Source organism: Paraburkholderia sp. WS6, from assembly GCF_030464835.1.
Classification (GTDB): domain Bacteria; phylum Pseudomonadota; class Gammaproteobacteria; order Burkholderiales; family Burkholderiaceae; genus Paraburkholderia; species Paraburkholderia madseniana.
Window position 1 is genome coordinate 56,728 of sequence record NZ_JALQCK010000005.1, and the last position, 57,671, is coordinate 114,398.

The 57,671-nt window shown below is 62.1% G+C and carries 46 protein-coding genes and 1 tRNA gene (2 of these 47 only partly in view); 31 read left to right on the forward strand and 16 right to left on the reverse strand.

Annotated elements, in window-relative coordinates:
• On the reverse strand, positions 1-819 hold the 5' portion of the coding sequence (gene argA / locus M0D64_RS08115; protein WP_054043361.1) for an amino-acid N-acetyltransferase. It extends 570 nt beyond the left edge of the window; the window shows 819 of its 1,389 coding nt (coding positions 1-819); it begins with the start codon at positions 817-819; the stop codon falls past the left edge of the window.
• 23 nt (positions 820-842) lie between these two features.
• Between argA and hrpA the strand changes: the two genes are divergently transcribed.
• Positions 843-5,354 carry an ATP-dependent RNA helicase HrpA gene (gene hrpA, locus M0D64_RS08120; RefSeq protein WP_266257279.1) on the forward strand — a complete coding sequence of 1,504 codons (4,512 nt, stop codon included), beginning with the start codon at positions 843-845 and terminating at the stop codon, positions 5,352-5,354.
• A 268-nt stretch (positions 5,355-5,622) separates the two neighbouring features.
• Here hrpA and M0D64_RS08125 read toward each other — a convergent pair whose 3' ends face one another.
• Complete coding sequence (locus M0D64_RS08125; protein ID WP_266257280.1) at positions 5,623-7,983, reverse strand: YadA family autotransporter adhesin; 2,361 nt, start codon at positions 7,981-7,983, stop codon at positions 5,623-5,625.
• A 617-nt stretch (positions 7,984-8,600) separates the two neighbouring features.
• On the opposite strand from M0D64_RS08125, the gene M0D64_RS08130 reads away from it, so the two are divergent.
• The 4 genes from M0D64_RS08130 to M0D64_RS08145 all read left to right on the forward strand — a co-directional run bounded on the left by M0D64_RS08130 (position 8,601) and on the right by M0D64_RS08145 (position 12,546).
• Positions 8,601-9,620, forward strand: a complete 1,020-nt coding sequence (locus M0D64_RS08130) for a beta-propeller fold lactonase family protein (protein ID WP_154566134.1) — start codon at positions 8,601-8,603, stop codon at positions 9,618-9,620.
• A 46-nt stretch (positions 9,621-9,666) separates the two neighbouring features.
• A complete protein-coding gene (locus M0D64_RS08135; protein WP_266257281.1) occupies positions 9,667-10,668 on the forward strand; it encodes a sterol desaturase family protein in 1,002 nt (333 codons plus the stop codon).
• A 186-nt stretch (positions 10,669-10,854) separates the two neighbouring features.
• Positions 10,855-11,685, forward strand: coding sequence for an EI24 domain-containing protein (locus M0D64_RS08140; protein ID WP_266257282.1), 831 nt, complete (start codon positions 10,855-10,857; stop codon positions 11,683-11,685).
• A 30-nt stretch (positions 11,686-11,715) separates the two neighbouring features.
• Positions 11,716-12,546: a molybdopterin-binding protein gene (locus M0D64_RS08145; RefSeq protein ID WP_266257283.1), complete on the forward strand. Its 831-nt coding sequence runs from the start codon at positions 11,716-11,718 to the stop codon at positions 12,544-12,546.
• Between the two features lie 177 nt (positions 12,547-12,723).
• Here M0D64_RS08145 and M0D64_RS08150 read toward each other — a convergent pair whose 3' ends face one another.
• The gene (locus M0D64_RS08150; RefSeq protein WP_154566138.1) at positions 12,724-13,188 is read right to left on the reverse strand and encodes a rhodanese-like domain-containing protein; all 465 of its coding nucleotides are present in this window, start codon (positions 13,186-13,188) and stop codon (positions 12,724-12,726) included.
• A 439-nt stretch (positions 13,189-13,627) separates the two neighbouring features.
• On the opposite strand from M0D64_RS08150, the gene glnA reads away from it, so the two are divergent.
• The 4 genes from glnA (at position 13,628) to M0D64_RS08170 (ending at position 20,432) form a co-directional block, all read left to right on the forward strand.
• A complete protein-coding gene (gene glnA, locus M0D64_RS08155) occupies positions 13,628-15,043 on the forward strand; it encodes a type I glutamate--ammonia ligase (protein WP_154566139.1) in 1,416 nt (471 codons plus the stop codon).
• A 212-nt stretch (positions 15,044-15,255) separates the two neighbouring features.
• A complete protein-coding gene (glnL, locus tag M0D64_RS08160) occupies positions 15,256-16,398 on the forward strand; it encodes a nitrogen regulation protein NR(II) (protein ID WP_154566140.1) in 1,143 nt (380 codons plus the stop codon).
• Between the two features lie 33 nt (positions 16,399-16,431).
• A complete protein-coding gene (gene ntrC / locus M0D64_RS08165; protein ID WP_154566141.1) occupies positions 16,432-17,949 on the forward strand; it encodes a nitrogen regulation protein NR(I) in 1,518 nt (505 codons plus the stop codon).
• A gap of 209 nt (positions 17,950-18,158) precedes the next feature.
• The gene (locus tag M0D64_RS08170; protein ID WP_266257284.1) at positions 18,159-20,432 is read left to right on the forward strand and encodes a prolyl oligopeptidase family protein; all 2,274 of its coding nucleotides are present in this window, start codon (positions 18,159-18,161) and stop codon (positions 20,430-20,432) included.
• Positions 20,433-20,500: 68 nt separating this feature from the next.
• Here the strand turns inward: M0D64_RS08170 and xth are convergent, their stop codons facing one another.
• Entirely contained in the window at positions 20,501-21,277 is a 777-nt protein-coding gene (xth, locus tag M0D64_RS08175; protein WP_154566143.1) for an exodeoxyribonuclease III, read from the reverse strand.
• Positions 21,278-21,534: 257 nt separating this feature from the next.
• Between xth and M0D64_RS08180 the strand changes: the two genes are divergently transcribed.
• Both M0D64_RS08180 and M0D64_RS08185 read left to right on the forward strand, forming a co-directional pair.
• A complete protein-coding gene (locus M0D64_RS08180) occupies positions 21,535-21,822 on the forward strand; it encodes a hypothetical protein (RefSeq protein WP_154566144.1) in 288 nt (95 codons plus the stop codon).
• Positions 21,823-21,949: 127 nt separating this feature from the next.
• Positions 21,950-22,026: transfer RNA gene (locus M0D64_RS08185), tRNA-Met, on the forward strand.
• Positions 22,027-22,118: 92 nt separating this feature from the next.
• Here M0D64_RS08185 and M0D64_RS08190 read toward each other — a convergent pair.
• Positions 22,119-22,817, reverse strand: a complete 699-nt coding sequence (locus M0D64_RS08190) for an aspartate/glutamate racemase family protein (RefSeq protein ID WP_154566145.1) — start codon at positions 22,815-22,817, stop codon at positions 22,119-22,121.
• Between the two features lie 214 nt (positions 22,818-23,031).
• Here M0D64_RS08190 and M0D64_RS08195 point away from each other — a divergent pair, with 214 nt between their 5' ends.
• Entirely contained in the window at positions 23,032-24,333 is a 1,302-nt protein-coding gene (locus tag M0D64_RS08195; protein WP_266257285.1) for an amidohydrolase family protein, read from the forward strand.
• A gap of 187 nt (positions 24,334-24,520) precedes the next feature.
• On the opposite strand, the gene M0D64_RS08200 is transcribed toward M0D64_RS08195, so the two are convergent.
• Complete coding sequence (locus M0D64_RS08200; RefSeq protein ID WP_266257287.1) at positions 24,521-26,629, reverse strand: M3 family metallopeptidase; 2,109 nt, start codon at positions 26,627-26,629, stop codon at positions 24,521-24,523.
• Between the two features lie 332 nt (positions 26,630-26,961).
• Here M0D64_RS08200 and M0D64_RS08205 point away from each other — a divergent pair, with 332 nt between their 5' ends.
• A complete protein-coding gene (locus M0D64_RS08205; RefSeq protein ID WP_266257288.1) occupies positions 26,962-28,062 on the forward strand; it encodes an acyltransferase in 1,101 nt (366 codons plus the stop codon).
• Between the two features lie 112 nt (positions 28,063-28,174).
• Here M0D64_RS08205 and folD read toward each other — a convergent pair whose 3' ends face one another.
• From folD to M0D64_RS08220, 3 genes are all read right to left on the reverse strand, one after another.
• Complete coding sequence (gene folD, locus M0D64_RS08210; protein WP_154566149.1) at positions 28,175-29,035, reverse strand: bifunctional methylenetetrahydrofolate dehydrogenase/methenyltetrahydrofolate cyclohydrolase FolD; 861 nt, start codon at positions 29,033-29,035, stop codon at positions 28,175-28,177.
• Positions 29,036-29,278: 243 nt separating this feature from the next.
• A complete protein-coding gene (locus M0D64_RS08215; RefSeq protein WP_266257289.1) occupies positions 29,279-30,220 on the reverse strand; it encodes a DUF2950 domain-containing protein in 942 nt (313 codons plus the stop codon).
• Between the two features lie 20 nt (positions 30,221-30,240).
• On the reverse strand, positions 30,241-31,551 hold the full coding sequence (locus tag M0D64_RS08220; protein ID WP_266257290.1) for a DUF3300 domain-containing protein: 1,311 nt from the start codon (positions 31,549-31,551) through the stop codon (positions 30,241-30,243).
• A gap of 49 nt (positions 31,552-31,600) precedes the next feature.
• Between M0D64_RS08220 and M0D64_RS08225 the strand changes: the two genes are divergently transcribed.
• Complete coding sequence (locus M0D64_RS08225; protein ID WP_266257291.1) at positions 31,601-31,801, forward strand: hypothetical protein; 201 nt, start codon at positions 31,601-31,603, stop codon at positions 31,799-31,801.
• A gap of 249 nt (positions 31,802-32,050) precedes the next feature.
• On the opposite strand, the gene fixJ is transcribed toward M0D64_RS08225, so the two are convergent.
• Positions 32,051-32,695, reverse strand: a complete 645-nt coding sequence (gene fixJ, locus M0D64_RS08230) for an oxygen response regulator transcription factor FixJ (RefSeq protein WP_011488992.1) — start codon at positions 32,693-32,695, stop codon at positions 32,051-32,053.
• Positions 32,692-35,208 (reverse strand): oxygen sensor histidine kinase FixL, encoded by a 2,517-nt coding sequence (gene fixL, locus M0D64_RS08235; protein WP_154566152.1) that lies wholly within the window; start codon positions 35,206-35,208, stop codon positions 32,692-32,694. The genes fixJ and fixL overlap by 4 nt, the downstream gene beginning before the upstream one ends.
• A 275-nt stretch (positions 35,209-35,483) precedes the next feature.
• On the opposite strand from fixL, the gene aceE reads away from it, so the two are divergent.
• The 3 genes from aceE (at position 35,484) to lpdA (ending at position 41,946) form a co-directional block, all read left to right on the forward strand.
• The gene (gene aceE / locus M0D64_RS08240) at positions 35,484-38,180 is read left to right on the forward strand and encodes a pyruvate dehydrogenase (acetyl-transferring), homodimeric type (protein WP_266257292.1); all 2,697 of its coding nucleotides are present in this window, start codon (positions 35,484-35,486) and stop codon (positions 38,178-38,180) included.
• An 86-nt stretch (positions 38,181-38,266) separates the two neighbouring features.
• Positions 38,267-39,913, forward strand: coding sequence for a dihydrolipoyllysine-residue acetyltransferase (aceF, locus tag M0D64_RS08245; protein WP_266257293.1), 1,647 nt, complete (start codon positions 38,267-38,269; stop codon positions 39,911-39,913).
• A gap of 269 nt (positions 39,914-40,182) precedes the next feature.
• A complete protein-coding gene (gene lpdA / locus M0D64_RS08250) occupies positions 40,183-41,946 on the forward strand; it encodes a dihydrolipoyl dehydrogenase (RefSeq protein WP_266257294.1) in 1,764 nt (587 codons plus the stop codon).
• Positions 41,947-42,281: 335 nt separating this feature from the next.
• Here lpdA and M0D64_RS08255 read toward each other — a convergent pair whose 3' ends face one another.
• The gene (locus M0D64_RS08255) at positions 42,282-42,854 is read right to left on the reverse strand and encodes a phasin family protein (RefSeq protein WP_054038013.1); all 573 of its coding nucleotides are present in this window, start codon (positions 42,852-42,854) and stop codon (positions 42,282-42,284) included.
• Between the two features lie 404 nt (positions 42,855-43,258).
• On the opposite strand from M0D64_RS08255, the gene M0D64_RS08260 reads away from it, so the two are divergent.
• Positions 43,259-43,546, forward strand: a complete 288-nt coding sequence (locus M0D64_RS08260; RefSeq protein ID WP_171925469.1) for a hypothetical protein — start codon at positions 43,259-43,261, stop codon at positions 43,544-43,546.
• Between the two features lie 87 nt (positions 43,547-43,633).
• On the forward strand, positions 43,634-44,818 hold the full coding sequence (gene pbpG, locus M0D64_RS08265) for a D-alanyl-D-alanine endopeptidase (RefSeq protein ID WP_154566157.1): 1,185 nt from the start codon (positions 43,634-43,636) through the stop codon (positions 44,816-44,818).
• A gap of 102 nt (positions 44,819-44,920) precedes the next feature.
• On the opposite strand, the gene M0D64_RS08270 is transcribed toward pbpG, so the two are convergent.
• Positions 44,921-45,727, reverse strand: coding sequence for an IclR family transcriptional regulator (locus M0D64_RS08270; protein ID WP_097389715.1), 807 nt, complete (start codon positions 45,725-45,727; stop codon positions 44,921-44,923).
• Between the two features lie 180 nt (positions 45,728-45,907).
• Between M0D64_RS08270 and M0D64_RS08275 the strand changes: the two genes are divergently transcribed.
• On the forward strand, positions 45,908-46,630 hold the full coding sequence (locus M0D64_RS08275; protein WP_266257295.1) for a (Fe-S)-binding protein: 723 nt from the start codon (positions 45,908-45,910) through the stop codon (positions 46,628-46,630).
• Between the two features lie 157 nt (positions 46,631-46,787).
• A complete protein-coding gene (locus tag M0D64_RS08280; RefSeq protein WP_154565450.1) occupies positions 46,788-48,203 on the forward strand; it encodes a lactate utilization protein B in 1,416 nt (471 codons plus the stop codon).
• An 88-nt stretch (positions 48,204-48,291) separates the two neighbouring features.
• Here the strand turns inward: M0D64_RS08280 and M0D64_RS08285 are convergent, their stop codons facing one another.
• The gene (locus tag M0D64_RS08285; protein WP_154565451.1) at positions 48,292-48,855 is read right to left on the reverse strand and encodes a hypothetical protein; all 564 of its coding nucleotides are present in this window, start codon (positions 48,853-48,855) and stop codon (positions 48,292-48,294) included.
• A 275-nt stretch (positions 48,856-49,130) separates the two neighbouring features.
• On the opposite strand from M0D64_RS08285, the gene M0D64_RS08290 reads away from it, so the two are divergent.
• The 10 genes from M0D64_RS08290 to iscX all read left to right on the forward strand — a co-directional run bounded on the left by M0D64_RS08290 (position 49,131) and on the right by iscX (position 56,341).
• The gene (locus M0D64_RS08290) at positions 49,131-49,370 is read left to right on the forward strand and encodes a hypothetical protein (RefSeq protein WP_154565452.1); all 240 of its coding nucleotides are present in this window, start codon (positions 49,131-49,133) and stop codon (positions 49,368-49,370) included.
• Between the two features lie 108 nt (positions 49,371-49,478).
• On the forward strand, positions 49,479-49,976 hold the full coding sequence (locus tag M0D64_RS08295; protein ID WP_154565453.1) for a low molecular weight protein-tyrosine-phosphatase: 498 nt from the start codon (positions 49,479-49,481) through the stop codon (positions 49,974-49,976).
• A gap of 142 nt (positions 49,977-50,118) precedes the next feature.
• Positions 50,119-50,652 carry a Fe-S cluster assembly transcriptional regulator IscR gene (gene iscR, locus M0D64_RS08300; protein WP_154565454.1) on the forward strand — a complete coding sequence of 178 codons (534 nt, stop codon included), beginning with the start codon at positions 50,119-50,121 and terminating at the stop codon, positions 50,650-50,652.
• A 74-nt stretch (positions 50,653-50,726) separates the two neighbouring features.
• Positions 50,727-51,950 carry an IscS subfamily cysteine desulfurase gene (locus M0D64_RS08305; RefSeq protein WP_154565455.1) on the forward strand — a complete coding sequence of 408 codons (1,224 nt, stop codon included), beginning with the start codon at positions 50,727-50,729 and terminating at the stop codon, positions 51,948-51,950.
• A gap of 76 nt (positions 51,951-52,026) precedes the next feature.
• A complete protein-coding gene (iscU, locus tag M0D64_RS08310) occupies positions 52,027-52,440 on the forward strand; it encodes a Fe-S cluster assembly scaffold IscU (RefSeq protein ID WP_097389708.1) in 414 nt (137 codons plus the stop codon).
• Between the two features lie 161 nt (positions 52,441-52,601).
• Positions 52,602-52,925 (forward strand): iron-sulfur cluster assembly protein IscA, encoded by a 324-nt coding sequence (gene iscA, locus M0D64_RS08315; protein WP_028199494.1) that lies wholly within the window; start codon positions 52,602-52,604, stop codon positions 52,923-52,925.
• Between the two features lie 201 nt (positions 52,926-53,126).
• Positions 53,127-53,654 (forward strand): Fe-S protein assembly co-chaperone HscB, encoded by a 528-nt coding sequence (hscB, locus tag M0D64_RS08320; protein WP_154565456.1) that lies wholly within the window; start codon positions 53,127-53,129, stop codon positions 53,652-53,654.
• Positions 53,655-53,774: 120 nt separating this feature from the next.
• Positions 53,775-55,646, forward strand: coding sequence for a Fe-S protein assembly chaperone HscA (hscA, locus tag M0D64_RS08325; protein ID WP_154565457.1), 1,872 nt, complete (start codon positions 53,775-53,777; stop codon positions 55,644-55,646).
• 140 nt (positions 55,647-55,786) lie between these two features.
• Positions 55,787-56,128: an ISC system 2Fe-2S type ferredoxin gene (gene fdx, locus M0D64_RS08330; protein WP_097389705.1), complete on the forward strand. Its 342-nt coding sequence runs from the start codon at positions 55,787-55,789 to the stop codon at positions 56,126-56,128.
• Positions 56,129-56,143: 15 nt separating this feature from the next.
• A complete protein-coding gene (iscX, locus tag M0D64_RS08335) occupies positions 56,144-56,341 on the forward strand; it encodes a Fe-S cluster assembly protein IscX (RefSeq protein ID WP_007181290.1) in 198 nt (65 codons plus the stop codon).
• Positions 56,342-56,471: 130 nt separating this feature from the next.
• Here iscX and M0D64_RS08340 read toward each other — a convergent pair whose 3' ends face one another.
• Together M0D64_RS08340 and lysS are read right to left on the reverse strand one after the other, a co-directional pair.
• The gene (locus M0D64_RS08340) at positions 56,472-57,224 is read right to left on the reverse strand and encodes a glycine zipper 2TM domain-containing protein (protein WP_154565458.1); all 753 of its coding nucleotides are present in this window, start codon (positions 57,222-57,224) and stop codon (positions 56,472-56,474) included.
• A gap of 318 nt (positions 57,225-57,542) precedes the next feature.
• On the reverse strand, positions 57,543-57,671 hold the 3' portion of the coding sequence (lysS, locus tag M0D64_RS08345; protein WP_154565481.1) for a lysine--tRNA ligase. The gene runs 1,413 nt beyond the window's last position; the window shows 129 of its 1,542 coding nt (coding positions 1,414-1,542); its start codon lies beyond the right edge, outside the window; the stop codon is at positions 57,543-57,545.

Here is a 57,671-nt window from a genome sequence, read left to right on the forward strand (position 1 = left end):
ATGTTTCAGATAGAAGCCCGCGTCGCCGGTGACTTCGCCGCTTTCATGCAGCTTGTAGGCGTCGTCGAGCGACAGTTCGCGAACCAGTACCGGTCCGTCTTCGCCGGTCTCCATCAGGCCCGGGGTCTCGGTCAGGAACACGATCTTGTCGGCGCGCAGTGCGATCGCCGCCGCCGAGGCGACGTCTTCCATCGACAGATTGAATGCCTCGCCGGTGGGCGAGAAGCCGAGCGGCGACAACAGCACCAGCTTGCGGCTCGCGAGCGAGTGGCGGATCGAATCCGCGTCGATCTTGCGCACCACGCCGGTGTGGGCGAAATCGACGCCGTCCAGAATGCCGACCGGGCGCGCCGTCACGAAGTTGCCGGACACCACGCTGATGTGCGCGTGCGCCATTGGCGTGTTCGGCAAGCCCTGGCTGATCGCCGCCTCGATATCCAGACGCACTTCGCCGGCCGCTTCTTTCGCGGACTCCAACGCGCGCGCGTCGGTAATGCGCATACCGTGCGAAAACTCCGATTCCACGCCGTGCAGGCTCATCTGCTCTTCGACCTGCGGTCGCGAGCCGTGCACCAGCACGATCTGGATGCCCATGGCCTGCAGCAGCGCGATATCGGACACGAGCGCATTCAGGAGCCCCTGATGCACCACCTCGCCGCCGAAACCGACGACGAACGTCTTGTTACGGAACGCATGGATGTAAGGGGCGACTGAGCGCATCCAGTCGACGAATTGCGCGTGCTGTGCGAGGTCTTCCGTTGCTCCGGCGGGGGCCGGAACGCTCGCGGGCGCGGGGACGAGGTCGGTTTGGGAATTCATGCCGGGGATTATAATGCGCCCCCATGTCGAATGTACCCAAAAGTCCCGCTACGGCGAACGAGAATGTGACGCCGCCCGCCGATCAGGCGAAGCCCGGCGACGCGCGCCGCCGCGATGCGCAGGACGCAACTCGCAACACGCCACCAGCCGCGCGTGAGTCTCTGCGCTCCGCGGATGACGCGCGCGTGTCCGCACAGAAAAATAATCCGCCGCGTGAGGCGCGCCGCGAAGCGGGCGCGCAGGCGCCGAAAGCTGCTCATGAGGGGCGGAAGCACACGCCACAGGGCGACGCTGCGCGCAGCCAGCCGACTTCCGGCGGCGCGGAGAAGCCCGCGCGCCGCGACGATGGACGCGCGCAGAACGCGCCTCGCGGCCAACGCCAGCAGCAGGGCGATGAACGGCGCGCGCAGTCCGAAAACACGCGAGCTCCAAATCAGCCGAGGCGTGGCGACGGACGTGCCAATCAGCAAAGCGGTGCGCCCGCGCAGAAATCGCCGCAAGCAGGCGATGCTCAAAACGGCCAGCCCCGTCGCGAGCCGCGGCCACCGCGCGTTCAACGCGTCGTCGAACCGAACCCGATTCCGCCGATTACTTTTCCTGAAGCGCTGCCGGTGTCCGGCCGTCGGGAAGAAATTGCGCGGGCCATCGCACAGAATCAGGTCGTGATCGTCTGCGGTGAGACCGGTTCGGGCAAGACGACCCAGTTGCCGAAAATCTGCCTCGAACTCGGGCGTGGTCTCGGCGCGGGCGGCTCCGGTTTGATCGGTCACACGCAGCCGCGCCGAATTGCGGCGTCGGCAACGGGCCGCCGCATAGCCGAAGAACTCGGCACGCCGTTTGGCGAAGTGGTCGGCTACAAGGTGCGGTTTACCGACAATCTGTCGCCGGGCGCGTCGGTCAAACTCATGACCGACGGTATTCTGCTCGCCGAAACGCAGACCGATCCGCTGCTAAAAGCCTACGACACGCTGATCATCGACGAAGCGCACGAGCGCAGCCTGAACATCGATTTTCTGCTCGGCTATCTGAAGGAAATCCTCGTCAAGCGGCCCGATCTGAAGCTGATCGTGACCTCGGCGACGATCGACGCGGACCGCTTCGCACGCCATTTCGGCCGCGACGACAAGCCTGCGCCGGTGATCGAAGTGAGCGGCCGTCTCTATCCGGTCGAGGTGCGCTACCGGCCGGTCGCTGAGGACAGCCCGGCGGTGAAGGCGGCGGAGGGTTCTTCTTCCTCGTCGTCGCGTGAATCGCGTGACAGGCCGAAAACCCAGCGCGAGACTGATCGCGATCTGATGGAAGCGATTGTCGATGCGGTCGACGAACTGTGCCGTGAAGGCCCCGGCGACGTGCTGGTCTTCCTGCCCGGCGAGCGGGAAATTCGCGATGCCGCGGAGGCGCTGCGCAAGCACCACCCGCCGCACACGGAAATCTTGCCGCTGTTCGCCCGTTTGTCCGCTGCCGAACAGGAACGCGTGTTCCGCACCTCGAACGCGCGCCGTATCGTTTTGGCCACTAACGTCGCGGAAACCTCGCTGACGGTGCCCGGCATTCGCTATGTGGTCGATACGGGCTTGGCGCGCGTGAAGCGCTACTCGTATCGCAACAAGGTCGAGCAGTTGCAGGTCGAGTCGATCTCGCAGGCCGCCGCGAATCAGCGGGCAGGGCGTTGCGGCCGCGTCGCGGATGGCATCTGTATTCGTCTGTACGAGGAAAGCGACTATCAGGGCCGCGTGCGTTTTACCGACCCGGAGATTTTGCGTTCGTCGCTGGCGTCGGTGATTTTGCGCATGAAGTCGCTGCATCTGACGGCGATCGAAACCTTTCCGTTTATCGAACCGCCGCCGGGCCGCGCCATCGCCGACGGCTATCAATTGCTCAACGAACTGGGCGCCGTCGACGACGACAACCAGCTCACGCCGCTCGGCCGCGAACTCGCGCGCTTGCCGCTCGACCCGCGCGTAGGCCGGATGATTCTCGCCGCGCGCGATCAGCAGGCGTTGAAGGAAGTGCTGATCATTGCCAGCGCATTGTCGGTGCAAGATCCGCGCGACCGGCCGATCGAAGCGCAGGAGCAGGCCGACCAGGCGCACCGCCGGTTCGCCGACGAGCGCTCCGAGTTCCTGCAATGGCTGAAGATCTGGAACTGGTTCGAAGAAGCGATCGCGCACAAGAAGTCGAACCGGCAATTGCAGGACGAGTGCCGCAAGAACTTCCTGTCGCAATTGCGCCTGCGTGAATGGCGCGATGTGCACTCGCAACTGCTGACCGTGGTGCGCGAGCACGGCTGGCGGCTGAACGAGGCCGAAGCGACTTTCGAGCAGATTCACCTCGCGTTGCTGACCGGCCTGCTCGGCAACATCGGCCTGAAAGCCGACGACGAACCGTATTTCCTCGGCGCGCGCAGCATCAAGTTCTACCTCTGGCCGGGCTCGGCGCTGGTGAAGAAAGCCGGGAAATGGGTGATGGCCGCCGAACTGGTTGAGACAAGCCGTTTGTACGCGCGTTGCATTGCGAAGATCGAGCCGGAGTGGATCGAAAAGATCGGTGAGCATTTGCTGAAGAAGTCGTTGTCCGAGCCGCATTGGGAAAAACGCGCGGCGCAGGTGTCGGCGTTCGAGCGCGCGGTACTGTACGGTCTGCCGATTTACCACCGGCGGCGTGTGAGCTTCGGTAAACAGGACCCGGTGCGCGCCCGCGAACTATTCATTCGCGGCGCGCTGGTGGAAGGCGAGTTCGATACGAAGCTCGCGTTCTTCGCGCACAACCGTAAGCTCCTTGCCGACATCGAGCAGCTCGAACACAAGTCGCGCCGCCAGGACGTGCTGGTCGACGACGAACTGATTTTCGGCTTCTACGATCAGGCGCTGCCGAAAGGCATCTACACGGGCGCGTCGTTCGAGCGCTGGTATCGCGACGAGGTGAAGAAGAGCGGCCAGCCGGAAGACAAGCTGCGTCTGCTGTATCTCTCGCGCGACGACCTGATGCGGCACGAAGCCGCCGGCGTCACGACCGACTTGTTCCCGAAGCGGATGACGATGGCGGGCGTCGAGATGGCGCTCACTTACCACTTCGAGCCGGGTTCGCCGCGCGACGGCGTGACGCTCGCGGTGCCGCTGTATGCGCTGAATCAGGTCGACGCACGACGCTGCGAATGGCTTGTGACCGGCATGCTGAAAGAGAAGGCGCAACTTCTGCTGAAATCGTTACCGCAGAAGCTGCGGCGCCATTGCGTGCCGCTGCCCGAGTTCGCGGCGGGTTTCGTCGAACGGCACAGTGGTCCTCGCTTCGGCGCGGGCGGTTTGCTCGAGACGCTGATCGCCGATATTCGCGAGCAGACCCAGGTCGCGATGAAGCAATCGGATTTCAAGCTCGAAACGCTGACGCCGCATCTGTTCATGAACTTCAAGGTCGTCGACGAGCACGGGCGGCAGCTTGCGATGGGCCGGAATATGTCGCAACTGCGTGCTGAACTTGGCGGCCAGGCGCAGCAGCACTTCCAGAAGATCGCGTCGGGTGCGGCCGGGGTGGCGTTGGCAGATGCGGGCGGCGGTGGCGGCGTGGCCGCTGGTGCGCAAGCAGGCGGAGCAGTCGGCGCGGCAAACGGTGCGGCTTCGCGAGGCAAGAGCACTGCTGCGCCCGGACCGCTTGCGACGTCGCAAGAAGGCGCGCAAGGCACCGCGCTGTACGAAAAGCTGACAACGTGGAATTTCGGCAAGCTCCCCGAGTTGCTCGAAATTCGCCGTGGCGGTCAGACTTTGTTCGGTTATCCGGCGCTAGTGGATCGCGGCACGCATTGCGACGTCGAAGTGTTCGATTCACCCGATGAAGCCGCGCGCATCCATCGCGCAGGGCTGCGGCGCTTGTTCGCGTTGCAATTGAAGGAGCCGATCAAGTACCTGGAAAAGAATCTCCCGGGTTTGCGCGAAATGGCGATGCAGTTCATGCCCCGCGGCACCCAGGAAGAACTGCGCGATCAATTGATCGACACCGCGCTCGACCGCGCCTGTCTGCAAGACCCGCTGCCGGCCGATGATGTCAGTTTCCACACGCGCCGCGACGAAGGCCGCAGCCGTCTGACTTTGTTGGCTCAGGAAATCGCGCGGCTGGTAGGGCAGATTCTCAGCGAATACGCGACTGTGACGAAAAAGCTGGTGCAGGCGAAGGCGTTCACGGCCGCGCATGCGGATATGCATAGCCAACTGGATGGCCTGATCGGTAAACGCTTCGTGGTCGATACACCGTATGCGCAGTTGGCGCACTTCCCGCGCTACCTGAAGGGCATTGCGCTGCGCATCGACAAGCTGAAGGCGGACTCCGCGCGCGACGCACGGCAGTTCGCAGAATTCCAGCCACTGTTGCAAAACTATCAGCGCGCGCTTGCGCAACGCGGCGGCGTGCTGGATCTGCGCTTGTCGGAATTCCGTTGGTTGTTGGAGGAACTGCGGATTTCGCTGTTCGCACAGGAGTTGCGTACACCGATGCCGGTCTCGGTGAAGCGTCTCTACAAAGTGTGGGAGTCGATGCAGCGTTGAGCGGTGAGAGGAGGGCGCGACGCGGCGCTGAGCGACACATGGAGTGGGGCGCCGCAGGTGCCCGCTTCGCTTGCCTAGCGCTAGCGGATTCGGTGCGGCACGTGGCGTCGAGCAAAAAAACGCGTGACACCATTCCTTTTGAGAATGACGTCACGCGTAAAGGGCGCGAGCGCTTTCGGACCCGCGCCTGCTCGCTGCCAGTACAGCAACGCGGATGACTTTGATGTGACTGGCTCAGATCGAACCGGTCATCTTTCTTGCCGACGTTTTACCAGTGCATGCCGGCGCCGATTGACGCGCCGAACTGGCCGCGCGAGTCAGAGGTGCCTTGTACCTTGTAGACCCACTTGCCGGTTTCCGACAATTGCGACACGCCGATGGCGATCGCCGACTGCCCGCCGTAGGTGCCGCCGGCCATGGCCACCATGCCGTGACCCGGCAAGACCGCTTGCGGCAAGCCTGCTGCTGCAAGTGCCGTTGCCGTGCCGCCGTAGGCATCGCGGCGGGCCGAGCGGATCTGGTCGTCGGTGTAGCTGTTAGCCTGGCCGACTGCGCCGCTCATGGATTGCTGCAACTGATTGACGTTGACTGCATCCGTGCCTTGCACGCCGGCCGCGACGTTGGTGATCTGACGCTCCTGACCTGCTGCGCCGACCGATACCGTGCTCGCGCGATCCGCGACCGAGCCTTGACCCAATGCCACCGAGTTGTCGGCGCTGGCGTTCGCCGCGGCACCGAGCGCGGTGGCGTTGTTGCCGCTTGCGACCGAGTTCGCGCCCATGGCGATGGCGTTCGTGCCGGTGGCGTTGGCGTTGGCGCCCACAGCGACCGAATGCGTGCCCGAGGCCTGTGCACCTTCTGTGCCGACATTGCCGTCGGCGCTGAAGAACGGCACGTTCGGATTCACCGTGATGTTCTGCACAGCGTTGCCGATTGCCGTGTTCAGTTGGCCGACGTTGACGGCATCGGTTGAGTCCACGCCGTCGGCGACGTTGTGGATGATCGTGCCACCACTGGATGCATCGCCGCCGAGCGTGACGCTGTTCTTGTTGACGCTGCCGTCGGCGTTCTTGTCATACATCACGGCGCCGTCGAGCTTGGCGTCGGTCTGCGACGTAACTTCTTTCAACTGGGCAACGTTGACGGCGTCGGTGTCGGCGGTGCCGGCTGCAACGTTGGTGATCTGGCGTTCTGCGCCCGCTGAACCGACCGATACGGTGTTGATGCGATCGGCGATCGAGCCGTTGCCCAGGGCGACCGAGTTGGCGGAGCTGGCATTTGCCTGATAGCCGAGGGCCGTTGAATTGTCGCCTGCTGCCGTGGCGAGGGTGCCGACGGCCGTGCTGTTGTCTCCCTGTGCCCACGAGGAGGTGCCGGCTGCAAATGACGCGTAGCCGGAAGCGTTGGCGTACGCGCCGATCGCGACCGAGTGGTCGCCGTTTGCAGTGGCGTCGTCCGAGCCGTCATTGGCCCCGCCTGCCTTGAAATAGCGCGAGGCGTCAGCGGCAGCCGCATTCAGTTGGCTCAGGTTGACGGCGTCCGTAGCTTCTGTGCCGGCTGCGACGTTGGTGATTTGACGTTCTGCACCGCTTGCACCGACAGAGACGGTGTTAGCACGATCGGCGACCGAGCCCTGGCCCAGCGCGACCGAATTGACCGCGACGGCATTCGCCTTGTAGCCGAGGGCCGTCGAGCCGTCGCCTGCTGCCGTGGCGAGGGTGCCGACGGCCGTGCTGCTGTCTCCCTGTGCCCACGAGGAGGTGCCGGCTGCAAATGACGCGTAGCCGGAAGCGTTGGCGTAGGCGCCGATCGCGACCGAGTGGTCGCCGTTTGCGGTGGCGTCGTCCGAGCCGTCATTGGCGCCGCCTGCCTTGAAATAGCGCGAGGCGTTAGCGGCGGCCGCATTCAGTTGGCTCAGGTTGACGGCGTCCGTAGCTTCAGTGCCGGCTGCGACGTTGGTGATTTGACGTTCTGCGCCGCTTGCACCGACAGAGACGGTTTTAGTACGATCGGCGATCGAACCTTGGCCCAATGCGACGGAGCCGTCGGCGCTAGCGTCGGCCATGTTGCCCAGCGCGATGCTGTTGTCGCTAGTGGCAGTGGCCTTATAGCCAATTGCAACGGAGTTGGCGCCGTCCACTTCCGAAAAGGCGCCGATGGATGTCGAGTTGATTCCCCTGACCGTGGATATGTTGCCGACGGCCGTACTGTATTCCGCCCCTGTGTCGACTAGCGCTCCACCGCCGGCAGCAAACGCTGCTTTGGCTTTAGCCTCTGCCATATAGCCGAACGCGCTGGCGCCGTTGACAGTCGCATTGGCCCCATAACCGAACGCGGAGGAGCCTGTACCCGACGCGACGGCATTCGCGCCTGCCGCGATAGCGCCTGGTTGACTAGCGCTTGCGTCGTGATCTCCAGCCGGGACTAGTGATGTGGCGTCGAAATAAATGTCAGCGTTCCCCGCATACGCTCCTGACACCCCTCCCAGCAAAACAGCACCAGCCAGCACAGCCTGTGCCAACGCCTGTTTCCGCGACGTCCCGCGTTTCGTCTTCCCCCGGGCCGTTTCCGACGTGGCCACCCACGTTCCCGTCGCTTCACACCAAACCGATTTGTAAATCTTGTTCATTATTTAAGTAACTCCGCGGTTATTGCATGCGCGGACTGCAGATGAAAGCGCGGCGATTCGAATAAGGCGTCATCGCCCTGGTATGTCGCGCACAAAATAAGAACATATAGACCGCGGTTTCTCCGGTATCCGTTTTCCGTGTCCTGCTGATTTTTTCGCGCGTTCGAATCGCCGGCTTTACGCTCTTGAGTCCACAGGATTAAGTGCATGGGCGATGATCGGCGGGATTGTCAGGTGTGGCGGGGGAGAGGTGGAATAAGCCAATTCCTAAACGGTTGAAAATAAATAATTGTTTGTAATTTATTTTGATTAATTGATATCCAGATGTGTAAAATTAGGAAATATAAAGAATCGTCTTGATTTGTCTTATGTGAATTTTAAAAATGTAAGAATGTAATGATCCATTGATTTGATTAAAATAATGGCGTTGTGAAAATCGAATGAGGATTTCCTGCATGAAGCCGGCGTTATGTAGGCAGTGCGGCGGAATATGCTGACAGTGTCGTGCCCGCATCCCGCCTGGTTTCCGCTTTTCCGCGCGTCGCACCCGCATCCACGTCAACCGCTGGTCACAGCAAACGTTCTACAATGACGGTTGTTCTCCGAAGTGAGTTTTCATGCGTAAATTTTTTCTTCCCGGCTTGACTGCCACGTTCGCCGCGGGTGCAGCGCTGGTCGCCGCCGCAGGCTTTTTTTCTCCGGCGGCTCACGCCAACAACGTGATCGTGCTCAATTCCGGCGAAGCCACGCTGAGCCTGATCGACGAGACCACTCATCAGGTCGTCGGCACGGTGCCGACGGGTAAAGAACCCCACCACCTGATGGCCACGCCGGACAATTCGTCGCTGATCGTCGCCAACTCGGTGTCGAACAACCTGATGTTCGTCGATCCGAAATCGGGCCAGGTTCAGCGCTGGGTCGAGAACATCGAGGATCCGTACCAGATCGGTTTTTCGCCCGACCGCAAGTGGCTCGTCACCACCGGGCTGCGTCTGGACCGCCTCGACATCTATCATTACGACAGCCAGAAGAACCAGATGACGCTGGCCTCGCGTCTGCCGCTTGCGGTGATGCCGAGCCACATGGCGTTCACCAATGACAGCAAGACGGTTTTCGTCACGCTGCAGGTTTCGGGCGAGCTGGCCGCTATCGATCTGGCCACGCAAACCGTCAAGTGGAAGATGAAGGTCGGCAAGGTGCCGGCTGGCCTGTGGATGACACCGGGCGAGAAGTACCTGCTGATCGGCATGACCGGGGCGGACTACGTCGCCGTGGTCGACTGGCGCAATCAGAAGATCGTCAAGACGATCCCGACCGGCAAGGGCGCGCACAACTTCCGTTCGCTGGCTGACGGCAAACATGTGGCGGTGTCGAACCGCGTTGCGAGCACGATCAGCATCATCGACGAAGATACGCTCACCAACGTTGGCGACATCACCGGCTTGATGCCGGGGCCGGACGACATGGAACTGTCCGCCGACAAACGCTATCTGTGGGTGACCTTCCGTTTCGCGAAGCATATCGGCATCATCGACCTGAACACGCGTAAGCTGATCCAGACGATTGCCGTCGGCCGTTCGCCGCACGGTATCTATTTCTTCAATCGCGCGCCGGTCACGGCGCCGAACGGCGCTTGACGCTGTTATCAGCGAACCGCCAGAAATGAAGTAACAGGCCAGCACCATGTTCCATCTGATTTTTTCTTCGCTCGACAGCTTCGTCTCAACGGTGCAGACGTTGCTGTACGTCGACGTGGTGCAGCCGCTGCTGTTCCGCTTCAATCTGATGGACTACGACGAAGACACTTTCGACAGCCTGTATTGGGTGATCGTCGGCGTCTTCGAGGTGCTGGCGATGTACGCGGTGCTGCGCCCGCTCGAAGCGCTGCGCCCGGTCGAGCGGTGGGAAAACCGCAAGGCGGTGCGCGTCGACGTGATCTACACATGGATCGTCAAGCTCGGCATCCTGAACCTGTTCTTCTTCTTCGCCCTGCAGCCATTCTTCGACAACGTGCAGGCCTGGCTGCGTCTGCACAACATCGCGAATATCGAATTCGACAATCTGTGGCCAGGCGTCACTACGCAGCCGCTCGTCACGTTCGCGATGTATCTGCTCGTGCTCGATTTCGCCGGTTACTGGTACCACCGCTGGGAACATCGGTTCGGCGTCTGGTGGGAGCTGCACGCAGTGCATCACAGCCAGCAGCAGATGTCGCTATGGTCGGACGACCGTAACCATCTGCTCGACAGTTTGTTGCAGGCGTCGTTTTTCGCATCGATCGCGCTGGTGATCGGCGTGCCGCCGTCGCAATTCGTCGTGCTGGTGGCAATCACGAACCTCGCGCAGAGCGTGCAGCACGCGAACATCCGTCTGTACTTCGGCTGGCTCGGCGAGCGCCTGCTGGTCAGCCCGACCTTCCATCGCCGGCATCATGCAATCGGCTATGGCCACGAAGGGTTGAAGTACGGTTGCAACTTCGGCGTGCTGTTCCCATGGTGGGACATGCTGTTCCGAAGCGTATCGTGGAGCCGCGAAATGGAGCCCACTGGCATCCGCGATCAACTCGAAGGTCGCCGCCGCTATGGCGATGGTTTCTGGGCGCAGCACTGGCTCGCTCTTGTGCGCATCGCCGGGCGACTTTCGCCGAAGCGCCGCGCCGAAGCCAACGACGCCGCTGCGGTCTGAGCATTCGTCTTCTTCTCATGCCGCCGGTTTCCCCGGCGGCGCGTCACGTGGTTTATCCTGTCCACGTTTGCGCGCACGTTCCTGAGTCGTTTTCCGGTCTGCATTTCGGTCTGTTCACCGGACCCTTCGCCGGTTCGCCGCGCTATTTCCTTTATTCCATCGTTTCGTTCACCGGCACTGGCTCGCATGAATGATCTGTTGCGCTCGTTCGGGCGCGCACTTGCAAGCGCGCTCCACCCGCGCATGCTCTGGCTGACTTTCCTGCCGTTTCTGGCGGCAACGGTCGGGTGGGGCGTGATCCTGTGGTTTTCCTGGCAGACGCTGATCGGCGCCACGCGCACGTGGCTCGAAAGCTGGTCGTTCACGGTCACGCTTTATCATCTGTTCGACTGGCTCGGCTTTTCGGCGCTGCACACGGCGATCGCGCCGTTCATCGTGATTGCGATGGCGATTCCGCTGATCGTCGTCACGGTGCTGCTGTTGATCGCCACGCTGTCGATGCCGGCGGTGATCCGCTTTCTGTCGGCGCGGCAATTCCCCGGCCTTGAAATGCGCCGCGGCGGAACGTGGTACGGTAGCTTGGGCCACGCATTGTTGACCACGGTGGTTTGTCTGGTGCTGCTGGTCGTCACGTTGCCACTCTGGCTGGTGCCGCCGTTCTTCGCGCTGATTCCGCCGCTGCTGTGGGGCTGGCTGACGTATCGCGTGATGAGTTACGACGCGCTCGCGCTGCATGCCACGCGTGACGAGCGGCGCGCGCTGGTGCGGCGCTTCCGGTTGCCGCTGCTATTGATCGGCATCGCGAGTGGGCTGCTGGGTTCGCTGCCGACGCTGCTGTGGGCGTCGTCGGTATGGCTGATCGTGCTGTTTCCCGTGATCACCGCGGTGACGATCTGGATCTACGCGTTCATCCTTGTATTTTCGGCGCTGTGGTTCGGCTACTACTGTCTGCGCGCACTGCAACGCATGCGCGCGGAAGAGCACGGCCCGCGGCACGCGGCGCCGGTTCCCTACTGATGAATTACTGACAAAGCGAAAGAGGCGGCAATGGCATTTGGCGTCATCATCATCGGCGACGAAATCCTGTCGGGCAGACGTATCGACAAGCATCTGCCGAAGGTCATCGAATTGCTGGGCGCGCGCGGGCTGGCGCTCGGCTGGGCGGAATACATCGGCGACGAGCCGGAGCGCATCACGGCGACGTTGCGACGCACGTTCGCCTCGGGCGACATCGTGTTCTCCACGGGCGGCATCGGCGCCACCCCGGACGACCACACCCGCCAGTGCGCGGCAGCCGCGCTCGGCGTGCCGCTCGAACTGCATCCGGAGGCTGCGAAGCTGATTCAGGAGCGCATCCGCGATATGTATCCGGCGAACGCCGCAACGCCGCTCGATCTGAATTCGGCTGAGAACCGGCATCGTCTGAACATGGGCACGTATCCGCAGGGCGCGTCGATCATTCCCAACGGCTACAACAAGATTCCTGGCTTCTCGATCAAGCAGCACTACTTCGTGCCGGGTTTCCCGGTGATGGCGTGGCCGATGATCGAGTGGGTGCTGGATACGCAATACGCCCATCTGCATCACGCGATGCCGCACGCGGAAAAGTCATTGCTGGTGTTCGAGCTGCCGGAGTCGCGCCTGACGCCGTTGATGGAAAAAATTGAACACGATTTTCCGGGTGTGCGGGTGTTCAGCCTGCCGAGCGTGGGCGATGCAGAGCGCGGCGGCGTGTATGCGCGGCATCACATCGATCTCGGTGTGAAGGGCGAACCGGAAGCGGTGGCGGCGGCTTTTGTGAAGCTGCGTGAAGGTGTGCACCTGCTGGGCGGCGATATCGTCGAGCCGGAGGCGGCTGCGGCTAAACCGCGCGCTTGAGTAGTGATTGAGCCTGGTCGTGCCGCCGTTTGATCGCCGCGCACGCCATCCTTCCTTCGGGCGCGCTTGCGCCCGTGCCTGACTGAAAACTCAACGCATCATCGGCCTGTCACATGCAGCGCGGACGATGCGTCTGATTGTCCCGCCCATCGCCCGAAGGCCCCTGCGAATCAGCAATCAGGCGCCGATCCACGGCAACCCGCGAAAGCACCAGCCCGACACCGTCTTCCGATGCCCCTGGCCGTCCTTGTCGCCTTCGAAGCCCTCCAGCAGGTCATACGCCTTGGTAAAGCCGGCTTGGGTAGCGGCGATCGCAGCGAGCTTCGAGCGCGCGGCGCTGCGACACAAAAACAGCACCGGCGTATCGGGCGAGGCGATGTGGCTCAGTTGCTGAAGGAATTCCTGGTTCGGTACGGCGCCGGGATAGCGCGTCCATTCCACGTGGGCGTATTGCCCGTCGCCGATAACCGGCCGGCCGACCCAATCGAGTTCGGCACGGGTGCGCACGTCGACGAGACGCGTGCGCGGATCGAGTTGCAGCAGTTCGAACGCCTCGGCGGGCGATATCGCGCCCGCATAGGGCAACTGGCTCTCGGTGCGGCGCTTGTCCGCCTGGGCGTACAACTGTTCGAGCGTGCTCATGAGCGCAAATCTCCGTCGGACCAAATGAACATTCTAGCGCGCGGCGTGCGACGCGCATGCGGTTCAGAGACGGCGTCCCGTCCGCACGAAGCAAGGAGACGTGCGCTCAATAGTGGTGCATATTCTCCAGAATGCACCAAAATAGAGGCGTCACCCGTTGCTGATTTTGTGAATGCACTAACTCGGTGCGTTGCGCAGTGTAAAGATTTGAGGGCTGCATGCTGTTCGGTGCGCCCATTCCCCGCAAACGCGCGCGCAGTGTGGTTCTGCGCCGGGTTGGCGCATACATGGCACAGAAGCTGCTTTATTGGTGCCGATCGATTTGTTCCAGCAGGCTTTTATGTTCATCCTCAACGATAGAGGGGTGGACGCGCCGGGACGGGTCAGCTAGATTGGGCGGCGGCTGAATCCGCCGAATTCGTTAATCAGGAGATAGGTTATGAGTAAATCCGTGGCCGACGTCGTTCAACTCGTCAAAGACGAGGACGTCAAGTTTGTCGACTTCCGCTTCACCGACACGCGCGGCAAAGAGCAACACGTTTCGGTGCCGGTGTCGGCATTCGATGAAGACAAGTTCGAAAGCGGCCATGCGTTTGACGGTTCGTCGATTGCCGGCTGGAAGGGCATCGAAGCATCGGACATGTTGCTGATCCCGGACGCGAACACCGCCTTCATCGACCCGTTCTACGAAGAGTCGACCCTCGTCCTGACCTGCGACGTCGTCGAACCGGCTGACGGCAAGGGCTATGAACGCGACCCGCGATCGCTGGCCAAGCGCGCTGAAGCGTACCTGAAGAGCACGGGCCTCGGCGACACGGCCTTCTTCGGTCCGGAACCGGAATTCTTCATTTTCGACTCGGTCAAGTGGGGCACGGACCAGTCGGGCACGTTCGTCAAGATCGGTTCGGAAGAAGCACCGTGGTCGTCGGCGATGGACTTCGAAGGCGGCAACACCGGCCACCGTCCGGGCACGAAGGGCGGCTACTTCCCGGTCGCTCCGGTCGACACGTTCCAGGACATCCGTTCGGAAATGTGTCTGTTGCTCGAACAGATCGGCATCCCGGTCGAAGTGCATCACCACGAAGTCGCGGGCCAGGGCCAGAACGAAATCGGCACGAAGTTCTCGACGCTGGTGCAACGCGCCGACTGGTTGCAGCAAATGAAGTACATCATCATGAACGTCGCGCACACGTACGGCAAGACGGCTACGTTCATGCCGAAGCCGGTGGTCGGCGATAACGGTTCGGGCATGCACGTTCACCAGTCGATCTGGAAAGACGGCACGAACCTGTTCGCAGGCAACGGTTACGCAGGTCTGTCGGAATTCGCGCTGTTCTACATCGGCGGCATCATCAAGCATGCTCGCGCGCTGAACGCGATCACGAACCCGTCGACGAACTCGTACAAGCGCCTCGTGCCGCACTTCGAAGCACCGGTGAAGCTGGCTTACTCGGCTCGCAACCGTTCGGCATCGATCCGTATTCCGCACGTGTCGAACCCGAAGGGCCGCCGTATCGAAACGCGTTTCCCGGATCCGATGGCGAATCCGTACCTGTGCTTCTCCGCGCTGATGATGGCGGGTCTGGACGGCGTGCAGAACAAGATTCACCCGGGCGAAGCGGCCGACAAGAACCTGTACGACCTGCCGCCGGAAGAGGATGCAAAGATCCCGACCGTGTGTGCCGGCCTCGACCAGGCGCTTGACGCACTCGACGCGGACCGCGAATTCCTGACGCGCGGTGGCGTGTTCACGGACTCGATGCTCGACGCGTACATCGAACTGAAGACGGGCGAGCTGCAACGCTATCGTCAGTCGGTGCACCCGATCGAATTCGAAATGTACTACTCGCTGTAAGCGGCAATGGCGCTTCGCCCTTCAAACGGCGAAGCGCTTTGCCCGACGCTCGCGATCGGTCACGAAGGGACGGCGGCGCCGTCCCTTTTTTGTTAGGCGCGAATGAGTCCATTCGCAGCGTTCGCGGCGCAGGGGCAATGAAGTAGCGCATCAGGCAGGACAATAAGCGGTACACCTGATTGATCACCATCTCCTATCGGCCAGACTGCAAGATGGTTCTGAAGAATCTGATGAAGGCAAGGAAAGGGCACGAGCAGACGCTGTCGGACGACGCTCAGCTTGTGGGTTCCGGTTTGCTGCCGGGCTTCGAGGCATTGCCGACGGTCGTGCTGGTGCTGGAGAAACGCACGTTGCGCGTGGTGTTTGCGAACCCGTCGGCGGAGTCGATGCTGGAGCTCTCGCGCAAGCAATTGACGCAGATGGCGTGGCCGGACATCTTCTCGAATGCGGACGAACTGCTCGCCACCATTTCGGCGATCGCCGCCCACCGTTTTCACGCGACGCATCTGGACGCCGTACTCGAGCGTCCGGGCCACGAGCCGCTGCATGTGCATGCGATCGTCGGCTTTCTGGAGAGCGTGCAAGACTACGTGCTGCTCGAACTGTTCGAGAACGAGCGGCATATCCGCACCGACCGCGAGGAACGCATCAACGACCTCACGGCGGTCAACAAACAACTGATCCGCAATCTCGCGCACGAGATCAAGAACCCGCTCGGCGGGATTCGCGGCGCGGCGCAACTGCTCGAATTCGAACTCGGCGAGCGTCAGCGCGACGAGTTGCGCGAGTACACGCAGGTCATCATCAAGGAATCGGACCGGCTGCAAACGCTGGTCGATCGCCTGCTGGAGCCACACCGTCATCCGCATATCGTCGGCGACGTGAATATTCATGAAGTGTGCGAGCGCGTGCGCCAGGTGATTCTCGCGGAGTTTCCGCGCGGTCTCACGATCGAGCGCGATTACGACGTGAGCGTGCCGGACCTGCGCGGCGACAAGGAGCAACTGATCCAGGCGTTGCTGAACATCGTGCGCAACGCTGCCGAAGCCTTGCGCGAACGCATCTCGCAAGGCGATGCGCGCATCGAATTGCGCACTCGCATTGCGCGCAAGATCACCGTGTCGAAACGTTTATGTAAGCTGGCACTGGACTTGCATATCACTGACAACGGGCCAGGCATTCCCGAAGAAATCCGTGACCGCATTTTCTATCCGCTCGTGTCGGGGCGCGAGGACGGCAGCGGTCTCGGCCTGACGCTCGCACAGACTTTCGTGCAACAGCACGACGGGCTGATCGAAGTGGAAAGCCGGCCGGGCCACACCGAGTTTCAGATTCTGCTGCCGCTCGACTGCTAAACATATGTATCTCAAGACTTCTGAACGACCTATATGAAGCCGATCTGGATAGTAGACGACGATCAATCGATTCGCTGGGTGCTTGAAAAAGCGCTCGCCCGCGAAAACTTCGCGACACGCAGCTTCGCGAACGTGCGCGAGGCATCGGCCGCGCTCGATCACGACAGCCCGCAGGTGCTGGTGTCCGACATCAGGATGCCTGGCGGCTCCGGCCTCGAATTGCTGCAAACCGTCCGCGACAAGGTGCCGGGCCTGCCCGTCATCATCATGACGGCGTTCTCGGACCTGGACAGTGCGGTCGCCGCATTCCAGGGCGGGGCATTCGAATACCTCGCCAAACCGTTCGACGTCGACAAGGCAGTCGAGCTGATCCGTCGCGCGGTGGACGAAAGCATGCGCGGCGAACAGACGTGGGACGACCGCGTTGCCGATGCACCGGAAATGCTCGGCCAGGCGCCGGCGATGCAGGACATGTTTCGCGCGATCGGCCGGCTGTCGCATTCCGCGGCCACCGTGCTCATTACCGGCGAATCAGGCACCGGAAAGGAACTGGTCGCGCGTGCGTTGCACCGACATAGCCCACGCGCGAACGGTCCCTTCATCGCGCTTAACACGGCGGCAATTCCGAAGGATCTGTTGGAATCCGAATTGTTCGGTCATGAGCGCGGAGCATTTACCGGCGCGCAGGCCATGCGCCAGGGGCGCTTCGAGCAGGCCGAGAACGGCACGCTGTTTCTCGATGAAATCGGCGACATGCCGTTCGATCTGCAGACGCGCCTGTTGCGGGTGCTGTCGGACGGGCAGTTCTATCGCGTCGGTGGTCACAATCCGTTGCGCGCCAATGTGCGCGTGATCGCCGCGACGCATCAGAACCTCGAATCGCGCGTGCGTCAGGGCTTGTTCCGCGAGGATTTGTATCACCGGCTCAATGTGATCCGCTTGCGTTTGCCGGCCTTGCGCGAGCGTAGCGAAGATATTCCGCTGCTTACGCGCCACTTCCTGCAAAAGAGTGCGCGCGATCTGGGCGTGGAGCCTAAGCGTGTGTCGGAAGAGGCGCTCGCTTATCTGGCATCGCTGCCGTTTCCGGGCAACGTGCGTCAACTGGAGAATCTTGCCAACTGGCTCACGGTGATGGCGCCGGCGCAGACCATCGAGATCAAGGACTTGCCGCCCGATCTGGGCCCCACGCAAGTCGGCGTGGCCGATCTCGCGGGCGGTGGCAACGGCGTGATCGGTGCGGGTGAAGCAGGGCTCGCCGGCGGCGCGCCGATCAACGGCATCAGCGCGGCCACTCATCCGGCCAGCGCTGCCGGCATGCCTGTCGCGACCACCGTCGCCGCCTGGGAAGGCGGCTTGCGCACCGAAGTCGCGCGGATGTTGCGCGAGAATGCGGCCGACGTCATGGATGAACTCGCGCGCCGCTTCGAAGCGGCGGTGATTCGCGAGGCGCTGGATTTCACGCGCGGACGCAAGGTAGAGGCGGCGGAGCGGCTCGGCATTGGCCGCAATACGATTACGCGCAAGATTCAGGAGCTCAATCTCGAGCCCTGAGGTTTGCGCGGTTAGCCGGGGCGGTTTGTCAGCCGCCCCGGCAGTTGTTACTTAGGCTGCCCCGTTAGGTCGGCTCCTGGGCAATCCCGCAGGCACCGCCGCATGGACAGCTTCGTCGGCTGTACCGTCAGCCGCTCCGGCGCGCAGCGTCAAAGGCTCTCCGGCTCCCGCAAGGCATAATCGACGCTGTTTTCATTCGACAGCCGACGATGCCCGCTTCTCCCGCTCTTTTCTCCTGGCCGCTTTCTTCCGATCCCTTTCTGTCGCTCGAAGCGCTCGACGACCCTGACGCGCTCGCGTGGGTCGAATCGCAGAACGCCCGCACGCGTGCCGCGTGGTGCAGCAGCGCGGAATTCGATTCGCTCAAACAGCGGCTTGCCGACGCTTATCTGCCGCGCGAGCGTCCGGTCGTCCCCGATCGCTGGAAGGAGTGGGCCTACGATCTGTGGCAGGACGAGCGCAATCCCAAAGGCATCTGGCGGCGCACGACGTGGGCGGCCTGGCGCAGTGGCGCACCCGTCTGGCAGAACCTGCTCGACTTCGACGCGCTTGGTGCAGCCGAAGGCACGCCATGGGTCTGCGCCGAACTCGACATTCTTTATCCGGATGGCGATCGCGCGCTGGTCACGCTGTCGCCGGGAGGCTCGGATGCGCTGGTGGTACGCGAGTTCGACATTGACGCGCGACGGTTTGTCGACGACGGCTTCGTGATTGCGAAGGCCGGCAAGCACACGGCCTCGTGGATCGATCGGGACACGCTTTATGTCGGCTGGGACAACGGCCGCAAGACGCTGACGCGCTCTGGCTATCCGCGCGAAGTGCGGCGTTGGACGCGAGGGAGCGCACTGACCGACGCGCCGGTGGTCTTCAAAGGGGCGTTTGGCGACATCGGTGTGGAGGCTCACTACGATCCGATCGAGCGGCGCCACACGGTGGTGAGCAGCGTCGATTTCTTCGATTCGTATACGTACTACCTCGATGGCACCGATGGCGCTGCGGACGCGACCCATGCCGCCGGTGTGACCCACGCGGCCAATGAGCGCAATCCCGCTAATGCGGTTAATGCAGGCAGCGTTACCAATAGCGCGAGCGCCTGGCTGCAGTACGACGTGCCGTCGCACGTCGCGATCGGCGGCTGGCAAGGCTGGCTGCTGCTCGAGCCGCGCCTCGATTGGGACTGCAATGGCGTGCGCTATCCGGGCGGCGCGTTACTGGCGATCCGCGAAGCCGCATTCTTGCGTGGCGAGCGTGACGTGGTGCCGCTTTTCACACCGACATCGCAAACCTCCGCCTGCGAGTGGACACACACGCGCAATCACCTGATCGTGTCGTACCTGGAAGATGTGCAGAGCAAGACCTTGCTGTGGACCCCGTCGCAAGCGGCCGATCAAGCCTGGCAATGGCATCAACGCCTCTTTCCGTCGCGTGACGATGTGCAAGCCGACGTCTCACCGATCGAGCCGACGCTGAACGATGAAGTGTTTGTCGATACCGACGACTATTTGCAACCGCCTGCGTACTGGCTCACCGATCTTGCCCAGAATGACCTGACCGATTGGACGTTGCTCGACCGCTGGCCGACTCAGTTCGATGCGGCGCCGTTCGCGGTGACGCGTGGGCACGCGGTGTCCGCGGACGGCACGCGGGTGCCGTACACCGTGATCGGACCGCGGGTTGCGCAACAAACTGCGCAAGAGCAGACGACGCAGACCGCGCAGCAGACGCGCGATCAAGTGTACGAGCGGACGCATGAGCAAACGGACGAGCAAGCGCAGGAGCAAGCGCGCCCCTGCTTGCTCAACGGTTACGGCGGCTTCGCGATTCCGTTGCTGCCAGGTTATCTGACCGGGCCGGGCATCGGCTGGCTCGAGCGGGGTGGCGTGTACGTCGTGGCGCATATTCGCGGTGGCGGCGAGTTCGGTACGCAGTGGCATACGGCGGCGCAGGGCGAGCATCGGCAGCGCTCGTTCGACGATTTCATCGCGGTGGCCGAGGCGCTCATCAGCACAGGCGTGACCAGCGCCGCGCAACTCGGCATTCAGGGGGGCAGCAACGGCGGCCTGCTGGTCGCGGCGAGCATGGTGCAGCGACCCGAATTATTCGGCGCCGTGGTGTGCGAGGTGCCGCTGCTCGACATGAGCCGCTATCACCTGCTGCACGCGGGCGCGTCATGGATCGATGAATACGGCGATCCGGACGAACCCGACGCAGCACGCGTGCTGGCGGCTTACTCGCCCTATCATCGCGTGAGTGCGGACGTGGCGTATCCGCCGGTGCTGTTCACCACGTCGACTGCTGACGATCGTGTGCACCCCGGACACGCGCGCAAGATGGCCGCGCGCATGCAGGCGCTGGGCGCAGTGAAGGTCTGGTATCGGGAGAACACGGAAGGGGGCCACGGCGGCTCCGATGAGCTGGAGCAGGCCGGGCATGATGCGATGGTGTTCGAGTTCTTGTGGCGCTGTTTGAACGGGCCGGCGTAGGCTTTTGAAACAGAGGCCGGCTGCCGCTCCGCTCTGATCTTGCTGAGGCCCCGCTTGGGGCCGCGCGTTCAGTCGATCTGGGCGACCACCGGCGCGTGGTCCGACGGTTGCTCCCATTTGCGCGGCACCTTGTCGACATCGCAGGCCGAGCACGCTTCTGCAAGCGCTTTCGACAGCAGAATATGGTCGATACGCATCCCCGCGTTACGGCGGAACGCCATCATCCGGTAGTCCCACCACGAATAGATTTTCTCCGGCTGCTCGAACTGACGGAACGCATCGATGAGACCAAGTTCGACCAGCCGCACGAACTCGGCGCGCTCTTCGGGCGACACCAGATTCTGGCCTTCCCATGCTTTCGGATCGTGCACGTCGCGATCTTCCGGCGCGATGTTGTAGTCGCCGAGCAGCGCGAGTTTCGGATACACCGCCATTTCGCTCGCGATCCAGTCGTGCAGGGCGGAGAGCCAGCTCAGCTTGTAGGCGAATTTGTCGGTGCCCGGCGCCTGGCCGTTCGGGAAGTATGCGGAGATGATGCGCACGCCCTCGACGGTCGCGGCGATCACGCGTTGCTGCGGGTCCTCGAAGCCGGGGATATTGCGCACGATGCTGCTTTCGTCGACGTTCAGGCCTTCGCGCACGAGGATGCCGACGCCGTTATAGGTCTTCTGGCCCGCGAACCAGCTCCGGTAACCTTTTGCTTCGAGTTCGGCGCGAGGGAATTTGTCGTCGGTCAGCTTCAATTCCTGAAGGCACAGCACGTCCGCGTGACTGGTTTCGAGCCAGTCGGTGACGTGCTGCAGGCGGACTTTGAGGGAGTTGACGTTCCAGGTGGCGATTTTCATAAAGTTCTCACATTCTTGCTGGGCAAGGCTTTGTGGGGCACTGACCCCGCGTTCCGCTTTGTTTTTGCTTCAGCGACGACCCGTCTGGCGACCCGGATTCGGATTGGCAGGATCGGGGCGATTCCGATAGTCCCGCATCTTATCGCGCGAGGCGAGCGACGGTGAAAATTGCCCCGGCGGCCGTCGAAAATAAAAGCCCGACGCCGTCATGCCGCGGCGTATAGTGGGATCACCTTTACGCGCATCGGGAATGCATCATGGCCCAACTATATCCAGCCCTTTATAAGGACTTCGAAGTGCATCCGCTGGTGTTTTCGCGGCAGTTCGACAAGTTCGACGGTCACAAGCGTCATGCCGAAGGTTACGACGTGGCGGTACGTGTATGCCGGCCGGGCGCGATCAGCGGCTCGAAGGCAAGCCGCGTGTTTCGTCTGGTGCTGCCGTCCACGTTCTCCGATTTCGGCGTGGCGAAACGCAGCGCGAGCCAGTACGGCGCGGACATCATCGACGGCAAAGTGGACGGCGCGACGGTCGAGGATCTCTGAGTCGCCTGCTCATGCGCCGCATTCACTTGCTGCACGAGTGTGGACACGCGACGGGCACCTCATTTGAAATTATTTGATCCGATTGTTTGACGTCTCGCGAACGGCCCTATATACTCTTTTTCTCTGACGCGGGGTGGAGCAGTCTGGCAGCTCGTCGGGCTCATAACCCGAAGGTCGTAGGTTCAAATCCTACCCCCGCAACCAAGCATTGTTGAAAGCCCGCTAGCGCAAGCTACGCGGGCTTTTTAACTTCTGCCGTCTGCTCTCATGCGTGCATGCGCCACGCGCGCTTGCATTCACTCCGACTCGATCGCCCAGTCCACCGCCGCTTGCGCATGCAATGCGGTCGTGTCGAACACGGGTAGCGCCGAATCTTCCGGCTTGATCAGCAAGGTGATTTCCGTACAGCCGAGAATCACCGCCTGCGCACCCCGCGCGGCAAGTGCTTCGATCACACGTTGATATACCGCACGCGAGGCGTCATTCACTTTGCCGTGGCACAGTTCGTCGTAGATGATGCGGTGCACATCCGCGCGTTCGGCTTCATCGGGAATCAGCGTCTCGAGGTCGTAGCGTTCGCGTAAGCGCCCTGTGTAAAACGTCTGCTCCATCGTATAGCGCGTACCCAGTAAGCCCACCCGCGTGATTCCTGCGGCGCGCAGCGCGTTGCCGGTCGGATCGGCGATGTGCAGGAAGGGCACGCCGATCGCCTGTTCGATCGATTCATACACGCGATGCATGGTGTTGGTCGCCAGTATCACCAGGTCGGCGCCGCCGCGTTCGAGTTGGCGTGCGGCGTCGGCCAGCTGATCGCCGAGCGCGGTCCAGTTGCCGGCGCGCTGGTTGGCCTCGATCGGCGCGAAATCGACCGTCAGCATCAGGCTGCGGGCGTTGTGGTGGCCGCCGAGGCGCGCCTTGGCGTGGCGGTTCAGGAGCCTGTAGTACTCGGTGGACGACTCCCAACTCATTCCGCCGATCACGCCGATGGTTTTCATGGTCTTGCTCCGTTGGTGGATGATGCAGGCGGTTGCGTGTCGAATGCCGGGCATCGAACGTGTGGAAAGTCGAGTATAGGCGGGCGTTGTCATTCGTAGCCGGTACGGATTGCTTTCCGCCCGCCGGTACGGCGTCTTGCTAAAACGCCGGCACGCAATTTCTGACGCCGATAGAATCGCAATCAGTCAAAGAGCGGTCAACAGGGAGCGAATCATGGATCTGATCATCCGCCGAGCGATGCTGCCGCCGGGCGCCACATCACAGCACAAGCAGCACAAACAGCCGGTCGACATCGGCATCGAAGCGGGCCGCATCGTCGCCGTCGAACCGAATCTGGCCGCGAGCGCGCACGAAGAAATCGACGCCACCGGTTCGCTCGTCACGCCGCCATTCGTCGATCCGCATTTCCACATGGACGCGACGCTGTCGTACGGTCTGCCGCGCGTGAACGCGTCGGGCACCTTGCTGGAAGGCATCGCGCTGTGGGGCGAACTGAAGCCGGACCTCACGCAGGAGGCGCTGATCGAGCGCGCGCTACAGTACTGCGATTGGGCTGTCGCGCGCGGTCTGCTGGCGATTCGCAGCCACGTTGATGTGTGCGATCCACGCTTGCTCGCGGTCGAGGCGCTGCTCGAAGTGAAGCGTCGCGTCGCGCCTTATCTCGACCTGCAACTGGTCGCGTTTCCGCAGGACGGCGTCTTGCGCAGCGCCGGCGCATTCGAGAATCTCAAGCGTGCGATTGCGATGGGCGTCGACGTGGTCGGCGGGATTCCGCATTTCGAACGCACGATGGCCGACGGCGCGCAGTCCGTGCGCATGTTGTGCGAGTTCGCGGCGGAGCAGGGCTTGCGCGTCGATATGCACTGCGACGAATCGGACGATCCGATGTCGCGCCATATCGAAACGCTCGCAGCCGAAACGCACCGGCTCGGCTTGCAGGGGCGCGTCACCGGTTCGCACCTGACCTCGATGCATTCAATGGACAACTACTACGTCAGCAAACTCTTGCCGCTGATGCGCGAGTCGGGCGTCGCGGCGATCGCCAATCCGTTGATCAACATCACGCTGCAGGGCCGCAGCGACACGTATCCGAAACGGCGTGGCATGACACGCGTGCCGGAGATGATGGCGGCGGGCATCAACGTCGCGTTCGGCCACGACTGCGTGATGGACCCGTGGTACAGCCTTGGTTCGGGCGACATGCTCGAAGTCGCGCACATGGGTTTGCATGTTGCACAGATGACGGGCGTCGACGGTATGCATGCGTGTTTCGACGCGGTCACGGTGAATGCCGCGCGTATTCTCGGACTGGAAGGCTACGGCGTCGCGCCGGGAAGCGCCGCCAATCTCGTGCTGCTCGATGCGCGCGATCCGGTCGAAGCGATCCGCTTGCGCGCCGCGCGGCTTGCGGTGGTGAGTCGCGGCAAGGTGGTTAGCCGCGCGCCTGCTGCGCGCGCGGCGTTGTCGCTGGAAGGGCGTCCTGCAGAGGTGGATTTCAAACTGCATCGCGGTTAGCCGCCGCGCACCGTTCGCGGCACACACGCGAATGGAAAGTGCCGGTGCCTGCTCATGAAAAAACACCCCGCATCGTTGGACGGGTATCCAACGATGCGGGGTGCAGTTCAATCACCGGATTTTTAGCCGATGTCGGCGCTTACCTACAACGCCGGCGAATGCTTCAACGCAAGACTCAATGCCAGGCTCAATGCGTCGCAGCAGGCGTCATGCCATTGTGGCGTAGCAGCGCATCGATACTCGGCTCGCGGCCGCGGAACGCCTTGAACGATTCCATCGCGGGACGGCTACCGCCCACTTCCAGAATCTCCTTGCGATAACGCATGCCGGTTGCCTGATCGAGCACGCTGCCGCTCGCGGCTTGTGCGGCTTCTTCGAACGCGGCATACGCATCGGCGGACAGCACTTCAGCCCACTTGTAGCTGTAGTAGCCCGCTGCATAACCGCCCGCGAAAATATGGCTAAACGTATTCGGCCAACGCGAGAACGAAGCTTGCGGCACGACGTGGAAACGCTCGTTGATCTCGCTCGCGAGTTCGGTGGCGTTCTTCGTGCCGGACGCATCGAAACCGGTGTGCAGTTGCATGTCGAACATCGAGAACACGATCTGGCGCAGCGTGCCGAGACCGCTCTGGAAATTCTTCGCTGCGAGCATCTTGTCGAAGAGATCACGCGGCAGCGGCTTGGCGGTGTCGACGTGCGAGGTCATGTCGCTCAATACGTCCCACTCCCAGCAGAAGTTTTCCATGAATTGCGACGGCAATTCAACCGCGTCCCACTCGACTCCGTTGATACCCGACACGCCCAGTTCATCCACGCGCGTGAGCATGTGGTGCAGACCGTGGCCGAACTCGTGGAACAGCGTGATCACTTCATCATGCGTGAAGCAGGCGGGCTTGCCGCCGACCGGCGCCGAGAAGTTGCAGGTCAGATACGCCACCGGCGTTTGCACGCTGCCGTGCGTGTGTTTGTGACGGCCACGCGCATCGTCCATCCATGCGCCGCCGCGTTTGCCTTCGCGTGCATACAGATCGAGATAGAACTGCGCGACGAGGCCGCCGTCCTGATTCTCGACGCGGAAAAAGCGCACGTCCGGGTGCCACACGGCTGCTTCGTCGCGGCGGATGCGCACGCCGAACAGCGTTTCGGTGACCTTGAAGAGGCCCTTGAAGACGGCGTCTTCCGGGAAGTACTTTTTGACTTCGTTCTCGGAGAACGAATAGCGCTTCTGACGCAGACGTTCAGCGGCGAACGTCATGTCCCACGGTTGCAGGTCGGCCATGCCGAGTTCGTTCGCTGCAAATTCGCGCAGTTCCTTCCAGTCCTGTTCAGCGTGCGGGCGCGCGCGCGTGGCGAGGTCTTCGAGGAAGGCCATGACTTGCGCCGGCGACTCGGCCATCTTCGGCGCGAGCGAGACTTCGGCGAAGTTGTTGTAGCCGAGCACGTGCGCTTCTTCGGCGCGCAGCTTCAACTGATCGGCGAGCACGGCCGTGTTGTCCCATTCCGGCTTGCCGTTGCCGTATTCCGGACCGAGTTCCGACGCGCGCGTCACATACGCGCGGTATATCGTTTCGCGCATCGCGCGATTTTCCGAGTACTGCATGATCGGGAAATACGACGGGAAGTGCAGCGTGAATTTGTAACCGGTTTTGCCCTCGCGTTCGGCTGCTTCCTTCGCGGCTTCGATCACGTCTTCGGGCAGGCCGGCCAGTTGCGCTTCATCGCCGGCTTCGACGAGATAGGCGTAAGCGTTCGTTGCGTCGAGCACGTGATCCGAAAACGCTTTCGACAACCCCGCCTGCTTTTCCTGCAATTCGGCGAAATGCGGCTTCTGGTCTTCCGGCAATTCCGCGCCCGAGAGGCGGAAATCGCGCAGCGCATTGCCGAGGATCTTCTTGCGCTCGCCGGTCAGCGACGAAAAATCGCTGCTGGCGTGAAGCGCCTTGTACTTCTCGTAAAGCGCGAGATTCTGGCCGACGCTCGACCAGAATTCGGTGACGCGCGGCAGATTCTCGCCGTACACCGCACGCAGTTCCGGCGTATCCGCCACGGCGTTCAGATGGCCGACCACGCCCCAGGCGCGCGACAGCGGTTCGGTTGCGCGTTCGACCGGCTCGACCACATCGGCCCACGAAGCGGGCGTAATGGGCTGGGCGGCGCGCTCGACGGCAGCGGCCGCATCGGCGAGCAGGATATCGAGGGCGGGCGTGACGTGTTCGGGGCGGATTTCGCCAAAGCGCGGCAGGTCGGAGAAATCGAGGAGCGGATTGTCGTGCTTCGAGGGGGTAGTGGACATAAGGCTTCCTGTCTGACGCGGGTGAACGGGTAATCGGTGCATCGACGGGCGCGCGATGGCGCCCCAATGACACTCCATAGGGACATTATTGGGGCAGGGCGCGCCGATTCCAATCCGTCGGTAGACAAATTATCAGATGTCGCGTGACTGTGCCCGGAGGAGCGAATCCGGAATGCGGTTCAGACGGTGGCAATGCGCTAGCTGGTTGCCGCTGCTTGAACCGCTCCCGCTGTGCCGCGACGCTCTGTGGGAAAGCGAACGGTGCAAATTGCTGCCATGCCGCATTCTGGCGTGTCTGCACCCGTTAGTGACGCTTTCTGTAAGAGGTATCGATGAACCCGCTTTCGCACGCTCTATCGCGCAACGGCAACAACTTCGATCTCGTGCGGCTCCTTGCCGCCATCGCCGTGGTGTATGGCCATTCGTATCTGCTGCAGGCACCCGACGGCACCACGGATTGGGTCCAGAATGCGCTCGGCTTCGATGGTTTCGGCGCACTCGGCGTCTATGCGTTTTTTCTGCTGAGCGGCATGCTGGTGACCGCCAGTTTCGACCGGCAACGTTCGGTGCCTCGTTTCGCCGCGTTGCGCATCGCGCGCCTGTGGCCGGCGGTGGCGGGCGGCTCGCTGGCGACGGTGTTCATCCTCGGGCCGCTGTTGACGACGCTGCCGCTGCGCGACTATTTCGCCTCCGGCATGACGTGGGCCAACCTCGACAACTTTTCCACCATCGTGCTGAAAACCGGCTGGGCGCTGCCTGGCGTGTTCGAACACAACCGCTTTCCCGTCGACGTCTGCGCGCCGCTGTGGACGTTGCCGCTCGAAGTGCGCTGCTATCTGATCGTGATGGTGGCCGGCATGCTGGGGTTGCTGTCCAGCACGCGCGGCGTGGCGCTGGCGGTGGCGCTCGGGTGCGCTGCGTTCGTTCTGCGCGTGCATCTGCCGCATCTGCAGATCGGCCTGCGCGACTTCAGCGAAACGCCCGGCGGCTATTCGTTCTGGCCGGAACCGTTTTTCATGCTGGGGATGCTGCTGTACGGCTGGCGCGAACGGATTGATATCAACGGCCTGACGGCGCTCGCGCTGGCGATGGTGTTTCTGGTATTCCGCGACACAGCGGGCGCTCAACCGCTGTTCTATCTGGCTTTCGCATACGGCGTGCTGTGGGTGGGCGCGACGCCGCTCCTGCGGCGCTTCGTGCCGCGTCACGACTACTCGTATGGGATTTATCTGTACGGCTTCATGGTGCAGCAATGCGTCGCGAATATCGCGCCGCAGTTGAGCCATGTGACGGCGGTGCTGATCGCCGCGCCGTTCATCCTGCTGTGCGCGGCGCTGTCGTGGCACTTCGTGGAGCGGCCGGTGCTGAGGTGGTGCCGCGGGCGTCTTGCGCGCCGGTCAACGACGCTTGGCGCGGGGATCGCGGCGCGGTGAGTGTCCTGTTTGGCGCCGATGTCTGCAACCGGCACTTGCTGCCCTGGTTTGACGCCGGAGTTTGACGGTTTGCATGCCGGCGAAATCACCTCACCGGCATGAGCCCTCAGCTTTACGCCTTTGCCGCCGCTTCGCGCTCGGCGGCTTCGATCGTGTTGACCAGCAGCATCGTGATGGTCATCGGACCGACGCCGCCCGGCACCGGCGTGATGTAGCCGGCCACTTCCTTGACGCCTGCGAAATCGACGTCGCCGCACAGCTTGCCGGCTTCGTCGCGATTCATGCCGACGTCGATCACGGCCGCACCCGGTTTCACCATGTCTGCCGTGAGAATGTTGCGCAGGCCCGTGGCGGCGACCACCACGTCGGCGTTGCGGGTATGGGCAGCCAGATCGCGCGTCTTGCTATGGCAGATCGTGACGGTCGCGCCCGCTTCGAGCAGCAGCAGCGCCATCGGCTTGCCGACGATGTTCGAGCGGCCGATCACCACCGCATTCGCGCCCTGCAGCGGAATCTCGTAGGCCGCCAACATTTTCATCACGCCGTATGGCGTGCACGGGCGGAACAGCGGGCGGCCGGTCATCAGCGCGCCGGCGTTGGCAACGTGAAAACCGTCGACATCTTTTTCCGGGGCGATCGCCTCGATCACCTTGTGGCTGTCGATATGCGGCGGCAACGGCAGTTGCACGAGAATGCCGTGAATCCGCGGATCGTGGTTCAGTTCGTCGATGCGCGCCAGCAGCTCGGCTTCCGGCAGATCGGCCGGATAGCGGTCGAACGACGAACCGAGCCCGTTGTCATTGCACGCCTTGACCTTGTTGCGCACATAGACTTCGCTGGCCGGATTGTCGCCGACCAGTACCACGGCGAGGCCCGGCTGATGCCCGCGGGCGGTGAGGGCTGCGGCGCGCGTGGCGACTTCGGCGCGCAGGGACTTGGAAAGGGCTAGGCCGTCGATCAGTTTGGCAGTCATGGTCGGTCGAGATGGGCGGTTTGGAAAGCGGAGCAGGGCGCAGGCGCGCGTGCGCGGCACGTGCGATGGCGCTTTTCACCGGAAACGGGTCGGCACGTGAAAAGCGTGCGGCGCGAATCAGAGATAAGCGGCGCTGCAAAGTCCGACATTATACCGGCCCGGCATGGCGTGCCATGTACGGATTCCGGGTGAGCGGGCGCGCCGGAATCCGCGATGCCTCCAACCGTCGAGCGACTTCTCCCGCTACTCCTGCACCGGCTGCCAGCTATCGTCCGGGTCGAACGATTTAATGGCGGCCGCGGCACGCGCGGTTTGCGACCCGAGGTTCTTCTGATAGACCTGACCGTCCTGATTGACGATAAAGCTCATCACGCCGGTCTTGCCGTACTCGGCCGGCGAGGCGATCAGACCAAACCCTTTGGTCAGCACGCCGTTTTCGACGTAGTTCTGCGCGCCCCCCTTCGCGTGCGCACCTTGCGCCGTCAGGATCCGGTAGTGATAGCCGTGGTAGGCCTCTTTCGGCAGGGTGCCGTTGGGCATGGTGGCGGCGAGCGGTCCGAGCGGGCTTTCCGTTTCGCCGGGCGCCGTCGCCCAATACAGGCCGTCATGCTGGCCCTGCGTACTGACGAAGCGCTGTGCGTAGTGCTGGGTCAGGTTGTGGTAATCGTTTTGTGCGTCGAGGTAGGCGAGCGAGGTGAGGATCGCCGCGTGTTCGTTGCGGCCGATGCGGCGTGTCAGCATCTCGTCCTGTGCGGCGGGCGGATCGAAACGCCAACCCTTGCCAGCTTGCACGAGCGGAATCGGCAAGGTCCAGCCACTGTCGCCGACCGCCAGATGCGCGGTTGCGCGACCCTTGCTCTTCGCTGGGTCCTCGACGATCTGATGCCCCTTCGACCATGCGCCGAGGAACTGGTAGATGTCGTCCTCGCCGATTCCTTCGGAAGGAATGTAGCGATGAAAATCGTTGCCGAGCACGTGTTTGAGCGCACCTTCGTCGTTGCGGGCCAAGGCGTCGACGAACGCACTGGCAGCGTCGTCGGCAGTGGGATAGATCGCCTGCGCGTGGGCGGCGGTCGTGCCGAGCAGCAATACCGGCGCCACCAGCAGGGTGCCGGTCGTGCCGAGGGCGACGGCGAGTGTCAGAACGTGGGCGCGCAAGGCGCCGCGTGGGAATAAGCGAATCATCAGGGACTCCTCTTGATCGTTCAACGGTTGCGGCCGAGGGGGCGCTCACCGCCGCCACCGCCCAGTCTGCCGCCACCACCGCCGCCACCGCCGCCGCGCTGGACTCCGCCGCCGTTTGCACTGAGACTGGCGCCCGTGCGTTGCTGACCGCCGCCGTTGGCGCCGAGGCCGCCGTTGCTGGAACGGTTCGCGGCCGCGTTGCGGCTCGCCTCGCCGCGCTGCGTGTCCTGCCGCGCGGTGTTCCCGTCACCGGCCCCGCGTAACGCGTTATCGCGGTTGGCGTTCTGCGCGCGGTTTTGCAGATCGGCGCTCTGCGTGCCGCCCTGATGGATCCCTTGCACGCGCTGGCTCGCGCTGCCGCTCAGGTTCTGGCCGGTGCGGTTCTGCAAGGTCTGCTGCGCCTGGGCGCGGGCGGCGTCGTCACGGCCGCGATAGGCATCGTGCTGCGCACTGCCGAGGTTGTTGTTGACATTGCGGTTGACGTTCGTGTTGTTGACGTTGCGGTTGACGTTGGTGTTGCGGTTCCAGTTCGTCGTGCTGCTATTCACGTTGATCTGGTTGTTCACATTGATGTTGTTGTAATGGTTCACGTTGATGTTGACGTCGTGCGTGTTCCAGTTGAAGCCACCCCACAGCGAATTGGCAACCGCGACACCGGCGCCGAACGCAAGGCCGGTAGCGAAACCGGTAGCGATTGCATAACCGGGCGGCGGCGGCACATACACGGGCGGGTAGGCCGGATAGGGCCATGTCCCATAGACGACAGTCGGGTTATAGGTCGGCACGTACACCACTTGCGGATTGGCCGGCACGATCTGAATCGTGCTTTGCTCGACCACGACCTTCTGCTGCGAGCTCGTCTTCAGATTGCCCGCGGCCTGCGCCTGTTTGCGCAGGCGTTGCACGGAGTCCATCACGTCATTCGACTGACCCAGAAAGGCCGTGCCGAGTTGCGAGACCCAATCGGGTTTCGACGCCATCGTCGCGAGAACCTGAGGGAAGGCGACGAGTGACTGCACGCTCGGGTCCCAAGGCTCCGACGCGACCGCTTTGACGGCGTCGTCGCCTTGCAATTTCGAGTTTGCTTTCGACCATGCGGCCGCGGCCTGCACGTCTTGTGGGAAGGTGGCGGCCATCAGCACCTGCGCAAGCAGTGCGTCGGGATAGAGCGCGATGGGCGCGGTCAGCGAATCGAGTTGCTGGTTCGACATCTTCGCGGCGCTTTGCGCATAGACCGCGCTCGGCATGGCCAGACCGGCGAAGAGTGGCGCGCCCACAAGTGCGGCGCAAACAAGCAACACACGCGAACGGTGTGTTCCGGATCGTTTCACGATGAAATCCTCCCGGCTGCGTTAGACGCGCGAAGTCGATGAGCAGCGCATGCTGCGTTGCTTCGGCGCGATGGAATGGAGAAGGAAGCGAATAAAGGTCGGCTCAGCTTCGCTTGAACCGTTCGATATGACAGATGCCTCAGCAATGCGGCCGAACCGCTTTAACCGATTTGCGCCGCACGGCGACGCCGCATACGACAACGACAGCACACTTGTTCTGCGTTCATCGGGCATCAAAGATTCCTGTTGAGGAGTTCTTTGTAAATTAAGGGGCGCAGCGAAGCTTGTCAATCTTGTCAGAGGAAAGAAGTTATTGCTGCGCAGCGTAAGCGTTTGCTGAGTAATGCGTAATGATTAGCGGATGTGCCGAGCCATGCCGCGCGTCGCTGTCGCGAAGCGGGAGAAGGGAGGAGAGGGGAATGGAACAGAACCGGACTAGTCGACAGTCCGGCCGTTGAAACGCAATAGCGAGCCGCGGGCTGTGCCGCGGTCGTTAAGTTTATTGCGCCGGTTGCGGCTTGTTCGACAGCGCCAGTCGCAGCAGGTCGGCGACCGTGTTGACGTTGAGTTTTTCCATAATGTTCGCGCGGTGCGCTTCAACCGTCTTGATGCTGATGCCGAGGTCGTCGGCGATCTGCTTGTTCAGGCGGCCGGCGATGATGCGTTCGAGCACCTGATGCTCACGCGCGGTCAGCTTGCCGAGACGTTCTGCCGCAGCGCGTTGCTGCTGCACGCTGGTGCTTTCGCTGCGCGCCTTGTCGAGCATGCGCTCGACAAGCTTGCGCAGTTCGGCTTCGTCGAACGGTTTTTCGATGAAGTCCATGGCGCCTTTTTTCATCGTCGACACAGCCATCGGCACATCGCCGTGGCCCGTCACGAAGATGATCGGCAGCGACGCGTTGTCGGCGATCAGGCGTTCCTGCAACTCGAGCCCGCTCATGCCGGACATCCGCACATCGAGAATCAGACAAGCGATCTGGCCCGGATGCGTATGCGGCTGCCATGCGTCGATAAACTGCTCGGCGCTGGAGAAGCATTGCACGCGGTAGCCGTTCGCCTCCAGCAGCCAGCGCAGCGAATCTCGCACGGCCTCGTCGTCGTCGACGACAAAGACAGTTTCCTGTGTGGTGACTGGGCTGTTCATAGCTCTCCCGTAACGGTTTGTGGTGTCGGCGCCTCTGACCCGCCGTTGCTCGGGCCGTCAGGCTCTCCAATAGGCAGACTGCAATGGAACGTGGCGCCTGTGATGTGGCCGTCAGATTCGACGTTGTTGACCACCCACAGACGGCCGCGGTGCGATTCGATAATCGAACGGCAAATATTCAGCCCCATGCCCATACCATCGGACTTGGTGCTGTAAAACGGTTCAAACAAACGCTCGGCTGTCGCTTCGTCGACGCCCGGCCCTTGATCGACGACACTGATGCAGACAAACCCGCTCTCCAGTCGCACGACGACGCGAATCACTGGGTCGACGGCATTCGGACGTGCATCGTGCATGGCCTCGACGCCGTTCTTCAGCAGGTTGACCAACACCTGCTCGATCAGCACCGGGTCGACGTAAATCACCGGCAGGCGCGAGCGCAGATCGGTCACGATGCGAATCTTGCGCTTGCGCGCTTCGAGTTCGGCGAGACCCACGGCATCGGCGACGATATCGGCCACGCGCGTAGCCTGCCGTTTCGGCTCGCTGCGTTTCACGAACTCGCGAATGCGCTTGATGATCATGCCAGCCCGCACCGCCTGTTGGGCGGTTTTCTCGAGCACGGGCAGGAGATTGTCAGGCGTCGTCCGACCGGATTTAACCAGTGCCACGGTTCCAGAGCAATAGTTATTGATCGCGGCGAGCGGCTGATTCAGTTCGTGCGCGAGCGACGAGGCCATTTCGCCCATCGTCATCAGGCGGCTGGTGAACTGCAGCTTCTCGTCCTGCTGACGCGAGAGTTCCTGCGCCTGCTTGCGGGTGGTGATGTCGGTCGCGATCTGCATTTGCGCGAGGTGGCCGTCCACCCACTGGATGTACTGGCGGCGCACTTCGAACCATTTCTGAATGCTTTGCACGTAGACTTCCTGCGCGTCGGCGGTGCTTTCGGTCAACGCGGCAGCCGGCAGACCCGCATAGGCATCCACCATATCGATCGAATCGGACGACGCCTGTGCGCTATCGAACCCGCCGCCCGCCAATTCCAGATGGCCGTCCGGACGAATGCCGAACAGGTGGCGGTAGTAGCGGTTGGCGAACAGCAATTCGGCTTCGTCGGCGGCCAGCACGGAGACGGCGGCGTCGAGGCTTTCGAGGACGGTCGTGAAGCGTTCGTGTGCGGCGGCGAGCTCTTCGCGCGCGCGCTTCGGCTCGGTGATGTCGGTCATCGACGACATCCAGCCGGTCTGGCGGCCCGAGCTGTCGATCAGCGGCGACACATAGAGGCGCGCATGGAAGAGCGAACCGTCCTTGCGGCGCACCCGCAATTCGAAGCCCGAAGAGGGGGCTTTGCCGCGCAGCGTCATGTCGAGCTGGCGTTGCATCTCAGGGTAGGCGTCGCGCGGCCAGTAAGCGAACGGCGCGTTCTTGCCGACCAGATCGCTTTCGTCCCAACCGGTCATGCGGCAAAAGGCCGGATTGACGTGAGTGATGCGGCCGTGCATGTCGAGCACGCGCATACCGATCAGCACCGAGTTTTCCATCGCGCGCCGGAAGAAGGCTTCGGCGTAGAGCGCCTGCTGCGCCTCGAAACGTTGCCGCGTGTGCTTCCACAAACTCCACAGACTCCACAACACGAAGCACGACAGGCCGGCCACCAGCCAGACCAGCGTGTTGTTGGTGAAGTTGGTCATCTGCGGGAACGCGTAGACGCGTACCGAGACGCCCTGGCCCGGCGGGTCGAGCGGCAGATCGTAGAACATGTCGCGCGGCAGGCGCGGGCGGGTCGACGTGGTGGTCAACTCGCGGTTGTTCACGTCGATGATCGAGATTTTGTATTTCGCCGACAACTCGGGCGGAATGTCGTGCTTCAGGATGCCTTCCACGGAGAACACGGCGGCAATCGTGCCGAGGAAGTCGCGGTCGCGGTAGACCGGCGTCTGCAGCGTGATGTAGCCGTTGCCGAGGTCGTCGTAGATCAGCGGCGAGTACACCTGGCGGCGCGTATTGCGCGCCTCGTTGAAGGCGGCTTTGACGGCCTCGTCCATCTGCGCGTCGTTCGGCTTGGCGAGACGCTGGCCGAACACGGGGAGTGCGGTATTGGGCCAGCGCGGCTGCTGCAGGCTCGTGTACCAGTTCATGTAGAGGATCTCGGGATGCCCCTGCATGATGTCCGTGGTGGACACCTGGAATGAATGCGGATCGGCGTGGCCGGCGACGAGATCGCGGGCGAGGGCCTGAATCTGTTCCTGCGCACCCGTCATGGACAGGCGGATCTGCTGCTGCGCCCACGCGACATTACGGTAGAGCGTGTCTTCCTGCTGCTGCTGTTCGCGCCGGTTCAGGCTCCATAGAATCAGGCTCATGACGACCAGGAAAACCAGGATCGACAGCAGCGGCGTGAGCAAATAGGAGTTCGACCACCACGGTCCGTGGTGCCAGCGGGAGGACGGCGTCGAATCCGCCGGCGAACCAGCGGTGCGCGCCGAGCGAGCGAAAAGCCGTTCGGTCAACATGCGTGGCATTGTAGCGCAGCGAGTCACTAGCAAATGGCGCAAAAAAGCGCTGAAAGAACCGTTATTCGGCGCAAACTAGCCGACGTATCCGTCGATCGGCAGTCAAATCAGGTTGCGCCGCAACAATTTTCCGCATTATGAGAATCGATCTCGTAATTCGAAAATTTTGTTGCGCGGACGTCGGGACCCCTTTTACAATCGGCCGAAGCTGCCGCGGTCGTGCTTCGTCCGCGTCGTCTGTTCAAAGAGCGTTCCTCTATATCCAGGAGACGAGCATGTCCGCTGTACCCGACGAAGTCATGAAATATGTCGCTGCCGAAAAAGACGACGATCCCCAGGAAACCGGCGAATGGCTGGAAGCGCTGGATGGCGTGATTTCTGCTGTGGGCCCCGATCGCGCTCACTACCTGATCGAGAAACAGATCGAATTCGCCCGCGTACATGGCGAACATCTGCCGTTCTCTGCAAACACCCCCTACATCAATACGATTCCTGTTTCGCGTCAGGCGCCGATTCCCGGTGACCAGGACCTCGAACACCGGATTCGCTCGTACACGCGCTGGAACGCCATTGCCATGGTGCTGCGCGCGGGCAAGGACACGAACGTCGGCGGCCACATCGCCTCGTTCGCGTCGGCCGCCACGCTGTACGACGTCGGCTACAACCACTTCTGGCACGCACCGTCCGCTGAACATGGCGGTGACCTCGTGTTCGTGCAGGGCCACTCGTCGCCGGGTGTGTACTCGCGCGCGTTCCTGCTCGGCCGTCTGACCGAGAACCAGCTCGACAACTTCCGTCAGGAAGTGGGCGGCGAGGGCATCTCGTCGTACCCGCACCCGTGGCTGATGCCGGACTTCTGGCAATTCCCGACCGTCTCGATGGGTCTCGGCCCGATCATGGCGATCTATCAGGCGCGCTTCATGAAGTACCTGCAGGCGCGCGGCATTGCGAAGACCGAAGGCCGCAAGGTCTGGGCCTTCCTCGGCGACGGCGAAACGGATGAACCGGAATCGCTCGGCGCAATCGGCATGGCCGGTCGCGAACGCCTCGACAACCTCGTGTTCGTGATCAACTGCAATCTGCAGCGCCTCGACGGTCCGGTGCGCGGTAACGGCAAGATCATCCAGGAACTCGAAAGCGAATTCCGCGGCGCCGGCTGGAACGTCATCAAGGTCGTCTGGGGCAGCCGCTGGGATGCGCTGTTCCAACGCGACAAGTCGGGCGCACTGATGCGCCGGATGATGGAAGTCGTCGACGGCGAATATCAGACGTACAAGTCGGAGTCGGGCGCGTATGTTCGCGAACACTTCTTCAATACGCCTGAACTGAAGGCGCTGGTTGCCGAGTGGTCCGATGAAGACATCTGGAACCTGAACCGCGGCGGCCACGATCCGCACAAGATCTACGCAGCGTTCTCGGAAGCTTCGAACTCGCAGGGCCAGCCGACCGTCATCCTTGCGAAGACGATCAAGGGCTACGGCATGGGCGAAGCCGGCCAGGCGATGAACATCACCCACCAGCAGAAGAAGCTGCACGTCGATCAGCTGAAGAAATTCCGCGATCAGTTCCGTCTACCGATCCCCGACGAAGACCTCGTCAACGTGCCGTACCTCAAGTTCGAAGAAGGTTCGAAGGAACTCGAGTACATGCGCGCTCGCCGTCAGGACCTCGGCGGCTATCTGCCGGCGCGTCGTCAGAAGGCCGAGTCGCTGCCGGTGCCGGCGCTCGACGCGTTCGAGCCGCTGCTGAAGGGCACGGGCGAAGGCCGCGAGATCTCCACGACGATGGCGTTCGTGCGGATCCTGAACATCCTGCTGAAAGACAAGGCGCTCGGTAAGCGCATCGTGCCGATCGTGCCGGACGAGTCGCGTACCTTCGGTATGGAAGGTCTGTTCCGTCAGATCGGTATCTGGAATCAGGAAGGCCAGAAGTACGTGCCGGAAGATTCCGATCAACTGATGTTCTACCGCGAATCGGAAACCGGCCAGATCCTGCAGGAAGGGATCAACGAAGCTGGCGGTATGTGTGACTGGATCGCAGCCGCGACGTCGTACTCGACGCACGGCGAGATCATGATCCCGTTCTACATCTTCTACTCGATGTTCGGCTTCCAGCGTATCGGCGATCTGGCATGGGCGGCGGGCGACATGCGTTCGCGCGGCTTCCTGCTGGGCGGCACGGCTGGCCGTACGACGCTGAACGGCGAAGGTCTGCAACACGAAGACGGCCACTCGCTCCTGTGGGCGGCATCGGTGCCGAACTGCATCAGCTACGACCCGACGTTCGGTTACGAACTCGCGGTCATCATGCAGGACGGTCTGCGTCGCATGGTTGCTGACCAGGAAGACGTGTACTACTACATCACGGTGATGAACGAAAACTACGAGCACCCGGCGATTCCGCAGGGCGATGCCGTAGCGGCCGACATCATCAAGGGTATGTACGCGTTCAGGAAGGCCGATGCTGATAAGAAGGCACCGCGCGTTCAGCTGATGGGTGCAGGCACGATCTTCAACGAAGTGATCGCCGCTGCTGATCTGCTGAAGAACGACTGGGGCGTCGCTGCCGACCTGTGGAGCGTGCCGAGCTTCACCGAACTCGCTCGTGAAGGTCACGAAGTGCAGCGCTGGAACCTGCTGCATCCGACGGAAGAGAAGAAGGTCTCGCACGTCGAGAAGCTGCTGAAGGACGCACAAGGTCCGGTCATCGCTTCGACCGACTACGTGCGCGCGCTGACCGAGCAGATCCGCGCGTTCGTGCCGCAGAAGTTCGTCGTGCTGGGCACGGATGGCTACGGCCGTTCGGACACGCGCGAAAAGCTGCGTCACTTCTTCGAAGTCGACCGCTACTGGGTCACGGTTGCCGCGTTGAATGCACTGGCAGATGAAGGCACGATCGAACGCAAGGTCGTCGCCGAGGCGCTCAAGAAGTACAACCTTGATCCCGCCAAACCCAACCCGATGACCGTCTAAGGCATCATTCCCCGTGTGCCACGGCGTGCGCGCCTGCTCCTGATCGACAGGAGCGGGCGGCGTGCGCGGCCCAGGAGACACTAACAATGAGTCAAGCGATCGAAGTCAAGGTGCCGGACATCGGCGATTACAAGGACATTCCTGTGATCGAGGTGCTGGTGAAAGCGGGTGACACCGTCGAGAAAGAGCAGTCGCTCGTTACGCTGGAATCCGACAAGGCGACCATGGACGTGCCGAGCTCGGCTGCCGGCGTCGTCAAGGAAGTGAAGGTCAAGGTTGGCGACAACGTGTCGGAAGGCTCGCTGATCGTCGTGCTGGATGGCGCGGGCGCGGCTGCCCCGGCTCCGGCGCCTGCTGCTGCACCGGCTCCCGCAGCGGCTCCGGCTGCTGCCTCGGCGCCGGCTGCCGCCAGCGGTGGTCTGCAAGAAGTCAAAGTGCCGGATATCGGCGACTACAAAGACATTCCCGTGATCGAAGTCGCGGTGAAGGTCGGCGATCGCGTCGAGAAAGAGCAGTCGCTGGTAACGCTCGAATCCGACAAGGCGACTATGGACGTGCCGAGCTCGGCCGCCGGCGTCGTCAAGGAAGTGAAGGTCAAGGTCGGCGACAACGTGTCGGAAGGCTCGGTCATCGTCGTGCTGGAAGCGGATGGCGCAGCTGCACCGGCTGCGGCTGCCGCACCTGCTGCGAAGCAGGAAGTGCTCGAGAAGCCGTCGGATGCGCCGGCTGCTCCTTCGCCCGCTCCGGCTTCGCCGTCAGCGCTTGCACAAGCGCCGCTGATTCAGGCTGGTGAGGGTGGCGCTCGCCGTGCGAGCCACGCTTCGCCGTCCGTGCGCAAGTTCGCGCGCGAACTCGGCGTCGACGTGACGCAGGTGCAGGGCACGGGTCCGAAGGGCCGTATTACGCAAGCGGACGTGACCGGCTTCATCAAGGGTGTGATGACGGGTCAACGCGTTGCACCGGCAGGTGCTGCTGCGCCGGCTGCTGCGGGTGGCGGCGAATTGAATCTGCTGCCGTGGCCGAAGGTCGACTTCACCAAGTTCGGCCCGGTCGATCCGAAGCCGTTGTCGCGCATCAAGAAGATCTCGGGCGCGAACCTGCATCGCAACTGGGTCATGATTCCGCACGTCACGAACAACGACGAAGCGGACATCACGGATCTCGAAGCGCTGCGCGTGCAGTTGAACAAGGAAAACGAAAAGGCCGGCGTGAAGTTCACGATGCTGGCGTTCGTGATCAAGGCGGTGGTTGCTGCCTTGAAGCAGTTCCCGACGTTCAATGCGAGCCTCGACGGCGACAACCTGGTGTTCAAGCAGTACTTCCATATTGGATTTGCTGCCGATACGCCGAATGGTCTGGTCGTTCCTGTGATTCGCGATGCGGACAAGAAGGGTTTGATCGATATCGCGAAGGAAATGACCGAGCTGTCGAAGGCTGCGCGTGACGGCAAGCTGAAGCCGGATCAGATGCAAGGTGGTTGCTTCTCGATTTCTTCTCTTGGCGGTATTGGCGGTACCAACTTCACGCCGATTATCAATGCGCCTGAAGTCGCTATTCTCGGTTTGTCGCGTGGCGCGATGAAGCCGGTTTGGGATGGCAAGCAGTTTGTGCCGCGTCTGATTCTGCCGCTGTCGTTGTCGTATGACCATCGGGTGATTGATGGCGCTGCGGCGGCGCGGTTCAATGCGTATCTGGGTGCGATTCTTGCCGATTTTCGGCGTGTGATTCTTTGATCGGATGACGGTTGCGCGGGGCGCGGGTTTGGTTCGTTTTGTCTGTTATCCGCGTCCTTCTGTAGAACCTGCTTTCTTAGTGGTCTATTAGCGTTGCCCCTGTGCGGGGCGGCACCTACTTTTCTTTGTCTTCCAAAGAAAAGTAGGCAAAAGAAAGGCGCGTCCTTGGGCGGACAGCAAAGGAAGTTTCTGTTCGCCGCGTTGCCGGCTTTTAGGCTGCTTTTTTTTGGTTCTTCGTCTCATCACGATCAATAAGAGAAGGGGACACTATGAGTCTCGTCGAAGTAAAAGTGCCGGATATCGGTGACTTCAAGGACGTCGATGTCATCGAAGTCAATATCAAACCGGGCGATGTCATCGAGAAGGAGCAGGCGCTGATGACGCTCGAGTCCGATAAGGCCTCCATCGAAGTGCCGAGCGATACCGCCGGCACCGTCAAGGAAGTACGCGTCAAAGCCGGCGACAAAGTCTCGCAAGGTACGCTCATCGCGCTAGTTGAAACGTCTGCGGACGCAGCGCCGGCTAAGGCGCCTGAGAAGGCGCCCGCTCCGGCAGCAGCGCCTGCGCCTGCGTCCAAAGCGGCAGCGCCCGCGCCGCAAGCCGGTAGCTTCTCCGGCAGCGCGGATATCGAGTGTGACATGCTCGTGCTCGGTTCGGGTCCCGGCGGTTACTCGGCTGCGTTCCGCTCGGCCGACCTCGGCATGAAGACGGTGCTCGTCGAACGCTATTCCACGCTCGGCGGCGTCTGTCTGAATGTCGGTTGTATTCCCTCGAAGGCGCTGCTGCACACGGCGCTCGTTATCGACGAAGCGGAAGCGCTCGGCGCGCATGGCATCACGTTCGGCAAGCCGCAAATCGATCTCGACAAGCTGCGAGACTTCAAGTCGGGTGTCGTCAAGAAGCTCACCGGCGGTCTCGCCGGCATGGCCAAGATGCGCAAGGTCGAAGTCGTGACGGGTACCGGCTCGTTCGTCGATCCGTATCACATGGAAGTGCAGACCGAAGGCGGCAAGAAGGTCGTCAAGTTCAAGCAGGCGATCATCGCAGCAGGCTCGGAAGCGGTGAAGCTGCCGTTCATTCCTGAAGATCCGCGTGTGGTCGATTCGACCGGCGCGCTCGAACTGCGTCAGATTCCGCAGCGCATGCTGGTGGTCGGCGGCGGCATCATCGGGCTCGAAATGGCGACGGTCTACGCCACGCTCGGCGCACAGATCGACGTGGTCGAAATGCTCGACGGTCTGATGGCCGGCGCGGATCGCGATCTGGTCAAGGTCTGGGAGAAGTACAACAGCAAGCGTTTTGCCAACGTCATGCTGAAGACCAAAACCACCGCGGCGGAAGCGAAAGACGACGGCATCTACGTGTCGTTCGAAGGCGAAAAGGCCCCGGCCGAAGCGCAACGCTATGACCTCGTGCTGGTCGCCGTCGGCCGGTCGCCGAATGGCAAGAAGATCGGCGCGGACAAGGCAGGCGTGGCTGTAACGGATCGCGGCTTCATCGACGTCGACAAGCAGATGCGCACCAACGTGCCGCATATCTTCGCGATCGGCGATATCGTCGGGCAGCCGATGCTCGCGCACAAAGCCGTGCATGAAGCTCACGTCGCCGCTGAAGTGGCTCATGGCGAGAAGGCGTACTTCGACGCGCTGCAGATTCCGTCGGTGGCCTATACCGATCCGGAAGTGGCGTGGGCCGGCAAGACGGAAGATCAGCTGAAGGCCGAGGGCATCAAGTACGGCAAGGCGGTGTTCCCGTGGGCAGCGTCAGGCCGCGCGATCGCCAACGGCCGCGACGAAGGCTTCACCAAGCTGCTGTTCGACGAAGAAACGCACCGCGTGATCGGCGGCGGGATCGTCGGTTTGAACGCCGGCGACCTGATCAGCGAAGTGTGCCTCGCAGTCGAAATGGGGGCGGACGCAACGGATATCGGTAAGACGATTCACCCGCATCCGACGCTCGGCGAATCGATCGGTATGGCCGCAGAGTTGTACGAAGGCGTCTGCACCGACTTGCCGCCGCAGAAAAAGAAGTAATGCTGCTGAACCCGCCTGCATGCAGGCGGGTTCGAGGAAGCGGATGCAAAAAAACGGCGCGCCCCGCAAAGGGCGCGCCGTTTTTCTTATGCAGCAAGCAGCGTAGAGCGTTTGACGCGAAGCAACGCATGCAACATGCGCCGCGCGTCTCAGGCAGCGGGAAAAAAAATCCCGGCCTTTCGCCGGGCAAACGATACGCTATTCAACGTATCGGAGCGTTCGGCCAGATGAAACCGTGTGAGCGGCAACGGCACGACGCTGTTGCTTGCATGTTGTTGCCGCAATCGCGCCGGCCCTGCCGTGAGGCGGGCCCGGCGTGATGTGCGGCTTGAAACTTAGACTGCCTTCTTTGCCGAACGCGATGCTTGTGCAGCGGCTTGCGATGCTGCCTTCGATGCGGCCGTTGCGGCTGCATTGAAGTTGCTTTCGGCGATTTCGACAGCTTGCTTGGTTGCCTTGTGGACCGTTTCGTACGTGGTGTTGGCGGCGGTGATTGCCGACTTCAGCACGGCGACGGCGGTTTCCGAACCGGCCGGGGCATTCTTCGCAACGTTTTCGACGAGCGACTGGACCTTGCGGTTTTGCTCTTCGAATTGGGCTTCTGCGACGCGGGTGAATTCACCTTGCGTTGCCGAAACGATCTCATACACGTGACGGCCGTACGACAGCGCCTTTTCAGCCACCGGCTGTGCGAGGCTAGCTTGCAGTGCCAGCAGTTCCTGCGCGTCCTTCACTGACAGTGCGCGTTGGGCATTTTCCTGGCTTTCCGCGAGCGTCGATTTCACGACTTGCAGGTTCAGTTCAACCAGCTTTTCGACGCCTTCAAATGCTTTGGTCGTCAGGCCGAACAGCGTTTCAAAGTTGGCTTTCTGGGCTGCAGCGAATTGCTCAGGGGTCAGCAGAGTCATGGTTTACGCTCCTGGATCGCGGTCTGTCTGTGCGGACCGCATTGGGTTGGTGGCGAGACGCTCTCAGATCGTCTCCCCGGACCGCGATGTTTTGTGCATCGCAGCAATGGTTCCCATTTTAGGATGGTGTTAACGAATGTCAAGTGTTTTTTGTGCGTCGCACAATGTTAAGAAATTACTGATAAAACAATATGTTATGCAGTGGGCATGACATTCGTTTGACGCAAGTTGATTTGTCTGTCGCACCGCACTGGTGCAGGATAAATCCGCATTTGTTACCGATTTCAGGAGAGATTTTGACCGCGCGATGAGGTCCGGCGCGGGTGGAAGGGCAAATCGACATTTGACAAAAAACCCGTCGATTGCCCATTCCGATGTAAACCAGAAAGTGTCACGGAACGTTAATGCTCTATGCCGGTCGAATGCGCGTTGGCGGTCTCCAGCAGGTGTTTAACAGCCCGCAGCAGTACCCGCTCGACGTTCCGGTGCGCCGGCAAGGCTTTACATGCCTGCGCTCTGACCGTATTTCCCCTGATCAAGGTTGTCTCGAAATTGCCGTTATGCTGAAAGAATCGGTTCGATTCCTGCATTTGGCGGCAAAGGCGAGGCGAAGCGCGTTGGCGATCGTTTTTTTCGATCGAAACGCGGCACTTATTTGTGTTTTTGCGATCGGAGCTTACAAGCCGGTTTAAGGAGCGCGTATAAGTGCTTCAAATTGCTAATTTTTCGTTGTTTTACTACACTTGCGGAAACCTCTCGCCGCTCCCTACTGAACACCCATGAAAACCGACATGTTTTCGTCGCTAAAAGTGATCCACGGCGCGGCTCGCAGCACCGCTCTGTCGGTGGCCGCCTCCATGGTCATCGCAGCGGCGTTCGCCACGCCTGTCATCACTTTTGCCGCCACGCCCGCCACCACGGCAAAAACCTCCAAACACGCGAAAGCGGCCAAAAAGCCCGCCGCGGCCCCCGCTGACAAAGTGTCGAGCAAGAAGGCCGCCAACGGCGCTGCTGCGAACGTGGCCGCTGCCGCCGGTGACGACGCGCCGCGCACGAGCGTCAAGCGCAAGCGCGTGACGTACTCGTCGAACGGCCGTCACCACTCGGTGATGCGCCGCGTCGCGTACGAACCGCGTCCGCCTACCGTCGGCCAGGCTTTCGGTCTGCATGACACGCCGGACGCGCTGATGCTGCGTTCAAGCGTTGCCTATGTGATCGATCAGAACACCGGCGAATCGCTGTTCGACAAGAATTCGCGCGCCGTGGTGCCGATCGCGTCGATCACCAAGCTGATGACCGCGATGGTCGTGCTCGATTCGAAAGAGCCGATGACCGACCAGATCGAAGTCACCGACGAAGACCGCGACTACGAGAAGAACACCGGCTCGCGTCTGTCAGTGGGCTCGGTGCTCTCGCGTGAAGACATGCTGCATATCGCGCTGATGGCCTCGGAAAACCGCGCAGCCGCGGCGATGTCGCGTTATTTCCCGGGCGGCCGTCCGGCGTTCCTCGCGGCAATGAACGCGAAGGCCAAGCAACTCGGCATGACCGACACGCACTTTGAAAACCCCACGGGTTTGACGAGCCAGAACGTCTCGAGCGCACGCGACCTCGTGAAGATGGTCAATGCGGCGTATCAGTATCCGATGATCCGCAAGTTCTCGACCGACCACAGCTACGAGGTGTACACCGGCAAGCGTTCGCTGGCGTACAACAGCACGAATGCATTGGTGCGTAACCCGACGTGGGACATCGGTCTGCAAAAGACCGGGTTTATCAACGAAGCGGGCGAGTGTCTCGTGATGCAGGCGACCATTCACGGTCGCCCGATGATCATCGTGCTGCTTGACTCGTCGGGTAAGTACTCGCGCTTTGCGGACGCGACGCGTCTGCGCACGTGGCTCGATAACGGTGGCGATCAACCGCGGATTACCAGCGCGGATGCCAGCGGCGCGGGCACCTGAAGCGCGCTAGCTTACTCTGCCGGCCGGTTTTCGAACCGGCCAGAAAAAAGCCTCGCAGATGCGAGGCTTTTTTATTGAGTCGGGGGACGCGCGACCACCCGCTTAGGCGTGCTGGGGATGCGTATGCTCCTGCGGCGTCTGAGGGCGATAACCCAGCGACTCGGAAATCAGCAGCGCCGTTTGGCTGAGCTGCCCCAACCACGAGTCCTGCAAGCGATCCGCCGGTGCTGACAGCGACAGGCCCGCAACCAGCTTGCCGGTGTCGTCGTAAATCCCCGCTGCGATGCACCGCACGCCCAACTCCAGTTCTTCGTTATCGCGCGCACAGGCCTGCTGGCGCACGTGCGACAACTCGCGTTCGAGCTTGGTCAGATCGGTGATGCTGTTCTGCGTGTGGCCGGACAGCCCGGTGCGCGTGGCATAGGCCCGCACGCGGGTCGATTCGTCCGCGGCGAGGAAGAGCTTGCCCACCGAGGTCAGATGCAGCGGCGCCCGCCCGCCAATCGCCCGCACCACCTGCATGCCGGAGCGCTCGGAGTAGGCGCGTTCTATATAGACGATCTCGTCGCCCTGGCGCACCGACAGGTTCACTGTCTGCCCGGTTTGGCGGTGCAGTTCGCGCATCGGCGTGAGCGCCGCGTCGCGCACCGACAGCCGCGCCTTCACCAGATTGCCCAGTTCGAGCAGGCGCATACCGAGGCGGTAAGTGCCGGGGTCCGACCGGTCGACCAGCCGGCACATCACCATGTCGTTCAGGATGCGGTGCGCGGTGGACGGGTGCAGCTCCGTGCGGATGGCGAGTTCTTTCAGGCTGACCGGGTCACTATGCGCAGCGAGTGCATCGAGCAAGCGCATCATGCGTTCGATCACCTGGATCGACGTTTTGGGATCCGGGTTCGTATCGCTCATGGGGAGGAATCGGTTGACGCGTCAAACAGCGGAAATTGATTGTATCCCGTATTGTGAAAAGAAGGAAAGCAGTTGGAACGCCTATTCCAATTTAACGTGGCATTCGTCCTATGCCTTCCGGCCGTTGGTATTGTGCGGCAAACAGCGGATAATCAGGGACGTTTTCCCGAAGGAGGGCTCATGCGAGTCGGATTGTTCGTCACCTGCCTGATCGACCTGATGCGCCCGGAGATCGGTTTTTCGGTCATCAAGCTGATCGAAGGCGCCGGTTTCGAGGTGGTGGTGCCGCCCGCGCAAACCTGTTGTGGGCAGCCGGCGTACAACTCGGGCGAGCGGCGCATCGCGCGCGATCTGGCCGAGAAAACCTTGCGCGAGTTCGAGCAGTTCGACTATGTCGTGGTGCCGTCCGGTTCGTGCGGCGGCATGATCCGCGCGCATTACGGCGACCTGTTTGCCGACGATCCGGAGTTGATGAACCGCTTTGGCCGGTTGCGCGCCAAAGTGTTCGAGTTGACCGATTTCCTCGTCAATGTGGCCAAGGTGCAATTGCAGCCGGGTGAGTTCACGGGCCAGGTGACGTACCACGATTCCTGTTCGGGGCTGCGCGAACTTGGCGTCAAAACGCAGCCGCGCGCGCTGCTGGCGCAGGTGGGCGTGGCGGTGACTGAAATGAAGGATTGCGAGCGCTGCTGCGGCTTCGGGGGCACCTTCGCGATCAAGTACGGCGACATCTCCACGGCAATCGTCGACGAGAAATGCGCGAATATCGGCGCGAGCGGCGCCGGCACGGTGGTGCTCGGCGACCTCGGCTGCATGCTCAATATCGAAGGCCGCTTGCGGCGCACCGGCGATGCCGCCACGCGCGTGCTGCACATTGCCCAGGTGCTGGCCGGCGACGCGTAACGATTTTCGCAGCGCCCAAACCGCGCAGTGGATTCGGTGCCCGCCATTTCGCGCGCTTCACTCGTTCATTTGATTCGCTTTTAGCTCGCGCACTTCAACAGCGCATTTCACTCGCGTTTTTCATTCGCGCTTTCATCCGAATACGCTCAAGGCCGCCATGCAAGTCCAATCGATGCATTTCAAGGCCCGCGCGGGCCAGAAACTCGCTGACCAGCGTCTGCAGCGGAACCTGACCAAGCTGTCGACCAAGTTCGTGTCGGCCCGCGCCGCGGCCATGACCGCGATCGATTTTCCCGCCACCCGCGCCGCGCTGAAGGAGCGCCGCAATCGCGCGCTGGAAAATCTCGACGTCTGGCTCGAAACCTTCGAACGTGAGGCGACCCGGCGCGGCGTCACGGTCCTGTTCGCCGAGACGACCCAGGAGGCCGCGCGCCTCGTCGGCGATATTGCGCGCCGGCACGAGGTGAAGAAGGTGATCAAGACCAAGTCGATGGTCACCGAGGAAATGCGTCTGAACGAGGTGCTGGGGCAGATGGGCGTGCAATCGATCGAGACCGATCTGGGCGAATACATTCTCCAGATCAACGACAACGAGCCGCCCAGCCACATCATCGCGCCGGTCGTCCATAAGGATAAGGACGAGATTGCCGACCTGTTCGCGAAGACGCATGGCCGGCCGCGTCTGACCGAGATCACCGACATGACCCGCGAAGCGCGCGAGATGCTGCGTCCGCACTTCATGACGGCGGACATGGGTGTGACCGGCGGCAACTTCGTGGTGGCGGAGACGGGTTCGGTCGTGCTGGTCACGAACGAGGGCAACGAGGGCATGTGCACCGTGATGCCACGCGTGCATGTGGCGGTGACCGGCATCGAAAAGGTGTTGCCCACGCTGGAAGATCTCGCGACGGCAATGCGTCTGCTGCCGCGCTCGGCAACCGGTCAGGCGACGTCCAACTATTTTTCGGTGCTGACCGGGCCGCGCGGCGCGGGCGATCAGGACGGTCCCGAGCATATGTACGTGGTGCTGGTCGACGGCGGGCGCACGGGGCTGATCGGCGGCGACTTTCAGGAGATGCTGCGCTGTATCCGTTGCGGCGCTTGCATGAATCACTGCCCGGTGTATCAGAAGGTGGGCGGTCATGCCTACGGGTGGGTTTATCCGGGGCCGATGGGATCGGTGCTGACGCCGAGCTACGTCGGGATCGACAAGGCGCTGGACCTGCCTCAGGCGGCGACGTTGTGCGGCGAGTGCAACAGCGTGTGTCCGGTCGGCATTCCGTTATCCGATCTGCTGCGCAAGCTCCGCGAGAAGCAGGTCGAGCGGCATCTGAGGCCGTGGCGCGAGCGGGCAGGGCTCGCAGTGTGGGGTTTCCTCGCGTTGCACCCGGATGCTTATGCGCTCTTCACCAAGCTGGCGGTTCGCGTGCTGGAAAGAATGGGCGGGCGAAATCGTTCGATTGCCAGGTTGCCACTAGGTGGAGCGGGCTGGACCAATACGCGCGATATGCCGGCACCGGTCGGCCGCACGTTCAGGGAGTTGTACGCCGCGCAACGCAGCCATATTGGTTGAGCGAGCGGCACAGTCGTTGTGGTTTGCGCGGCTGATGCGGGAGGCGTAACGCGAGACTGCGCCTACGTTCACGCCATTCCCTGCCGGATCAATGATCCGTCATCCCTGGCTGGCGGCCGTTATTGCTTCTGGCCTGCGCATTGCCACCATTGCCGCGTCCACCGCTGTTGCCTGCCTGCTGTGGCGGAGGGGGCGGCGGGCTGCCTGCTCCTGGCCGTGGCGCGTTAGATCCACTCGGCCCTCTCGGCCCGCCAACCGCACCTTGAGGCGGCGGTCCCCCATGTTGCCCGCCGCCGTTCGGCTGACCATGCCAGCCACCGTTGTCTCCCCGGTTACCGTTGTTTCCATCGTTGCCGTTATTCGGCCGTCCCCGGTCCGGATAGCCTGGGTAGCCGCGATAGCCGGGCCCCGGCCCGTAATAGCGGCCCGGCCCGTTGTAGTAACCCGGACCCCAGTCATTGCCGTAACCCATGTAGACGTTGGTTTGCGGCACAACCGGCACGCCGGTGGCATAGCCGTCGTAACCGTCATAGCCGCTATAACCGCCGCCATAGCCGTTGCCGACCATTGGAGTGCCGTCCGGATAGACCGCGCAGCCGCCAAGCAATGCAGCAACGACCGTGAAGCCGACGAGGGGAGCAATACGTTTCATTGGAAGGACCAGTGCGAAGATTTCATGTCTGTAAGACAGCTATTATCGCTAACCGTCGCGCCGGCTTTGTATGTGTTTGTAAGGATTTCTTTTTCATGCCATGACGCAGGTCAGCGTCGTACGCGGCAGAGGCAGACCAGTTAATGGACTGTTCCATCCAGCGCAACGCTGTATCTCGCGCCAGCCCGTTTTTCCCGATTGTAAATTCCTATAGCATTTGGACTGGGCATAGTGGGTCACGAACTCATAAGCCCCTAATCGGAAGAAACCACATCATGAAAAAGACAATATCGGTGTACTGGCCCCTCGCCATCGTCGTGCCGCTTGCTGCGGCAGCCTATCTGCACATTTGTGGCGACGCGGCTTCGCGCTCCTCGCAGGCCCCGCTCGCTGCTGATCAACTGACCGCGGAACTGGCGCGCGCCGTCTCGTATGGCATGGTCGACAACACAACGACGTTGCCGGCCAAACCCATGCACGCCGTGACGGCAATGCCTGTGGCCGAAGCATCTTAAGCGTCTTAAGCGCGCGTAGCCTCCGGCGCGATCTGGTCGACCTTTGTATAATCGCGCCACCGTTTCCTAACTGCCGATCCGCGGGCGTTGAGCGTCCGAAAGCCTCTGATGAAAACCGTGTCCGTCTGCTTTGTCTGCCTTGGGAACATCTGCCGTTCCCCGACCGCGGAAGGCGTGATGCGCCGTCTGGTCGACGAGGCGATGCTGGCGGAGCGCATTCTGATCGATTCCGCCGGCACGGGCGACTGGCACATCGGCCAACCGCCTGACGACCGCGCGCAGCATGCGGCCGAACAGCGGGGTTACGAGTTGGCCGCCTTGCGCGGACGCCAGGTCGCGGCAGCCGACTTCGAGCGTTTCGATCTGCTGATCGCAATGGACGACAAAAACGTCGCCGCGCTGCGCCAGATTTGTCCGGCGGAGCAGCGTGACAAAATCCGTCTGCTGATGGAATTCGTGCCTGAGGCGGACGGGCGCTGGGGCGGTGCCCGCGAAGTCGTCGACCCCTATTTCGGCGGCGCCGAAGGGTTCGAACAGGTACTGGATCAATGTGAAGCAGCCTGCCGCGGACTGATCGCAGCGCTGCGTCCCCAATTGATTACGTAAGACCGGCGGGTCATCGGCGAGGTTTGGGCCGGCTTATCCAGCAATTAAGCAAATGACCCAAATCACGGTAGGGATACTTGACTAATTCAGTCATGTATTTATACTTGACCAAACTTGTCGAGAATTGCGGTTCCCACACCATATGAGACTCACCACGAAAGGCCGTTTCGCCGTCACGGCGATGATTGACCTGGCACTGCGCCAGGAGCAGGGCCCGGTGACGCTTGCGGGTATCAGCCAGCGCCAACATATCTCCCTGTCTTATCTCGAGCAGCTATTTGGCAAGCTGCGTCGTCACGAAATCGTCGAGTCCGTGCGCGGACCGGGCGGCGGCTACAATCTGGCCCGCCGCGCTGAAGACGTGACCGTCGCCGACATCATCATCGCGGTCGACGAACCGCTCGACGCCACCCAATGCGGCGGCAAGGGCTCGTGCGAGGGCACCAAACAGCACGACGGCCACTGCATGACGCACGAATTGTGGTCCACGCTGAACCAGAAAATGGTCGAGTACCTCGACTCGGTGTCCCTGAAAGATCTGGTCGATCAGCAGCGTTCGCGCGAAGGTGCTGCGCCGGCGGTGTTGCGCGACCGGCGCAACGAGGCGCCGGCGGTCGAACCCGCCCGCGTCGTGCCGAAAGGGCCGAATTCTGTTTTCAACATGGCCGGTTCCTAGGCGCGGCAATCTGAACGCACCGCAGCCTGATCAGGAAACCAGAAGCCAGAGCAATGACGTCCCCGGAGCAATTGATGAACAACGACACTCTCCACCTGCCCATTTACATGGACTACAGCGCGACGACCCCGGTCGATCCGCGCGTGGTGGACAAAATGATTCCGTACTTGCGCGAGCAGTTCGGCAACCCCGCATCGCGTAGCCACTCGTATGGCTGGGACGCGGAGCGTGCGGTCGAAGAGGCGCGCGAGAACGTCGCCGCGCTGGTGAATGCCGATCCGCGCGAAATCATCTGGACCTCGGGCGCAACGGAGTCGGACAACCTCGCGATCAAGGGTGCGGCGCACTTCTACAAGAGTAAGGGCAAGCACGTCATCACGGTGAAGACCGAGCACAAGGCTGTGCTCGACACCTGCCGTGAACTCGAACGCGAAGGCTTCGAAGTCACGTATCTGGATGTGAAGGACGACGGTCTGATCGACCTCGAGAAGTTCAAGGCCGCGCTGCGCCCGGATACGATTCTGGTCTCGGTCATGTCGGTGAACAACGAGATCGGCGTGATCCAGGACATCGAGGCGATCGGTGAGATCACCCGTGAAAAGGGCATCATTTTCCACGTTGACGCCGCGCAGGCTACCGGCAAGGTGGAGATCGACCTGCAGAAGCTGAAGGTCGACCTGATGTCGTTCTCGGCACACAAGACGTATGGTCCGAAGGGCATCGGCGCGCTGTACGTGCGCCGCAAGCCGCGTATCCGTATCGAAGCGCAGATGCACGGCGGCGGTCACGAGCGCGGCATGCGTTCGGGCACGCTGGCCACGCATCAGATCGTCGGCATGGGCGAAGCATTCCGCATCGCACGCGAAGAAATGGCAACGGAAAACGAGCGCATTCGCATGCTGCGCGACCGTCTGCTGCGCGGCCTGCAGGACATGGAAGAAACCTACGTGAACGGCGACATGGAACAGCGTGTGCCGCACAACCTGAACATCAGCTTCAACTTCGTCGAAGGCGAGTCGCTGATCATGGCAGTGAAGGACGTGGCGGTGTCGTCGGGTTCGGCGTGTACGTCGGCTTCGCTGGAACCGTCGTACGTGCTGCGCGCACTGGGCCGTAACGACGAACTGGCGCATAGCTCGATCCGTTTTACCGTCGGCCGTTTTACGACGGAGCAGGATGTCGATTACGTGATCAACCTGTTGAAGACCAAAATTTCGAAGCTGCGCGATCTGTCGCCGCTGTGGGAAATGCACCAGGACGGGATCGATATTTCGACGATCAAGTGGGCTGCGCACTGACGCGCCAACGCTTAGCGTCGCGCTTATCGTCGAAAACGCAACGAATGCAGGTTGAAACGAAACAAGGAGTGTAATCATGTCTTACAGCGCAAAGGTTCTGGACCACTACGAAAATCCGCGCAACGTCGGTTCCTTCGAGAAAGACGACGATGCGGTCGGTACGGGCATGGTCGGCGCGCCGGCTTGCGGCGACGTGATGAAGCTGCAGATCCGCGTGGGCGCGGACGGCATCATCGAAGACGCGAAGTTCAAGACGTACGGCTGCGGTTCGGCGATTGCGTCGAGTTCGCTCGTTACCGAATGGGTGAAGGGCAAGACGCTTGACCAGGCCATGTCGATCAAGAACACGCAGATCGCCGAAGAATTGGCGCTGCCGCCGGTGAAGATCCACTGCTCGATCCTCGCGGAAGACGCGATCAAGGCAGCGGTCGCCGACTACAAGCAACGCCATGGTGAAGCAGTCGTCGAAGGCGACAAGCAACACGCGTAAGCGGCAGTCGAGCGCGCGGTTGAGTGCTCATTTGGGTGAGTCGAAGCGGGCGGTGCGGGCAAGAAACACCGTCCGGCATGAGCGATATTTGAAGCAGGCAGGGTAGCAGCGCGTCAGTAGGCACAGGAGTGACGAACGCGCGCGGCGCAATGAGAAACGCTATGGCAATTACGTTGACCGAAAAGGCAGCACAGCACGTCCAGAAGTATCTGACTCGCCGCGGCAAGGGGGTCGGGCTGCGCGTGGGCGTGCGCACCACGGGTTGCTCGGGTTTGGCCTACAAGCTCGAGTACGTGGATGAACTCGCGCCCGAAGACGAAGTGTTCGATTGCAACGGCGTGAAGATCATTGTCGACCCGAAGAGCCTCGCCTATATCGACGGCACCGAACTCGACTTTGCACGCGAAGGGTTGAACGAAGGCTTCAAGTTCAACAACCCGAACGTGAAGGACGAGTGCGGTTGCGGCGAATCGTTCCGCGTGTAAATCGGCTCACTCCGCGTGCAGCGGATCAAAGGCGGCGCGTGCCGCCTTTTTAGTTTGATCCGCGCGTCCGGGTTGGCACTTTTCGGCTGATTTAGTCGCTGAATGCGCCGCTAAATCCGCCGGTGAGTCTCCACGGCGCTTTCGATCCGCGTTTTTAGCCTGCACTCCGGTGCGCTTTCCTGAACGGACTCCTTTTATCCGATGGCCTCGCTGAACGACAGCCACTTCGACCTGTTCGATCTGCCGGCGCAATTCGCGCTCGACGCAGCGGCACTCGATCACGCCTACCGCACCGTGCAGGCGCAAGTGCATCCGGACCGCTTTGCGGCGGCCGGCGACGCGCAAAAGCGCATCGCGATGCAATGGGCGACGCGTACGAACGAGGCCTATCAGACGCTGCGCGATCCGTTGAAGCGCGCGACCTATCTGTTACATCTGCGCGGCATCGACGTCGGCGCGCAGAACAATACGGCGATGGAGCCGGCGTTCCTGATGCAGCAGATGGAGTGGCGCGAAGGCATTGAAGACGCGGCCGCGGCGAAGAACGTCGACGCGCTCGACGCCTTGCTCGCTGAACTGCGCGACGAAGAGCGGATGCGTTTCGACAAGCTCGGCGCGCTGCTCGACAGCGGCGCGAATCAGGCGGCGGGCGAGGCGGTGCGGCAGTTGATGTTCATCGAGCGGGTGGCGTCGGAAATCGGCACGCAGATCGAGCGGCTCGAGAACTAGCGGTCCGGCGTAGCGGCGCGAGTCGGCGCCGTGCATGAACAGGTAGCGATAGCAGCCGTAGCATTACATCCAGCAACGCGAAAATTCAGGACGGGGCCCAGCGGCCCCGAGAAGATCCAGATGGCCTTACTGCAAATCTCCGAACCCGGCATGGCGCCGGCGCCCCATCAGCGGCGTCTGGCGGTCGGTATCGATCTCGGCACCACCAATTCCCTTGTCGCCGCCGTGCGCAGCGGCGTGCCTGACGTGCTGCCCGACGAAGACGGCTATGCGCTGCTGCCGTCGGTTGTCCGTTACCTGGAAAAGGGCGGCCGCCGTATCGGCCGCACGGCCAAGGCTGAAGCCGCGATCGATCCGCGCAACACGATCGTGTCGGTCAAGCGCTTCATGGGCCGCGGCAAGGCGGAAGTGGAAGGCGCCGAAAACGCGCCGTACGATTTCATCGACGCGCCCGGCATGGTGCAGATCCGTACCGTCGACGGCGTGAAGAGCCCAGTCGAAGTGTCGGCGGAAATTCTTGCGACGCTGCGCCAGCGTGCCGAAGACACGCTCGGCGACGAACTGGTCGGCGCAGTCATTACCGTGCCTGCGTATTTCGACGAAGCGCAGCGCCAGGCGACCAAAGACGCCGCGCGTCTGGCCGGCCTGAACGTGCTGCGTCTCCTGAACGAGCCGACTGCGGCCGCGATCGCCTACGGCCTCGATAACGGTTCCGAAGGTCTCTACGCGGTCTACGACCTCGGTGGCGGCACCTTCGATCTGTCGATTCTGAAGCTCACCAAGGGTGTGTTCGAAGTGCTCGCGGCGGGCGGCGATTCCGCGCTCGGCGGCGACGATTTCGACCATGCCCTGTATCGCCACGTGCTGGAGCAGGCGGGCATCGCGCCGCAAACACTCGCACCGGAAGACGTCCGCCTGCTGCTCGACAGCGTACGCGTGTCCAAGGAGGCGTTGTCCGGCGCGCCGAATGCGAAGGTACAGGCAACGCTCTCGAACGGCACTCAGATCGATCTGACGGTCGACGAGGCCACTTTCGAGGCCATCACTCAGGCGCTGGTTCAACGGACGCTTGGGCCCACGAAGAAAGCGCTGCGCGACGCCAAGGTTGCGACCAAGGACATTGAAGGCGTGGTGCTGGTCGGCGGCGCGACGCGCATGCCGGTGATCCGCCGTGCGGTCGAGTCGTTCTTCGGCCAGCCGCCTTTGATCAACCTCGACCCGGATCAGGTCGTCGCGCTCGGTGCGGCGATCCAGGCCGATCTGCTCGCGGGCAACCGTGGCGCCGACGGCGACGACTGGCTGCTGCTCGACGTGATTCCGCTGTCGCTGGGCGTTGAAACGATGGGTGGTTTGACCGAGAAGATCATCCCGCGCAATTCGACGATTCCGGTCGCCCGCGCGCAGGATTTCACGACCTTCAAGGACGGCCAGACGGCCATGGCGATCCACGTCGTGCAAGGCGAGCGCGAGCTCGTCAACGATTGCCGTTCGCTCGCGCGGTTCGAGCTGCGCGGCATTCCGCCGATGGCCGCCGGTGCGGCGCGGATTCGCGTCACGTATCAGGTCGACGCGGACGGCCTGCTGTCCGTGTTCGCACGTGAACAGGGCTCGGGCGTGGAAGCGTCGGTGGTGGTCAAACCGTCCTACGGTCTCGCCGACGACGACATCGCCAGAATGCTCGAAGAGAGCTTTTCGACCGCCGAAGTCGACATGCGCGCGCGTGCGCTGCGTGAAGCGCAAGTCGAAGCGCGCCGTCTCGTCGAAGCCACCGACGCGGCGCTCGCCGCCGACGCCGAATTGCTCGACGACAGCGAACGCGCCGAACTCGACACGCTGCTCACCGCCTTGCGCAACATCGCGGCAAGCGACGACGCCGACGCGATCGAAGCCGCGACCAAAGCGCTCGCCGAAGGCACCGACGAATTTGCCGCCCGCCGCATGAACAAAGGCATTCGCCGTGCGCTGGCCGGCCGCAAGCTCGACGAGATCTGAGCGTCTTGCGGCGTGGCTGCGCGATGCGCGCCAGCCGGCAATGAATCGCGCTGCGCGGACTTAAAAAGTCCGCGCAGCGCCAGTAAAATGGTACGGAGCCTGTTTGCGGCCGCCGTGCCGCAGACCCAAACGGAAAATGTATGCCTCAAATCGTTGTGCTGCCCCACGTCGAACTGTGCCCGGAAGGCGCGGTGATCGATGCCGTGCCCGGCAAGAGCATCTGCGACAGCCTGCTCGAACACGGCATCGAAATCGAACACGCGTGCGAGAAGTCTTGCGCGTGCACGACTTGTCACGTGATCGTGCGTGAGGGTTTCGCCGCCTTGACGCCGTCCGAGGAAGACGAGGACGATCTGCTGGACAAGGCGTGGGGGCTCGAACCGGCCTCGCGTCTGTCGTGCCAGGCGATGGTGCCGGCCGAGCAGGATCTGGTTGTCGAGATCCCGCGCTACTCGATCAATCACGCGAAGGAAAATCACTAACTGGAGGATGCAGCCATGAAGTGGACCGATACGCAAGACATCGCGATGGCCCTGACTGACAAGCACCAGGACATCGATCCGCAACAGGTGCGCTTCACCGATTTGCACCGTTGGGTCACCGAGCTGGAAGGTTTCGACGACGATCCTAACCGGTCGAACGAAAAGATCCTCGAAGCGATTCAGGCTGCATGGATTGAAGACGCGGATTACTGAGCGAGCAGTATGCCCGGTTGTTCGCTGGCGGCGGGGCGAGATTGATTCCGCTCCGGCTGCGGCAAAGAAAAAGGCGATTCCATTGGAATCGCCTTTTTTAACGCCTGGAGAATCTTCAGGCTGTCAGCGGTCAGCTTGCTACGAGCGTGCCGTTTTCGACCCGCACGCGCTGGCCTTGCTGGAACGGCGGCGCTTCGTGATACGTGAAGTAGCGCGTCTTGCCGTTTTCCATCCGCACCCGCACGGAATAGGACGTCGTGCTGCGAATGTGCTTTTCAACCGAGTTACCGGCCAGGCCGCCACCGAGGGCGCCCAGCACCGTCATCGCGGTGCGGCCGTTGCCGCTGCCGAACTGGTTGCCGACTACGCCACCGGCCACTGCGCCGCCGACCGCACCGATACCCGTGCCATGGCCTTCCTGACGTACCGCCGAGATGCCTTCGACTGTGCCGCAGGTCGAGCAGTAGGCAGGTTGCGACGGCTGTTGCTGGGCGTACTGCGGTGCCGGTCGGGCCTGTTGCTGCTGGGCGTACTGAGGTGCCGGTTGCGCCTGTTGCTGCTGAGCGTACTGTTGTTGCTGCGTTGGCGCCGGGGCGCGTTGAGGCGCCTGTTGCTGCGCTGCCTGCTGTTGCGCTTCGGCCTGCGCGGCTGCCTGTTGAGCGGCCGGGTTTGCCGGCGCCGCTGAATCGACCACGCCCGGTTGGGTGGCCACTTGCGCAGCCTGGGTCTGATCGGTTTGCGCGCCGCTGCTCGACGCGCTCGGGAACAGGCCCGTGACGGCCGCTGTCGCGGCGAGGCTGGCGATGATTACTGCGCCCGCGGCAGTAGCGACGAGCGGATGAAGACGACGTTGTTGCGTGGGTTTGGTATCTGGATTGTCCATATTGGCCTCCGTCTGGAGCAGAGTCGACTGTTATTGAGACTGAGTGTCGGGCAATTCGATCCCGGAAGGGTTTCAATTTGTAACCATTTTCGGGCAATCATCGCGGCGCTTTCGCGTCAAAGCGCGCGCAGCGCGGCGGGGTGCCTGATTTCTTGCGGGTCCACAGCAACTTAAGAAAACCGCGGCCCGGCGGCGAATATGCGCCTTTTACCGATGGTTACAAACCGTCAGATTACAGCAGGCGGTGTTTTTCACGCACCGAAAGAAAAAACGCCCAACATCGAGCCAGGCGTTTTTCTTTTGCAAACCACGCAACGATCAGTCTTCGCGGCGCAGATGCGGGAACAGAATTACGTCGCGAATGCTCGGGCTGTCGGTCAGCATCATGACCAGACGGTCGATGCCGATGCCGCAACCGCCGGCCGGCGGCATGCCGTACTCCAGCGC

Bases quoted from the DNA above. Each gene is read 5' to 3' on its own strand.
- hrpA (WP_266257279.1), top strand. From the start codon at position 843: ATGTCGAATGTACCCAAAAGTCCCGCTACGGCGAACGAGAATGTGACG.
- M0D64_RS08125 (WP_266257280.1), bottom strand. From the start codon at position 7,983: ATGAACAAGATTTACAAATCGGTTTGGTGTGAAGCGACGGGAACGTGG.
- M0D64_RS08130 (WP_154566134.1), top strand. From the start codon at position 8,601: ATGCGTAAATTTTTTCTTCCCGGCTTGACTGCCACGTTCGCCGCGGGT.
- M0D64_RS08135 (WP_266257281.1), top strand. From the start codon at position 9,667: ATGTTCCATCTGATTTTTTCTTCGCTCGACAGCTTCGTCTCAACGGTG.
- M0D64_RS08140 (WP_266257282.1), top strand. From the start codon at position 10,855: ATGAATGATCTGTTGCGCTCGTTCGGGCGCGCACTTGCAAGCGCGCTC.
- M0D64_RS08145 (WP_266257283.1), top strand. From the start codon at position 11,716: ATGGCATTTGGCGTCATCATCATCGGCGACGAAATCCTGTCGGGCAGA.
- M0D64_RS08150 (WP_154566138.1), bottom strand. From the start codon at position 13,188: ATGAGCACGCTCGAACAGTTGTACGCCCAGGCGGACAAGCGCCGCACC.
- glnA (WP_154566139.1), top strand. From the start codon at position 13,628: ATGAGTAAATCCGTGGCCGACGTCGTTCAACTCGTCAAAGACGAGGAC.
- glnL (WP_154566140.1), top strand. From the start codon at position 15,256: ATGGTTCTGAAGAATCTGATGAAGGCAAGGAAAGGGCACGAGCAGACG.
- ntrC (WP_154566141.1), top strand. From the start codon at position 16,432: ATGAAGCCGATCTGGATAGTAGACGACGATCAATCGATTCGCTGGGTG.
- M0D64_RS08170 (WP_266257284.1), top strand. From the start codon at position 18,159: ATGCCCGCTTCTCCCGCTCTTTTCTCCTGGCCGCTTTCTTCCGATCCC.
- xth (WP_154566143.1), bottom strand. From the start codon at position 21,277: ATGAAAATCGCCACCTGGAACGTCAACTCCCTCAAAGTCCGCCTGCAG.
- M0D64_RS08180 (WP_154566144.1), top strand. From the start codon at position 21,535: ATGGCCCAACTATATCCAGCCCTTTATAAGGACTTCGAAGTGCATCCG.
- M0D64_RS08190 (WP_154566145.1), bottom strand. From the start codon at position 22,817: ATGAAAACCATCGGCGTGATCGGCGGAATGAGTTGGGAGTCGTCCACC.
- M0D64_RS08195 (WP_266257285.1), top strand. From the start codon at position 23,032: ATGGATCTGATCATCCGCCGAGCGATGCTGCCGCCGGGCGCCACATCA.
- M0D64_RS08200 (WP_266257287.1), bottom strand. From the start codon at position 26,629: ATGTCCACTACCCCCTCGAAGCACGACAATCCGCTCCTCGATTTCTCC.
- M0D64_RS08205 (WP_266257288.1), top strand. From the start codon at position 26,962: ATGAACCCGCTTTCGCACGCTCTATCGCGCAACGGCAACAACTTCGAT.
- folD (WP_154566149.1), bottom strand. From the start codon at position 29,035: ATGACTGCCAAACTGATCGACGGCCTAGCCCTTTCCAAGTCCCTGCGC.
- M0D64_RS08215 (WP_266257289.1), bottom strand. From the start codon at position 30,220: ATGATTCGCTTATTCCCACGCGGCGCCTTGCGCGCCCACGTTCTGACA.
- M0D64_RS08225 (WP_266257291.1), top strand. From the start codon at position 31,601: ATGCTGCGTTGCTTCGGCGCGATGGAATGGAGAAGGAAGCGAATAAAG.
- fixJ (WP_011488992.1), bottom strand. From the start codon at position 32,695: ATGAACAGCCCAGTCACCACACAGGAAACTGTCTTTGTCGTCGACGAC.
- fixL (WP_154566152.1), bottom strand. From the start codon at position 35,208: ATGTTGACCGAACGGCTTTTCGCTCGCTCGGCGCGCACCGCTGGTTCG.
- aceE (WP_266257292.1), top strand. From the start codon at position 35,484: ATGTCCGCTGTACCCGACGAAGTCATGAAATATGTCGCTGCCGAAAAA.
- aceF (WP_266257293.1), top strand. From the start codon at position 38,267: ATGAGTCAAGCGATCGAAGTCAAGGTGCCGGACATCGGCGATTACAAG.
- lpdA (WP_266257294.1), top strand. From the start codon at position 40,183: ATGAGTCTCGTCGAAGTAAAAGTGCCGGATATCGGTGACTTCAAGGAC.
- M0D64_RS08255 (WP_054038013.1), bottom strand. From the start codon at position 42,854: ATGACTCTGCTGACCCCTGAGCAATTCGCTGCAGCCCAGAAAGCCAAC.
- M0D64_RS08260 (WP_171925469.1), top strand. From the start codon at position 43,259: ATGCTCTATGCCGGTCGAATGCGCGTTGGCGGTCTCCAGCAGGTGTTT.
- pbpG (WP_154566157.1), top strand. From the start codon at position 43,634: ATGAAAACCGACATGTTTTCGTCGCTAAAAGTGATCCACGGCGCGGCT.
- M0D64_RS08270 (WP_097389715.1), bottom strand. From the start codon at position 45,727: ATGAGCGATACGAACCCGGATCCCAAAACGTCGATCCAGGTGATCGAA.
- M0D64_RS08275 (WP_266257295.1), top strand. From the start codon at position 45,908: ATGCGAGTCGGATTGTTCGTCACCTGCCTGATCGACCTGATGCGCCCG.
- M0D64_RS08280 (WP_154565450.1), top strand. From the start codon at position 46,788: ATGCAAGTCCAATCGATGCATTTCAAGGCCCGCGCGGGCCAGAAACTC.
- M0D64_RS08285 (WP_154565451.1), bottom strand. From the start codon at position 48,855: ATGAAACGTATTGCTCCCCTCGTCGGCTTCACGGTCGTTGCTGCATTG.
- M0D64_RS08290 (WP_154565452.1), top strand. From the start codon at position 49,131: ATGAAAAAGACAATATCGGTGTACTGGCCCCTCGCCATCGTCGTGCCG.
- M0D64_RS08295 (WP_154565453.1), top strand. From the start codon at position 49,479: ATGAAAACCGTGTCCGTCTGCTTTGTCTGCCTTGGGAACATCTGCCGT.
- iscR (WP_154565454.1), top strand. From the start codon at position 50,119: ATGAGACTCACCACGAAAGGCCGTTTCGCCGTCACGGCGATGATTGAC.
- M0D64_RS08305 (WP_154565455.1), top strand. From the start codon at position 50,727: ATGAACAACGACACTCTCCACCTGCCCATTTACATGGACTACAGCGCG.
- iscU (WP_097389708.1), top strand. From the start codon at position 52,027: ATGTCTTACAGCGCAAAGGTTCTGGACCACTACGAAAATCCGCGCAAC.
- iscA (WP_028199494.1), top strand. From the start codon at position 52,602: ATGGCAATTACGTTGACCGAAAAGGCAGCACAGCACGTCCAGAAGTAT.
- hscB (WP_154565456.1), top strand. From the start codon at position 53,127: ATGGCCTCGCTGAACGACAGCCACTTCGACCTGTTCGATCTGCCGGCG.
- hscA (WP_154565457.1), top strand. From the start codon at position 53,775: ATGGCCTTACTGCAAATCTCCGAACCCGGCATGGCGCCGGCGCCCCAT.
- fdx (WP_097389705.1), top strand. From the start codon at position 55,787: ATGCCTCAAATCGTTGTGCTGCCCCACGTCGAACTGTGCCCGGAAGGC.
- iscX (WP_007181290.1), top strand. From the start codon at position 56,144: ATGAAGTGGACCGATACGCAAGACATCGCGATGGCCCTGACTGACAAG.
- M0D64_RS08340 (WP_154565458.1), bottom strand. From the start codon at position 57,224: ATGGACAATCCAGATACCAAACCCACGCAACAACGTCGTCTTCATCCG.